Annotated in this window: 53 protein-coding genes and 1 other RNA gene (1 of these 54 running past the window's edge); 27 read left to right on the top strand and 27 right to left on the bottom strand. The window is 64.9% G+C overall.

The window, feature by feature from the left end; genetic code table 11:
- The first annotated feature begins 160 nt into the window (after window positions 1-160).
- Window positions 161-730, top strand: a complete 570-nt coding sequence (locus DMR_RS11180; protein WP_015861014.1) for a DUF2087 domain-containing protein — start codon at window positions 161-163, stop codon at window positions 728-730.
- Window positions 727-1,590 (top strand): alpha/beta fold hydrolase, encoded by an 864-nt coding sequence (locus DMR_RS11175; protein ID WP_015861013.1) that lies wholly within the window; start codon window positions 727-729, stop codon window positions 1,588-1,590. The genes DMR_RS11180 and DMR_RS11175 overlap by 4 nt, the downstream gene beginning before the upstream one ends.
- A gap of 126 nt (window positions 1,591-1,716) precedes the next feature.
- Here DMR_RS11175 and DMR_RS11170 read toward each other — a convergent pair whose 3' ends face one another.
- From DMR_RS11170 to yedF, 3 genes are all read right to left on the bottom strand, one after another.
- Window positions 1,717-2,685 carry a pseudouridine synthase gene (locus tag DMR_RS11170; RefSeq protein WP_015861012.1) on the bottom strand — a complete coding sequence of 323 codons (969 nt, stop codon included), beginning with the start codon at window positions 2,683-2,685 and terminating at the stop codon, window positions 1,717-1,719.
- A gap of 4 nt (window positions 2,686-2,689) precedes the next feature.
- Window positions 2,690-3,826: a sensor histidine kinase gene (locus DMR_RS11165; RefSeq protein WP_015861011.1), complete on the bottom strand. Its 1,137-nt coding sequence runs from the start codon at window positions 3,824-3,826 to the stop codon at window positions 2,690-2,692.
- A gap of 119 nt (window positions 3,827-3,945) precedes the next feature.
- Window positions 3,946-4,551 (bottom strand): sulfurtransferase-like selenium metabolism protein YedF, encoded by a 606-nt coding sequence (gene yedF, locus DMR_RS11160; RefSeq protein ID WP_015861010.1) that lies wholly within the window; start codon window positions 4,549-4,551, stop codon window positions 3,946-3,948.
- Between the two features lie 165 nt (window positions 4,552-4,716).
- On the opposite strand from yedF, the gene DMR_RS23345 reads away from it, so the two are divergent.
- A complete protein-coding gene (locus DMR_RS23345; RefSeq protein WP_081429671.1) occupies window positions 4,717-6,306 on the top strand; it encodes an ATP-binding protein in 1,590 nt (529 codons plus the stop codon).
- On the opposite strand, the gene DMR_RS11155 is transcribed toward DMR_RS23345, so the two are convergent.
- Window positions 6,228-7,583 (bottom strand): transposase, encoded by a 1,356-nt coding sequence (locus DMR_RS11155; protein ID WP_015861008.1) that lies wholly within the window; start codon window positions 7,581-7,583, stop codon window positions 6,228-6,230. The two genes, DMR_RS23345 and DMR_RS11155, sit on opposite strands and share 79 nt — an antisense overlap.
- Before the next feature lie 154 nt (window positions 7,584-7,737).
- Between DMR_RS11155 and DMR_RS11150 the strand changes: the two genes are divergently transcribed.
- Entirely contained in the window at window positions 7,738-7,995 is a 258-nt protein-coding gene (locus DMR_RS11150; protein WP_148208413.1) for a hypothetical protein, read from the top strand.
- On the opposite strand, the gene DMR_RS11145 is transcribed toward DMR_RS11150, so the two are convergent.
- From DMR_RS11145 to DMR_RS11120, 6 genes are all read right to left on the bottom strand, one after another.
- On the bottom strand, window positions 7,979-10,852 hold the full coding sequence (locus DMR_RS11145) for a fused MFS/spermidine synthase (protein ID WP_043600534.1): 2,874 nt from the start codon (window positions 10,850-10,852) through the stop codon (window positions 7,979-7,981). The two genes, DMR_RS11150 and DMR_RS11145, sit on opposite strands and share 17 nt — an antisense overlap.
- Window positions 10,853-10,921: 69 nt before the next feature.
- Window positions 10,922-11,557: an endonuclease III gene (nth, locus tag DMR_RS11140; protein ID WP_015861006.1), complete on the bottom strand. Its 636-nt coding sequence runs from the start codon at window positions 11,555-11,557 to the stop codon at window positions 10,922-10,924.
- 65 nt (window positions 11,558-11,622) lie between these two features.
- The gene (locus DMR_RS11135; protein ID WP_015861005.1) at window positions 11,623-12,177 is read right to left on the bottom strand and encodes a pyruvoyl-dependent arginine decarboxylase; all 555 of its coding nucleotides are present in this window, start codon (window positions 12,175-12,177) and stop codon (window positions 11,623-11,625) included.
- 46 nt (window positions 12,178-12,223) lie between these two features.
- A complete protein-coding gene (locus DMR_RS11130; RefSeq protein ID WP_015861004.1) occupies window positions 12,224-13,012 on the bottom strand; it encodes an SPOR domain-containing protein in 789 nt (262 codons plus the stop codon).
- Window positions 13,013-13,067: 55 nt separating this feature from the next.
- Window positions 13,068-14,723 (bottom strand): arginine--tRNA ligase, encoded by a 1,656-nt coding sequence (gene argS, locus DMR_RS11125; RefSeq protein WP_015861003.1) that lies wholly within the window; start codon window positions 14,721-14,723, stop codon window positions 13,068-13,070.
- Window positions 14,724-14,727: 4 nt separating this feature from the next.
- Entirely contained in the window at window positions 14,728-15,678 is a 951-nt protein-coding gene (locus DMR_RS11120) for an ACP S-malonyltransferase (protein ID WP_015861002.1), read from the bottom strand.
- A gap of 98 nt (window positions 15,679-15,776) precedes the next feature.
- Between DMR_RS11120 and DMR_RS11115 the strand changes: the two genes are divergently transcribed.
- Entirely contained in the window at window positions 15,777-16,472 is a 696-nt protein-coding gene (locus tag DMR_RS11115; RefSeq protein ID WP_148208412.1) for a 16S rRNA (guanine(527)-N(7))-methyltransferase RsmG, read from the top strand.
- Here DMR_RS11115 and DMR_RS11110 read toward each other — a convergent pair.
- A complete protein-coding gene (locus DMR_RS11110) occupies window positions 16,433-16,663 on the bottom strand; it encodes a hypothetical protein (protein WP_015861000.1) in 231 nt (76 codons plus the stop codon). The genes DMR_RS11115 and DMR_RS11110 overlap by 40 nt on opposite strands.
- 19 nt (window positions 16,664-16,682) lie before the next feature.
- Window positions 16,683-17,147 (bottom strand): 23S rRNA (pseudouridine(1915)-N(3))-methyltransferase RlmH, encoded by a 465-nt coding sequence (locus DMR_RS11105; RefSeq protein ID WP_015860999.1) that lies wholly within the window; start codon window positions 17,145-17,147, stop codon window positions 16,683-16,685.
- Window positions 17,148-17,273: 126 nt separating this feature from the next.
- Between DMR_RS11105 and DMR_RS11100 the strand changes: the two genes are divergently transcribed.
- The 3 genes from DMR_RS11100 (at window position 17,274) to DMR_RS11090 (ending at window position 20,211) form a co-directional block, all read left to right on the top strand.
- Window positions 17,274-17,864, top strand: coding sequence for a DUF4390 domain-containing protein (locus DMR_RS11100; protein WP_015860998.1), 591 nt, complete (start codon window positions 17,274-17,276; stop codon window positions 17,862-17,864).
- Window positions 17,865-17,939: 75 nt separating this feature from the next.
- Window positions 17,940-18,866 carry a TIGR01777 family oxidoreductase gene (locus DMR_RS11095; RefSeq protein WP_015860997.1) on the top strand — a complete coding sequence of 309 codons (927 nt, stop codon included), beginning with the start codon at window positions 17,940-17,942 and terminating at the stop codon, window positions 18,864-18,866.
- Window positions 18,859-20,211: an HD domain-containing phosphohydrolase gene (locus DMR_RS11090; RefSeq protein ID WP_015860996.1), complete on the top strand. Its 1,353-nt coding sequence runs from the start codon at window positions 18,859-18,861 to the stop codon at window positions 20,209-20,211. The genes DMR_RS11095 and DMR_RS11090 overlap by 8 nt, the downstream gene beginning before the upstream one ends.
- Window positions 20,212-20,306: 95 nt before the next feature.
- On the opposite strand, the gene DMR_RS11085 is transcribed toward DMR_RS11090, so the two are convergent.
- Both DMR_RS11085 and DMR_RS11080 read right to left on the bottom strand, forming a co-directional pair.
- The gene (locus tag DMR_RS11085; protein WP_015860995.1) at window positions 20,307-21,017 is read right to left on the bottom strand and encodes a polyphenol oxidase family protein; all 711 of its coding nucleotides are present in this window, start codon (window positions 21,015-21,017) and stop codon (window positions 20,307-20,309) included.
- Window positions 21,014-21,637, bottom strand: a complete 624-nt coding sequence (locus tag DMR_RS11080) for a 5-formyltetrahydrofolate cyclo-ligase (RefSeq protein ID WP_015860994.1) — start codon at window positions 21,635-21,637, stop codon at window positions 21,014-21,016. Before DMR_RS11080 ends, DMR_RS11085 begins: the two co-directional genes overlap by 4 nt.
- A gap of 62 nt (window positions 21,638-21,699) precedes the next feature.
- On the opposite strand from DMR_RS11080, the gene DMR_RS11075 reads away from it, so the two are divergent.
- From DMR_RS11075 to DMR_RS11065, 3 genes are all read left to right on the top strand, one after another.
- Window positions 21,700-22,368 (top strand): metallophosphoesterase, encoded by a 669-nt coding sequence (locus DMR_RS11075; protein WP_015860993.1) that lies wholly within the window; start codon window positions 21,700-21,702, stop codon window positions 22,366-22,368.
- A gap of 105 nt (window positions 22,369-22,473) precedes the next feature.
- Entirely contained in the window at window positions 22,474-24,228 is a 1,755-nt protein-coding gene (locus DMR_RS11070; protein WP_043600529.1) for a response regulator, read from the top strand.
- Between the two features lie 65 nt (window positions 24,229-24,293).
- Complete coding sequence (locus tag DMR_RS11065; protein WP_015860991.1) at window positions 24,294-25,058, top strand: exodeoxyribonuclease III; 765 nt, start codon at window positions 24,294-24,296, stop codon at window positions 25,056-25,058.
- 127 nt (window positions 25,059-25,185) lie between these two features.
- Here the strand turns inward: DMR_RS11065 and DMR_RS11060 are convergent, their stop codons facing one another.
- The 4 genes from DMR_RS11060 to rnpB all read right to left on the bottom strand — a co-directional run bounded on the left by DMR_RS11060 (window position 25,186) and on the right by rnpB (window position 29,257).
- Complete coding sequence (locus DMR_RS11060; RefSeq protein WP_015860990.1) at window positions 25,186-25,899, bottom strand: MBL fold metallo-hydrolase; 714 nt, start codon at window positions 25,897-25,899, stop codon at window positions 25,186-25,188.
- 8 nt (window positions 25,900-25,907) lie between these two features.
- Window positions 25,908-27,365 carry a cysteine--tRNA ligase gene (gene cysS / locus DMR_RS11055; protein ID WP_015860989.1) on the bottom strand — a complete coding sequence of 486 codons (1,458 nt, stop codon included), beginning with the start codon at window positions 27,363-27,365 and terminating at the stop codon, window positions 25,908-25,910.
- 294 nt (window positions 27,366-27,659) lie between these two features.
- Window positions 27,660-28,862, bottom strand: a complete 1,203-nt coding sequence (gene ispD / locus DMR_RS11050) for a 2-C-methyl-D-erythritol 4-phosphate cytidylyltransferase (protein WP_015860988.1) — start codon at window positions 28,860-28,862, stop codon at window positions 27,660-27,662.
- Window positions 28,863-28,894: 32 nt separating this feature from the next.
- Window positions 28,895-29,257: RNase P RNA component class A (rnpB, locus tag DMR_RS22705), an RNA gene on the bottom strand.
- Window positions 29,258-29,400: 143 nt separating this feature from the next.
- Here rnpB and DMR_RS11045 point away from each other — a divergent pair.
- From DMR_RS11045 to DMR_RS11035, 3 genes are read left to right on the top strand one after another with little or no spacing between them, the layout of a single operon-like run.
- Window positions 29,401-29,811, top strand: a complete 411-nt coding sequence (locus DMR_RS11045) for a hypothetical protein (protein ID WP_043600527.1) — start codon at window positions 29,401-29,403, stop codon at window positions 29,809-29,811.
- A gap of 56 nt (window positions 29,812-29,867) precedes the next feature.
- Window positions 29,868-31,346 (top strand): DUF3857 domain-containing transglutaminase family protein, encoded by a 1,479-nt coding sequence (locus DMR_RS11040; RefSeq protein WP_043600525.1) that lies wholly within the window; start codon window positions 29,868-29,870, stop codon window positions 31,344-31,346.
- A 42-nt stretch (window positions 31,347-31,388) separates the two neighbouring features.
- Window positions 31,389-31,748 carry a DUF3858 domain-containing protein gene (locus tag DMR_RS11035; protein WP_015860986.1) on the top strand — a complete coding sequence of 120 codons (360 nt, stop codon included), beginning with the start codon at window positions 31,389-31,391 and terminating at the stop codon, window positions 31,746-31,748.
- Between the two features lie 38 nt (window positions 31,749-31,786).
- Here the strand turns inward: DMR_RS11035 and DMR_RS11030 are convergent, their stop codons facing one another.
- Window positions 31,787-35,926, bottom strand: a complete 4,140-nt coding sequence (locus DMR_RS11030) for a hybrid sensor histidine kinase/response regulator (RefSeq protein ID WP_043600520.1) — start codon at window positions 35,924-35,926, stop codon at window positions 31,787-31,789.
- Between the two features lie 200 nt (window positions 35,927-36,126).
- On the opposite strand from DMR_RS11030, the gene DMR_RS11025 reads away from it, so the two are divergent.
- Both DMR_RS11025 and DMR_RS22405 read left to right on the top strand, forming a co-directional pair.
- Window positions 36,127-37,008, top strand: a complete 882-nt coding sequence (locus tag DMR_RS11025) for a DUF547 domain-containing protein (protein WP_232502928.1) — start codon at window positions 36,127-36,129, stop codon at window positions 37,006-37,008.
- Window positions 37,005-39,095, top strand: a complete 2,091-nt coding sequence (locus tag DMR_RS22405; protein WP_015860983.1) for a glycosyltransferase — start codon at window positions 37,005-37,007, stop codon at window positions 39,093-39,095. The genes DMR_RS11025 and DMR_RS22405 overlap by 4 nt, the downstream gene beginning before the upstream one ends.
- 52 nt (window positions 39,096-39,147) lie before the next feature.
- Here DMR_RS22405 and DMR_RS11015 read toward each other — a convergent pair whose 3' ends face one another.
- The gene (locus DMR_RS11015; protein ID WP_015860982.1) at window positions 39,148-39,687 is read right to left on the bottom strand and encodes a rhodanese-like domain-containing protein; all 540 of its coding nucleotides are present in this window, start codon (window positions 39,685-39,687) and stop codon (window positions 39,148-39,150) included.
- A gap of 299 nt (window positions 39,688-39,986) precedes the next feature.
- On the opposite strand from DMR_RS11015, the gene DMR_RS11010 reads away from it, so the two are divergent.
- The 7 genes from DMR_RS11010 to DMR_RS10980 all read left to right on the top strand — a co-directional run bounded on the left by DMR_RS11010 (window position 39,987) and on the right by DMR_RS10980 (window position 46,135).
- Window positions 39,987-40,766, top strand: coding sequence for a DsbA family protein (locus DMR_RS11010; RefSeq protein ID WP_015860981.1), 780 nt, complete (start codon window positions 39,987-39,989; stop codon window positions 40,764-40,766).
- 104 nt (window positions 40,767-40,870) lie between these two features.
- The gene (locus DMR_RS11005; RefSeq protein ID WP_015860980.1) at window positions 40,871-42,223 is read left to right on the top strand and encodes a two-component system sensor histidine kinase NtrB; all 1,353 of its coding nucleotides are present in this window, start codon (window positions 40,871-40,873) and stop codon (window positions 42,221-42,223) included.
- The gene (locus DMR_RS11000; RefSeq protein ID WP_148208410.1) at window positions 42,223-42,951 is read left to right on the top strand and encodes a C40 family peptidase; all 729 of its coding nucleotides are present in this window, start codon (window positions 42,223-42,225) and stop codon (window positions 42,949-42,951) included. The genes DMR_RS11005 and DMR_RS11000 overlap by 1 nt, the downstream gene beginning before the upstream one ends.
- Before the next feature lie 27 nt (window positions 42,952-42,978).
- On the top strand, window positions 42,979-43,884 hold the full coding sequence (locus DMR_RS10995; protein ID WP_043600517.1) for a nitroreductase family protein: 906 nt from the start codon (window positions 42,979-42,981) through the stop codon (window positions 43,882-43,884).
- 190 nt (window positions 43,885-44,074) lie between these two features.
- Entirely contained in the window at window positions 44,075-44,740 is a 666-nt protein-coding gene (locus tag DMR_RS10990) for a L,D-transpeptidase (RefSeq protein WP_232502909.1), read from the top strand.
- Window positions 44,741-44,762: 22 nt separating this feature from the next.
- A complete protein-coding gene (locus tag DMR_RS10985; RefSeq protein ID WP_148208409.1) occupies window positions 44,763-45,134 on the top strand; it encodes an Hpt domain-containing protein in 372 nt (123 codons plus the stop codon).
- A 41-nt stretch (window positions 45,135-45,175) separates the two neighbouring features.
- Complete coding sequence (locus DMR_RS10980) at window positions 45,176-46,135, top strand: SPOR domain-containing protein (protein ID WP_015860975.1); 960 nt, start codon at window positions 45,176-45,178, stop codon at window positions 46,133-46,135.
- A gap of 38 nt (window positions 46,136-46,173) precedes the next feature.
- On the opposite strand, the gene DMR_RS10975 is transcribed toward DMR_RS10980, so the two are convergent.
- The 6 genes from DMR_RS10975 to DMR_RS10950 all read right to left on the bottom strand — a co-directional run bounded on the left by DMR_RS10975 (window position 46,174) and on the right by DMR_RS10950 (window position 51,110).
- On the bottom strand, window positions 46,174-47,091 hold the full coding sequence (locus DMR_RS10975) for a DMT family transporter (protein ID WP_015860974.1): 918 nt from the start codon (window positions 47,089-47,091) through the stop codon (window positions 46,174-46,176).
- 34 nt (window positions 47,092-47,125) lie between these two features.
- The gene (locus tag DMR_RS10970) at window positions 47,126-48,034 is read right to left on the bottom strand and encodes an AraC family transcriptional regulator (protein WP_015860973.1); all 909 of its coding nucleotides are present in this window, start codon (window positions 48,032-48,034) and stop codon (window positions 47,126-47,128) included.
- A 69-nt stretch (window positions 48,035-48,103) separates the two neighbouring features.
- The gene (locus tag DMR_RS10965) at window positions 48,104-49,024 is read right to left on the bottom strand and encodes an MlaA family lipoprotein (protein WP_015860972.1); all 921 of its coding nucleotides are present in this window, start codon (window positions 49,022-49,024) and stop codon (window positions 48,104-48,106) included.
- Between the two features lie 138 nt (window positions 49,025-49,162).
- Entirely contained in the window at window positions 49,163-49,753 is a 591-nt protein-coding gene (locus tag DMR_RS10960; RefSeq protein ID WP_015860971.1) for an ABC transporter substrate-binding protein, read from the bottom strand.
- A gap of 44 nt (window positions 49,754-49,797) precedes the next feature.
- Window positions 49,798-50,247 carry an outer membrane lipid asymmetry maintenance protein MlaD gene (mlaD, locus tag DMR_RS10955; RefSeq protein ID WP_015860970.1) on the bottom strand — a complete coding sequence of 150 codons (450 nt, stop codon included), beginning with the start codon at window positions 50,245-50,247 and terminating at the stop codon, window positions 49,798-49,800.
- Between the two features lie 53 nt (window positions 50,248-50,300).
- Window positions 50,301-51,110, bottom strand: coding sequence for an MlaE family ABC transporter permease (locus DMR_RS10950; RefSeq protein ID WP_015860969.1), 810 nt, complete (start codon window positions 51,108-51,110; stop codon window positions 50,301-50,303).
- Window positions 51,111-51,269: 159 nt separating this feature from the next.
- On the opposite strand from DMR_RS10950, the gene DMR_RS10945 reads away from it, so the two are divergent.
- Genes DMR_RS10945 through DMR_RS10930 form a run of 4 tightly spaced genes read left to right on the top strand, consistent with a single transcriptional unit; the run spans window position 51,270 to window position 54,944 of the window.
- The gene (locus DMR_RS10945) at window positions 51,270-51,905 is read left to right on the top strand and encodes a TetR/AcrR family transcriptional regulator (protein WP_015860968.1); all 636 of its coding nucleotides are present in this window, start codon (window positions 51,270-51,272) and stop codon (window positions 51,903-51,905) included.
- Entirely contained in the window at window positions 51,902-52,882 is a 981-nt protein-coding gene (locus DMR_RS10940) for an HlyD family secretion protein (protein ID WP_015860967.1), read from the top strand. The genes DMR_RS10945 and DMR_RS10940 overlap by 4 nt, the downstream gene beginning before the upstream one ends.
- A complete protein-coding gene (locus tag DMR_RS10935; protein WP_015860966.1) occupies window positions 52,879-53,802 on the top strand; it encodes an ABC transporter ATP-binding protein in 924 nt (307 codons plus the stop codon). Before DMR_RS10940 ends, DMR_RS10935 begins: the two co-directional genes overlap by 4 nt.
- The gene (locus DMR_RS10930) at window positions 53,802-54,944 is read left to right on the top strand and encodes an ABC transporter permease (RefSeq protein ID WP_015860965.1); all 1,143 of its coding nucleotides are present in this window, start codon (window positions 53,802-53,804) and stop codon (window positions 54,942-54,944) included. The genes DMR_RS10935 and DMR_RS10930 overlap by 1 nt, the downstream gene beginning before the upstream one ends.
- Before the next feature lie 74 nt (window positions 54,945-55,018).
- Here DMR_RS10930 and DMR_RS10925 read toward each other — a convergent pair whose 3' ends face one another.
- On the bottom strand, window positions 55,019-55,281 hold the end of the coding sequence (locus tag DMR_RS10925) for a glycosyltransferase (protein WP_015860964.1). Its footprint extends 1,420 nt past the window's final position; only the last 263 of its 1,683 coding nucleotides appear in the window; the start codon falls outside the window, past its right edge; its stop codon occupies window positions 55,019-55,021.

Here is a 55,281-nt window from a genome sequence, read left to right as displayed (position 1 = left end):
CCGAACCGGTCGGCAGTTCACCCAGGCGTCGCCGCCCCGCAAGGGGTGCTAAACCTGCCAACGCATCCATTCCGCACCGACACCTTATCCCGTGCCGCGTCGGAAGACGGCGACCACCGACATCCTCCTTCCCGGACAGGCACGCTTGCAAGGATAAGCGATGTCACGCGAACGTATTCCTTTTTCCGTGGACGACATTTCCGCCCTGGCCAAGGCAGTGCGCGGCAATCTTCCTGATGCTGAGGCTACGCCCGGCCATGTCGAGATGCTCAACATCCTGGCCCGGGCCGCCGGCTGCCGCAATTTCCAGCACTTCCGGGCCAACGCCAAGGCGCAAGCCCGCCTTGACGCGCCTGCCGCCCCGGCCGCGCCGCCGCAGCCCGTGGATTACGCCCGGCTGCGCCGGCTCCTGCGTCATTTCGACGCCGACGGCCGCTTGGTGCGCTGGCCCTCCAAGTGGAGCGAACAGCAAGTGATCTTGTGGTTGCTCTGGTCGCGCTTGCCGGCCCGGCAGATCATGACGGAAAAGATGGTTAACGCCTGCCTGGAGGCCGGCCACACCTTTGGCGACGCCGCGCTGCTGCGCCGGATGCTGTGCGACGGCGGCCTTCTGGCCCGAACCCCGGATTGCCGGGAGTACCGGCGGGTGGAAGTCCGGCCCGAGGCCACCGGCCGGGAACTCATTCGCCGCCTGGGACGGCCGGGAGAAGCCGGGGAGACGCCGCGATGAACGCCGGATCGACCCCCTGTCGCGTCGAGACGTCCCTGGGGCCGGTGGAGTACGCCGCTTACGGCGACGGTCCACCGCTGTTGTGTCTGCACGGAGCCATGGGCGGCCATGACCAAAGCACGATCTTGGGCCGGCTGCTGGCCCCCGAGGGTTGGCGCGTCCTGGCCGTGTCGCGTCCGGGCTACCTGGGCACACCCCTCGGCGGCCGGGAGGCCCCCGAGACCCAGGCCGACCTGTGCGCCGCGCTCCTGGAGCATCTGGACGTCGGGCCGGCGGCGGTCATGGCCGTCTCGGGCGGCGGCCCTTGCGCCGTGCATCTGGCGCTTGGCCATCCGCGCCTGACGCGCGGTTTGGTGCTGGTTTCCACCTGCTCCGGGCGCATCACGGAACGCTTGCCCCTGGCTTGGCATATGCTGCGTCTGGCGGCCCGGTTCCCCCGACTTGGGGCGATGTTGCGACCCAAAGCCGCCTCTCCCGAACAAGCGGTCAAGCGCGGCTTTGGCGATCCGGCCTCGCGCCGGGCCGTCATGAACGATCCCGAGGCCTTGGCCCTTTTCGCGGAACTCTCGGCCCAGACACGGTCCCGTCTGGGAGAGCGGCTGGCCGGGACCGTCAACGACGTGGCCGTGACCCGCAGCCGCGACTATCCCCTGGAGGACGTCGCCGTGCCGACCCTGGTCGTCCACGGCACGGCCGATCCCCACGTGGCCTTTGCCGCTCACGGCAAGCAACTGGCCGAGCGCATCCCCGGGGCGCGTCTGGCCGCTCTGAACGGCGGCGAACACGCCGCCATCTTCAGCCACAGAGGGCAGGCCCAGCAGGCCGTGGCCGCCTTCCTGTCCGGCTTGCCCGATGCTTGAGGCCGGCCAATCCATGGCGCGCGTTCGGCCGTTGCCGATAACGCAAAAACCCGCCCGGGCTTGAAGCTCGGGCGGGTTTTTTATGCATGGTCGCCAGGCTTCTTCGACAAAACCGTGGCGTGGAAATTACGAAGATTGGCCGCGACGTCGGGCAGGGCGGTCGCGGCGCGGCGCAGACTGCCCGTCACGGCGCGGTCCTGTCTCGGTCTCGCCGCCGCTGGCCTTGGTTGCCGGCCGTTTGCCGCCGGCCTGGGGCGGACGGGCTGGACGCGGCGGGCGTTTTGTGTCGCCTTCGGCTGTCGGCCGGGGCCTGGGCGGGGCTGGTGCGACATCCGCATCGTCCAAACCCACCGACTGGCGCAGGGTGGCCAGTTCGGCCGGCGTCAGTTCGCGGCAGGCCCCGAGCGGCAAGTCGCCCAGCGCCACCGGCCCCTGGCTGACCCGGGCCAGACGCAGCACGGTCAGGCCCAAATCGCGGCACATGCGCCGGATCTGGCGATTGACGCCTTGATGCAGCTCCATTTCAAGAATCGATCGGTCCTGGGCCGGCCCTTCGACCACTCGGGCGGCCACCGGAGCCAGGCGCTCGCCCTCGGCCAGACGCATGCCCCGAGCCATGGTCCCGAGCATGTCCGGCGTCACCTGGCCGCGCACGGTGACCCGGTAACGCTTGGGTACGTGCCAGCGCGGATGGGTCAGGCGCAGGGCCAGCTCGCCGTCGGTGGTGAGCAAAAGCAAACCTTCGGAAAAAAAGTCCAGCCGCCCCACCGGGAAAAGGCGCTTGCCGCGCCACACCTCGGGCAGGCCGTCAAAGACCGTGGGCCGGCCTTCGGGGTCGCTGGCCGTGGTCACCACGCCCGGCTTTTTATGCAGCGCCAGGGTTATCGGGATTTCCGGGGCCAAGTTGACCGGCGCGCCATCCACGGCCAGGGCGTCGCGGGCAGGGTCGATGCGAAGCCCGGCCTCGGTGACCACGGCCCCGTTGACCGTCACCCGTCCGGCGGCAATCAGGTCGTCGGCATGACGCCTGGAACACACCCCAGCCGAAGCCAGGGCCTTGTTGATGCGCGTGAGGCGCGAATCCGTCGCATCCATGGCGTCAGGCCGGCAGTTCGAGGGCAAAGCGCGTGCCGTCCTCGGGCGTGGAAGTGAAGCTTATCTCGCCGCCCAGGCACTGGCGGGCAAAAAGGCGCATGCTGTAGGTCCCAAGCCCACGGCCTTCGCCCTTGGTGGAGAAGCCCTTCTCGAACAGCCGCAGTTGCACCTCTTCAGGCATTGCGCCCGGGTTGGCGACCCACAGCCGCACAGCTCCCCGATCGGTTACGTCCGCGCCAAGCGTCACGGATTTTCCGGGGGCGGATGCTTCCAGGGCGTTTTTGACCATGTTGACCATGATGCGCTGGATGATGCGCAGGTCCGAGGAGAAAATTTGCGCTGCCGCCTGGGGCGCGACATCGATGCGGCGTTTGCCGCCATGGTTGAAGGATTGGCAGTAGGAAGCCAGGTACTTGAGAATGTCGATGGTATACAGGCGTGTGTAGTTGTGCCGGTATTCCTTGGCCTCGACAGCCAGAAAATCGCGCTGGGTGTCGACGATGTCCTGTAAATCGTCGATGGAGCGGCGCAGCAGTTCCAATTCTCGCAGATAGTTCTTGGGCAGTTCCAGGGAAAGCAGGTCGCTTATGCCCTTGATGCCGGTGACGGCGTTTAGGATGTCGTGGAAAAAGATGCGTTCAAAGCCCCGCAGGGCCTTTTCGTGGGCGATGTCCAACACGGAGTTGAGCACCAGCTTGTGCCCTTCGATCTCCATGGGCACAGCCCAGACCTGCAGATTGAGCGCGTCCAGGGTCGAGGCAGAAACCCGGTTGATGGCACATTCCTGGGTGCCGCTTTCGCCTTCGAGGCTTTTGACCACAGCCTGGGCCGCGCCGCAATACTGGCAAAACCGGGTGGTGCCGCAGCCGCCGATATTGTCGTCCACATGCTCGCAGCCCAGAGCCTCGCCGATGCGCTGGCCGATGACCTGGCTGGCCTCGGCTTTTCCGGCCAGGGCCAGAAACCGGGCGTTGGCGTAAACGATCTGGCGGGTGTCGTTGACGATGACTACGGCCAGCGGGACCGCTCCCAAGGTCAAAGCTGAAGGAGAGTGGGCAATATCTCGGGCAATGGCGTCGATGGCCGGCTGTTTAAGGCGTTCGGCCGGCAAGAAAAACGTGGGCAATGGCGCGTCAGCCATGGGTACATCCTGAAGTGCTGACACGCTGGCTGTCCTACTGGCGGAGCTGGGCCAGAAAGGCGTTGCTCCGCGCAAGCAAAGCGGGCCGCCGGGCAAGCGGCCCGTAGAAAGTCGGCGCGTCAGATTTGTACAATTTTATCGGCCAGATCGAGACTGGTCACCACATCGAGCATGTTGGTGGTCTGGCCGACCTCTTTCTTGTCCAAAATGCCGTAAAAGTCCAGGCAGGTGCCGCACACCAGAATGGACACGCCGGCCTGTTCCATGGCCTTGAGCTTGTCGAGAACCGGACTGCCGGCCACGGCTAGGCGCACGCCGCCGTTGACCAGGACGATGCGCCACAGGCGTTCGCCCAGCTCCGGCAGGGTGCCGACGAAATTGACCATGAGCTTGGCCCCAAGCGTGTCGTCGCCCCGACCGATGACGTCGGCGGTGATAAAAACGACGGTGCGGCTGCCGGCTTCGGCCTTGGCGGCCGGCGTGGCATCGGGCGCAGCGACGGGAGCGGCTCCCGCCGTTGCGGTCAGGACGTAGACGCCGTCTCCGGCCTCGGCCACGGTAACGGCGTAGCCGCGCATGGTCAGAAACCGGGTGACGTTTTCCCGGGCCGCTTCATTGTCCACGGTGACGGCAATGGTATCGGGGGCGTCTTTCTCGACGCATTCCTTGCAGCGAAGGACCGGTCCGGGACAGGCCAGACCACGGCAATCAAGGGAAGTTGGCATTTATTTGCTCCTTTTTTTTTAAATAGTCATAATTTGATGTATTTCAAATAGTTAAAAGCTATAGGTGGGCGCTGTCCCGATAGCTTGCTTCTATTTATAGGAAAAACAAGTTGATTTAGACTATAGTCTATATGTATGCTTGCAAAAAAATATGAGGTGATATCTATGCGACTGCACTCATTGTGTCTACGTAATTTTCGCAGAATTAAGCAAGCTACAATTCTATTTGGTGATACAACTTTTTTGATTGGTCCAAACAATGTCGGTAAAAGTACTGTCCTAGCTGCAATAGGATGTCTGCTGTCAGTGAGTGAATCTCTTTCAGAATTTGATTACAATTGTGAGGGCGAAGTTTGTGCAGAGGAAATAGTTGATAAGTGCACTGAGTGCTCTATTGAAGCGGAATTTAGGAATTTGCCAGTAGAAGCAAATAGTTGGAGAGGGTTTAAGGGACGGCTTATCCGATATGAAACAAAGAATGAAAATGATAGCGGCCTATCTGTAGTATTTAGAAAGTCTTTTTCTAAGTCTTCAAAAAGTTGCATTAGAGAGATGAAGTGTTATAGCAGAGTAAAGAAAAGTGAATTTGAGAACATAGTTAAGGCCAGGGATTTGATAGACCGTGGAATTGACTCAGAATTGGTTGAAGAATTGTTTCCAGAGTTGGATAAAAAATTATCAAAAGCACAACTCGAAAAGCTTGAAGAAATTAATGACATCTGGATTGTTGACGATTCTGGTGTGTCAGAGTGGGTTAATAATCCTGGTGGCATTCACTCGGTGGTGATTAGTAAGTTGCCTTTATATATAAAAATACCAGCTGAGCACAGCGCTGCTGCCCTTGATCAAAAATCTGGAGAATTGGCAACATTTATGAACGAATTGTTTCGAGAGATTCGGGAGGCGTCCGACAATTATGGAAAGGCCGTAAAGTATCTTGCTTTGTTGGCAGAAGAATTAAATCCAGAAGATCAGGAGTCTGAATTTAGCAGAATGATGGATGATTTGAACGGTGTTATAAATAGTGTGTTTCCTGAATCAAAATTGCATGCAACAGCAAGTTTAAATGACGCAGACAAGTCGTTGGTTCCTGTTTTTACAATTAATATGTCGAGTAACGTTAAAACGCCTGTTGCATATCAAGGGACAGGAATGATTAGGTCTGCAATATTTGCTTTGTTGAAGTTCCGTCATGAATGGATACATAAAAGAAAAGGGCTGTCTCGCCCTTTGATTATTGGATTTGAAGAACCTGAAATATATTTGCACCCGAATGCTGCAAATCAAATGCGAGATACAATATATGACCTTTCAATAGGAAGTTCTCAGATAATTTGTACATCTCATTCTCCATATATGATTGATCTTTCAAGAAAGCCATGTCAGGTGCTTAATAGAATGTCTGTTGTCGATGGTGCTGTGTGTGTTGTTCCATTTAATGTGTCTGATGCTTATTTAAATCTTGTCGACAAAGACAGAACTTATGTTAAAATGCTAATAAAAATGGATGATTACATATCAAGGGTTTTTTTTGCGAAGAAAGTTATAATTGTTGAAGGCGATACTGAGGATATTGTCCTTAGAGAAACTTTTTCACGGTTGCCAGCGGATGTAAAAGCGCGAGTATATGCAGACGTTCAGGTAGTTAACAGGCCGTTGCAAAAAGCTGTTTCCGGCTATTCTCCCCCGCAGATGATGGCGATGGGGATGATCCCGCAGCATCGTCCCTTGACCACCATGACGATGGCCAAATAGGCCATTGAGGGATGCTGGTCAGGCCAAATGAGCGCAAGCCAGGCACTGGCCCAGCCCCTGGGGGTGCCATGGCCGGTCTTGACCCGCATCAGCAGGCCGAGATTGAAACCAGCCACATGGACCAGATAGCGTTTCCGGATGTTCTCTCGTCCTCTGAGCCAGACCCGGCGCATGCCGCCGCACCGGTCCAGCGTATGCTCGAAGCTTCTTTCGACCAGTTCCGTCCGCTGTTTTCCCATGGCCTTCCCGACCATCGAGGATATCCGGATTCGGTTGTTGTACACGGCGCGTCGCGCCTCTTGGTCGCCACGCCAGGAGTTCAGACCGTTGCGTTTGGGTTCGGCGATTCTCGTCCGCCATGGTCCACCGTCCAGAACCTTGAGGACATCCCGGGAGAAATAGCCTTTATCCGCGACCAGTTCCGCAGGGTCGTCCGGGCATGGCGGTGTGGAAGTGACCCGCCGCAGACTTTCTTGAGCGGCTTTCAGCGTCGTTTGCAGAGTCGAGGTGTCCCCTTTGTCCGCTTCATGCACCTCGGCCGCCACCACCGCGCCGGTGTCCAGGTCCACCGCGTGCTCGGGCTTGTACGCCAGATGCGTTCGGCCATCCTTCATCTTGGCGATCTTCGCCTCGGGATCGACCGGTGACCGCCAGTCCTTGTTCGAAAGCGTCTTGCCGACGCGCTTGCGGTCCATGCGAGCCAGATCCTCATCTATCGGAGAGTCGATGCCGCTCTCCTTGGCCATGCGCAGGAGCATCTTGCGGTAGCTCTCACTCGTGTCCCGGCGCACGATGGTTTTGAGCGCCGCGTTGGCCTCCATGGTCGAAGCGTCCACGCCAATGCGGCCTCCAAGGACCAAGCCATCCTTGCTGAGCAGCTTGAGAACCCAGGTGAAAACCTCTTGGTGGGTCGCCAGTGGCAGACGGGACCGTGTCCGGCTGAGCGAGGAATGATCCGGCACAGACTCCTTGGGCGAAAGCTGGAGAAAATTCCGGAGGGAAAGCGAATCAGCGCAGCGCCACTCAATGCCGCGCTCGCTGTCGATGCCCTCGAAATACCCCACGAGGTGCATCCGAAAATACCGGCCAGGCGGAATGGAGGGACGCCCCTTGTCGGAATAGAAGGGCTTGCACAGCTTCTCGGCGAAACCATCGAAGCCGGCTTTCCGGAGAATCTGCTGGAGACGATCGTAAAAAGCGTGCCCACGAGACCGAGGGATCTCATCCCAGGCCAGATACATCGTCCCCTGCTGATCACCCTGACGGCCAAGCCCCATCAGATCACCTCCGGAACCCCGATGGCTGGATTCTCGGTCACTTGGCGGAGTTTTTCAACACGCTGTTAAGGCACGAGGTAAGGGAGCTATTATCTCGCTTTTAAATTATCTCTCGCCATTGAATATAGATATATTTGTAATACATGATAGAGACTTGAGCACACTTAAGGCGGAGCAGATGAATGGTCCAATTTTGCACGCTCTTGGTGATGAATCAAAAAGGATTATGTTGGAAGAGAATATCGAAAATGTGCTTGGTATCCCTGTCTCTGATTCCGAAAAACCATATAAAGCCTATGTTGCTGTTCAGCCTTGGGGTGAAGAATGGAATGGTGTCCCTGCGCAATGGCGACGGATTGTTGAGTGTGCTTTAAAAGAATATTTCCAGCCTTCCCCTAAAACGGACTCGTGAACCCGAACGTCTGGGCCAGCCATTCCATGTAGGCTCGGGCCGAGGCGCTGGCCTGGCCGCCCTTGAAGGCTTGTCTGGCCAGGTCTTCGGCCTGGGAGAGCAGCCCGGCCATGCACAGGATGTAGACCCGGGCCGGGGCCAGGTTGCTGGGGTAGCCGAGGTCCTGGGCGCGCTTGAGCTTGGCTTCGGCCAGCAGGTAGTTGCGGTCGGACAGGGCTTTGACGCCGAGTTGGAATTCGGTCTCGGCCGAGGGCGGCATGCCGGCGGCCAGGGCCCTTTCCACGATGTCCACCTTTTTGGGGTCGGACTTCATGAGCCACAGCGGCAGCACGGTGAGGTCCGTGCCTGCCAGCACGTAGTTGACGGCCGGCAGGGGCGGCGGCGGCGGGATCATGTTGTTGAGGTAGGTGTTGATGATTTGCTGGGTTTCGAACCAGGCTTCGGCCTCGGCCTTGACGGACTGGGGCAGGAGCAATGCGGCCTGCTTGGAGGTCGCGAAGCGTTCCTTGGAGGCGTTGGCGTCCATGAGCGCGTTGTGGGCGGCCACGTCGCGCTGCTGGGCCTGGGGCGACTCGGGATAGCCGGTGAGGCGCTTGGGGTAGTTGTCGGTGAGCGGCTTGGCGTCGCCGAGGTAGGCGGCCATGTCCTGGCCGTCGAGCATGAATAGCGCCCCGAGCTGGGCCGGCTCTTCCACGGCGATCTGGCGCAGGCCTTCGGCTGTGGGCGCGGTCTTCCAGGGCGTGGGGAAATCAGCCGCCGGTTTGGGGCCCTTGGGCTTTTTGACGCCCACCATCATCCAGTTGAAGTTGTCACCGGTCCACAGCGAAGCGTTTTCGAACACGTCGCTGAAGGCCTTGAGGATGGCTTTGGCGTCGCCGGGCGAGATTTCGAACACGGGCAGCCAATAGGTGACCATGCCGCCGTCGTTTAAGCGGTCGCGCATGAGCGCGAAGTATTCGCGGGAATAGAGGTTGACCACGCCGGCCATCATGGGCGGCGGCGGCTCGGCCGTGATGATGTCGTACTTGCGCTGGCTGGCCAGCAGGTAGAAGCGGCCGTCCTCGACATGGGCGCGCACACGCGGGTCGTCCAGGGGATTGGTCCCGGGTTGGGGATGGACCACCTGGCTGCCGGCCAGGACGTCACGGGAGATGTCCACCACGTCGATGCGTTCCAGGCCCTTGTTCTCGACCAGGGCCGAGGCCGTGGAGCCGGTGCCGAAGCAGATGAGCAGGGCGGACTTGGGATTGGGCAGCACGGCCTGGGGGAAGTAGGCGAACAGCTTCATGTAGCGCCGCGCGCCCCGGTCGGTGGAAGACATGGAGTAACCGTCGGTGACGAGGCGGTAGTAGAGCGGCTGGCCGAGGTAGTCCTTGCGCAGGTATTGAAGCGTGCCGGTGACGCCTTCCACGGTGCGCACCAGGATTTCGCCGTCCTTGAGGAAATCGACGCAGGCCTTGTTCAGGTACTGGCGCATGACGCCGAAGGGAAAGGCGGCCAGGAACAGGGTAAAGGCGGCGGTTGCGATCTGCAGGAAGCGGCCGGTACGAAAGGACGGCCAGGGCGCGCTGCCGCCGGCGCACAGCAGGGCCGGCGCGAGATACAGGGCGCACAGGGCAAACAGGGCCTTTTCCATGCCCAGGGCCGGGATGAGGACAAAGCCGCCGAGAAGCGGGCCGGCCATGGCCCCGAGGGTATTGGCCATGGCAATGAGGCCGGCCGAGCGCGCCCGGTCGCCGACCTCGCGGTGGAAGGCCTCGCCCAGGGCCGTGAAAAGGATGCCCGAGAGAAAGGCTGACGGGAACATGAGGGTGACCGACAGCACGGCCACATAGCGCCAGTCCAGGGACTGGTAGCCTTCGATGGTGACGCCCGAGGCGGCTTCAAAAAGCCGAAACGAGGCCAGGGCGGCAGCGGCCGTAAGCAGGGCCAGGGGCGCGGCGATGCGCCGACCGTCGGCTTCGCGCCGTAGCCACCAGCCGGCGAACATGCCGCCAAGGCCGATGCCGGCCAGGATCACGGCCAGCATGACGGCAAAGGCCAGGCTCGTGGAGCGCACAAAGAGCTGCAAAAAGCGCATCCAGACGACTTCCAGGGCCAAAAAGGCCGCGCCGCAGCAAAAGCCGGCCGCCAGCAGCCGCTTGGCCCGAGGGCTTAGGCGCACGGGAGCAGTCTTGGCCGCCTCGTCATCCCGGACCGGCTCGTCCCGGAAACGCCGGGCGATGGCCAAGGCTCCCCCGGCGGCCAGGAGGTTTAAGCCGCAGGCCACCAGCCCCGTGCCGGAAAGGCCCAGAGGGGCGATGAGGACCATCTCACCGAGCAGCGCCCCCAGGCAGGCCCCCAGGGTGTTGATGCCGTACAGTCGGCCCAGGGCCTTGCCAAATTCGCCGGGCCGACGGGCCAGGGCCTTGACCAGAAGCGGCAGGGTGGCGCCCATGGCCGTGGCCGGCAGCAGGAAGAGCAAAAACGAGAAGGAAAAGCGCAGGGTATTAAGAAGCATCGGCTTGTCCAAGGCAGGATGGAGCACTGCCCCGAGCCAGACCGTCAGCCAGGGAAAGCCCAGGACGAGCATCAACCCCCACAGGCCGACCAGGACTTCCATGGCGGCGTAGAACCGCACCGGATCGGTGATGTCGCGGCCAAAGCGGGAAATCAGCCCATTGCCCAGGGCCAGTCCGCCCATGAAACTCGAAAGGACGAGCGCGCTGGCATAGACGCTGACGCCAAAGGTCAGCCCGGCCAGGTGGAGCCAGAGCGTTTCAAACAGCAGCGCCGACGCGCCGGAAACGAGAAAGACGGCGGCGAGGACCAGTCGGTCGGCGCGGGTGGCATGGGGGGAGGCGGCAGTGGCCGGCATGGCTGACCTCGGGAGCGCGCCGCTGCGGGACCGGCGGGCCGGCGCCCCGGCGGGCATGGCGTAAAGACGTCACACCCCGTGTTTGGGGCAGACGTCGTTGAGCACGCAGTCGCCGCACTGGGGCCGGCGAGCCTTGCACACCTCGCGTCCAAAAAGGACGAGGAGGTGGTTGATCTCGCCGTAAACCTCGGGGGCAAACAGGGGCATTAAATCTTTTTCAATGATGACCGGGTTTTCCGACGTCGTCAAGCCCAGGCGAAAGGACAGGCGGCGCACGTGGGTGTCCACGGCGATGCCGACGTTGATGCCCAGGGCGTTGGACAGGACGATGTTGGCGGTCTTGCGGGCCACGCCGGGCAAAGCGGTCAGCTCGGCCATGGTGGCCGGTATCCGGCCGTTGTGGCGCTCGACCAGAATCTTGCCCGTGGTCACGAGGTTTTTGGTCTTTTGCCGGAAAAAACCGGTGGGATGGACCACGGCTTCGACCTCGCCGATGTTGGCCTTGGCCAGGGCGGCGGGGTCGGGCCAGCGGCGAAAGAATTCCGGCGTGACGGTGTTGACCCGGGCGTCGGTGCACTGGGCGGCCAGCACCGTGGCCACCAACAGCTCGTAGGCGTTTTGGTGATCCAGGGCCGGCTTGGGGTCGGGATAAAGCGGGCGCAGGCGGTCATGGATGACCGCAGCACGCAAAGCCGCGTCCATCATCGGGAGCCCCGGATGGACGCGGCCGGCAGGCAGGCGAGGGTTGCCCCGAAAAGTCCCATGAGGGCTTAGGGGATGAAAACCACCGCCGAGATGGTCGTGGTCCACATGCCCGTTTCACCAGTGGTGACGCAGGGCATGGAAGCCGAGTCGATGATCTTGCCGCTCATGAGATAGGTCTCGCGGCGCTCGTCGTAGGCGGTCTCGGGGTCGAAGTCGATGCCCAGGGTGGTGGCCAGCATGGTGGAGGCCAAATCCTCGGCGAAATCGCCTATCTCCTGCTCTTCCGCGCCAAAGCCGGTGTGCTCGGAGATGTAGCCGTAGTTCGACTTGTCGGCCGGGAAGGCCATGCCCACGGCGGAGCCGACCAGGCGGTTCTTTTCGTCGGTGGCGTTTCTGGCCATGACGCAGAAGGTGATCTGCCCGGGGTTAAGGAGCTTCACGCCCTCTTCGGGGGTCAGAAGCTGGCAATGGGGCGGATAAATGCTCGACACGTAAACCAAGTTCAGCTTTTCGATGCCAGCCTCGCGAAGCGCCAGCTCGAACGACTGCAGCTTGTTCTTGTGGCGGCCGACGCCCTTGGTGAAAAACGCCTTGGTGGGAACGGAAGAGCCTGGAAGCATGGGCAGTCCTCTTTACACTCTGATTTGCCGCGAAAGCGGGGAATCCTCATAAGGGTTTTTTGCCGAGAAGTATAGCGCCTTTTTCGCCGCTCTTCTTGAGGGAGTCGGATATTTCCGCATCCGACCCCTTCACCTGGATAGTGACCCGAAATACCACGTTATTGCCGGACTTGGCCTCGCGCACCGAAGCGGTCACGCCCTTTTTCGCCAGATCCTTGACGTGGGTTTCGGCCTGGGCTTTGCCCGGGAACGAGGCCACCTGATAGGTGGCGGTATAGCGCATCCCGGCCTTTTTGTCGAAGGTCGATTTGGGATCGACCTTGGGCGTGTCGGCCGGCTTGGCCGGCGGGGGAACGACGGCCACCGCCCGGGGCGCGGCCGAAGCAGCCGGCGACGTGATCGTACGGGGCGTAGCTGCGGCGGCAGCGCCGCCCACGGGACGCACTTCGGTCTGGTCGTGGGGCTTGGCGGCTGCGGCCTGTTTCTTGGGATCGGCCGGAGTCTTGGTCGGCGCGGCGTCGGCGGCGTCGGCTCCTGGCTGGTTGTGGACATCCTCCATGAACTGGAGATCCTCGGGCTTGAGCACCGAAGGCGGGGCCTTGGCTTCGCCGTCGGGCAGCTTGGCTTCGGTGGTCGGCATCATCTGGGCGATCTGGGGCACGGCCGTCTCGGGCTTGTAGCCCCGGCCGACCAGAATGCCGAGAATAAACACCCAGCACATGCCAAGCACGACCACGATGCCGACGGAAACCACGCCGGACATGCTGATCTCAAAGGTGAATTTTCGCGGCCCCCCGTTTTCGCGGGTGGCGTTTAGGCGGCTTAAAAGCTTCATGGGCAAGGTTCCTCGTCTGTCGACAATGGCCGATCACGAGGCAATGTCAAGTCGGTTACATCTTGTCTGGCGCACTGACGCCAAGCAGGTCCAGGCCGTTTTTGATCGTCTGGGCCACGGCGTCGAGGAGCCGCAGCCGGGCCGAGGCCAGGTCGTCGCTCCCGGCGGTCAGGACCGGGTTGACGGTGTAGTAGCGGTGCAGGCGTCCGGCCAGATCGCGCAGGTAAAAGCTTACCAGATGGGGCGAAAAAGTCCGGGCGGCGGCGGCCACGGTGTCGGGATATTGCTCCAGCAGCTTAAGCAGCTCCAGGTCCTCGTCGGTGGTGAGTAAGGCCAGGAGTTCCGGCGAGGTCTCGGCCACGGCCTGACCGCGCTCCTGGGCCTTGGCAAAAAGCGAGCGCACCCGGGCGTGGGCGTACTGGACGTAGTAGACCGGGTTGTCCATGGACTTCTCCTTGACCGCGTCGAGGTCAAAGTCCAGGTGGCTGTCGGATTTGCGTGACAGGAACATGAAGCGGGCGGAGTCGGCCCCGACTTCCTTGACCACATCGGCCAGGGTTTCGAACTTGCCGGCCCGGGTGGACATGGCGATCTGCTCACCGCCCTTGAGCAGGTTGACAAGCTGCACCAAAATGACCTTGAGGCTGGCCTCGGGGTCGCGCCCAAGAGCCGAAACGCAGGCCTTCATGCGCGGCACGTAGCCGTGGTGGTCGGCGCCCCAGATGTCCACCACCACGTCGAAGCCCCGGCGGAACTTGTCGGCGTGGTAGGCGATGTCCGAGGCGAAGTAGGTCAGTTCGCCGCCGGACTTGACCAGCACCCGGTCCTTGTCGTCGCCAAAGGCGGTGGAGGCGAACCAGAAGGCCCCGTCCTGGTCGTAGGCCAGTTTTTTGTCGCGTAGTTCATTGAAGGCGGCGTCCACGGCCCCGGCCGCGAGCAGGGTCGATTCCGGGAACCAGACGTCGTGGTGGACCCGGAAGTCTTCCAGGTCCTTTTTGATGCCGGCCAGGATCTCGCGTTCGCCGTGCAGCCGGCAGATGTCGGTGGCTTCGGCCTCGGGCATCTCCAGCAGCTTGCGGCCGTGGGCGTCGATCATATCCTGGGCCAGGGGAATGACGTACTCGCCCCGGTAGTAGTCCTCGGGCTCGGTCACGGGCTCGCCGATGAGCTCCTTGTAGCGATAGAGGATGGACATGCCCAGGATGCGCATCTGGCGGCCGGCATCGTTGATGTAGTATTCGGTCTCCACGGTGAAGCCGGCGGCCCGAAGCACCCGGGCCAGGCTGTCGCCCACGGCCGCGCCGCGTCCGTGGCCGATATGCAGCGGCCCGGTGGGGTTGGCCGAGACAAACTCCACCTGTATTTTCACGCCCTGGCCGATGTCGAGCAGGCCGTAGCCGTCGCCGGCCTTGGCCACGTCGCAAACCGTCTCCTGCCAGAAGGCCGGCGTGAAGGCGACATTGAGAAAGCCCGGGCCGGCGACCTCCACCGAGGCCAGCCGGGGATCGGCGGCCAGGGCCTGGCGCAGGGACTCGGCCAGTTCCCGGGGCGGCTTCTTGGCCGCCTTGGAGGCCATCATGGCCACGTTGGTGGCCAGATCGCCGTGGGCCTTGTCCCGGGGCGGCTCAATGGTGGTCTTGACCGGCCAGGCAATGCCCTGGTTTTCCAGGGCGCTGGCCAGAAGATCGCGCAAAATGGCGGTGGCGCGCATGGAATCAGGCCTCCAAAGCGGCGGCGTCGGCAGGTTTGGCCACGGAAACGCCCGTATAAGGTTCGCCGCATTCCTTGAGGTTGGCGGAAAGGAGCTTGGTCAGCACGCCCTTGGGGCCAAGCTCCACAAAGGTGCGCGCGCCGGCCTGCCACAGGGCGGCCAGAGTGTCGATCCAGCGCACCTGCGAGGTCATCTGGCGGCACATGAGGTCAAGCGCCTTGGCTGCGTCGGGCTCGGGGCGGCCGGTGACGTTGTGGAAGACCGGAGCGACCGACGGGGCGCGCAGCCCGGCCCGGCGCAGGGCCTTTTCCAGTTCGGCGGCCGGCTCGGCCATGAGCGGGCTGTGAAACGCGCCGCTGACGGCCAGGGGCACAGCCCGGCCCTTCTTGTCCTTGACCAGGGCGGCGGCGGCCTCCACAGCCGCGGCTTCGCCGGAAATGACGTACTGCCCCGGGGAGTTGTAGTTGGCGACCAAAAGGATCTTGCCGGTCGACTCGCCCGCCTGGCGCACCACGTCCTCGATGTCGTCAAGAGAGAGCTTGAGCACGGCGGCCATCCGGCCGTCGCCGCCTGCGGCTTCGGCCATGAGCCGGCCGCGAAGGCTGGTCAGTTCGAACACGGCCGGAATCTCGACCATGCCCGAGGCGGCCAGGGCGGCGTATTCGCCAAGGCTGTGCCCGACAAACCCGACCAGCGGGGTCAGTTTCGACTTGAGATGAAACCACAGGCCCAGGGTCACGGCGGTCATGGCGGGCTGGAGAGAGCGGGTATCGGCCATGGCCGCTTCGTCGCCCTCCCAGTAGATTTCACGCAGGGGGAGGCCCGAGGCCTTTTCCGCCATCAACCACAGCTGCGCCGCCTCGGCCGAAGCCTCGGCCAGTTCGCGGCCCATGCCTTTTTCCTGGGAACCCTGGCCGGGGAACAGCACGGCCAGGCGGTTTTCGGTTGCGCTCACGTTCGCCTCTCCTTAAGAGCTTTTCGCATCGTTTCGGCCGCGATTGGTAGAGCAACGGGCCTAAATGTGCAACGGTCAATTTTGACGTGGAGGAACCCGTGGAGCAAGGACAATCGGGGCTGGACACCGCCGGCGTGGCCCAGGCGGCGGCGAGCCTGGGGCGCGGGCTGATGCCTGAACAAGCCGAAAAACTGGCCGGCTATCTGACGCTTTTGACCCGCTGGCGCGGCCGGGTCAATCTGGTCGGACCATCGGACTGGCGCGAGATACTGGAAACGCTCATCGCCGATTCCTGGCATGTGGCTGATTTCCTGTCCGGCCCGGGCGCGGCGTTTTTGCCGCCGGCCGGCGAGTCTGTCGTGTCCCTGGATTTCGGGGCCGGGGCCGGGCTGCCCGGCGTGCCGCTGCGGGCCTTTTGGAACCGGGGCGACTACCATCTGCTCGAAGCCCGGCAAAAACGGGCGGTCTTTCTTGGCGAATGCGCCGCGCGCCTGGGTTTTGCCGGCCTTTTTGCCGCCGAGGGTCGGGTGGAGGCCACGGTACCGCCCATTGTGGCGGCCCATCCCGGCGCGTTCATCCTGTGCCTGAGCCGCGCCTTCGCGCCTTGGCCGCAGTTTTTGGCCATCTGCCGGGAACTCGTGCCTCGGCCCATGGCCGTGCTGACCATGACGGGCACGCCGCCGCAAGGCGACGAAATCCCGCCGGGCTTTGCCCTGAGCGCGGCCGGCGACTACCGGATTGGCGACAAGACGCGTTACATTTCGCTGTTCTCGCCCTGGGCCGAGGCCAGATAGGCGTCCTTGAAAATAAGCCGGGTGGCCGTGGCGTCGGCGGCTTCGGCCAGGTCCATGAGCGTCTCCAGGAAATCGAGGATTTCGCCCTTGTCGGCTTCGGAGGCGTTTTCGAAGTCGAAAACGATGTCGCCGGAGACGAAATATTCGCGCAGCTTTTCCAGATAGGCGGCGTTGATGAGCGGCAGGGCCATGGGCGGTGATCCTTGTGCGTTAGTGGTGATAGGGCGCGCCGGCGTTGATGGAGGCAGCGCGGTAGAGCTGTTCGTAGAGCACCACCCGGGCCAATTCGTGGGGCAGGGTGCCCGGCCCCAGGGCCAGGAGGCGGTCGGCCCGGTCGAGGACGGCTTTGTCCAGGCCAAAGGGGCCGCCGATAACAAAGGCGGGAGCGCGGCCCGGATCTTCGATGCGCTTTTTGAGCAGCGCGGCCAGTTCGGTCGAGGGCAGGGACGGGCCGTGCTCGTCCAGGACCACCACGAAGTCGCGCGGGGCCAGGGCCGCCAGCACGGCCTTGGCCTCCTCGGCCTTGCGCCGGGCCGGATCGGCCGATTTGCCGTCCCGGGCGAGAATCTCCTCGGCCGGCAGGTAGCGTCGAACGGCCGTCAGGTAATGGGCGCAGGCTTCGCGGAAGTACGGGGTTCGGACCTGGCCGACGGCGATGAGTCGAAGGGGTTTCATAGGTTTGGCGGCCGCTGCGGCGGACCTGCCGGGGTGGTAGCCGAGGGGGGCGTTGTTGTCAAAGCGGCCGCCTTGGTTTAGGGCATGATCGGTGGGGTCGCGTCTTTCGCCCCACGTTGGAGCGGCATGTCGTTTATGCGCCTTGGGACGATGACACGTCGGCGGTTTGCCGCCTGCCTGGTCTGGGCTCTGGCCGGGGTCTTGTGTTGCGGCGCCTATGCGCCGGCTTCGGCCCAGGAACTGCTTTTGACCAACCTCGTGCTCAACAACTACGAGGGCCGCATCCGGGTGCGCTTCGGCATCGAACCCACCGGGCTAGATCGCATCGTCCAGGTCCTGGACGTCGGCGAGCGCCTGAACCTGCGTTGTCGAGCCAGACTCTCCCTCAAACGGGATTACGTCTGGAACCAGAGCGTCAGCGCCGCTGCCTGGGAAGGGGAACTGCGGCGCATCAAGACCGGCGAATATGTCGGTTCCCTGCCGGGCCAGGGATCGGCCGCCGACAAGGACCTCGGTTCGCTTTTTCGCAAGCATCTCGGTGAAATCCTCATTGATCTCGGCCCCTGGGACCGGTTGGAGCGCGGCGTGACCTACGTCCTGTCCCTGGAACTGTCCCTGACCCGGCCAGACGTGTCGCCGTGGCTCAAAAACGGCCTTTTTTTCTGGTCCTTCGACGCCGCCCGGCCCGTTTCCTACCAGCTCGATTTCACCTACTGAGTCCGTGCGCGAGTTGCCATCCTCCCGGGATCCCGTATATTGAAGCCAGCCGTTTGGCGGAGCAAGGAGGGCATCATGCGCGTGGTCATCCTGGGCGGTTCGGGGTTTATCGGTCGGACCCTGACCCTTTCCCTGACCGGGGACGGGCACGAGGTCGTCATTGTTTCGCGCGGCGCGCCCCGGGCGGCCGTTGGCGGCGTTTCCTTCGCCTCTTTTGACGGCCGAAGCGGCACGGGCTGGCGGGAGAGCCTTGACGGGGCCGACGCCCTGGTCAATCTGGCCGGCGAGAACATCGCCTCGGGCTATTGGACGGCGGCGCGCAAGGGCCGCATCCTGGACAGCCGCCTGGCCGCCGGCCGGGCCGTCATGGACGCCCTGACCTCGGTGGCTTCCCGGCCGGCCGTGCTCGTCCAAGGCTCGGCCACGGGCTACTACGGCGACCGGGGGGACGCCCCCGCCGCCGAGGACGCTCCGGTTGGACGGGGTTTCCTGGCCGAAGTGGCCGAGAAATGGGAAGCTTCCACAGCCGGGGCCGAGGCTTTGGGGGTGCGCCGGGTCGTGGCCCGAACGGCCGTGGTGCTCGACGGCAGCGGCGGGGCTTTGCCTCGCATGCTTGCGCCGTACCGGTTTTTCGTCGGCGGGCCGCTGGGGGCCGGCAACCAGTGGTTTCCCTGGATTCATCTCACCGACGAGGTGCGGGCCATCCGGTTTTTGCTGGAATCCCCCGAAGCCCAAGGACCGTATAATCTGGCCGCGCCCGGAGCCGTGACCCAAAACGAATTGTCCCGGGCCATCGGCCGGGCGCTTTCCCGGCCGGCCTGGCTGCGCACGCCGGCAATGGCGCTGCGGCTTACGCTCGGGGAAATGGCCCAGGAACTCTTTTTAAACGGCGTCCGGGCAGTGCCGGAGCGGCTCACGCGCCTGGGGTTTGCCTTTCGTTTTCCAACCCTGACCGCCGCCCTGGACGACATCCTGGGCGGATCGGACCCTGTCCATGCATGATCTGGCTAGCGAAAACGCCGTGCCGGCCCGGGTGCTCGTCATCGAGGACGAGGCCGTGGTGGCCATCGACGTCTGCCATCGGCTGCGCCGCCTCGGCTACGTCGTGGCCGGACAGGCCGATACCGGCGAGGAGGCCGTGCGCCTGGCCGGCGAACTGGCCCCGGATCTGGTGCTCATGGACATCATGCTGGCCGGGCAAATGGACGGCATCGACGCCGCCGCCGCCATCCGCGACCGCTACGGCGTTCCCGTGGTCTTTTTGACCGCTCACTCCGACCGGGCCACCCTGCGTCGGGCCGGCGCGGCCGGTCCCTACGGCTATCTCATCAAGCCCTTCGAGGAACGGGAGCTGCAAAGCGCCCTAGAGATCGCCCTGTACAAGTCGCGTATGGAAAAGCGCCTGGCCCGCTCCGAGCGTCTCACCGCCGTGACCCTGCGCTGTCTGGGCGAGGGCCTGCTCACCACAGACGAAACTGGGCGGGTGGTTTTTGCCAATCCGGCCGCCGAGACGCTTCTGGGCGTGGGGGCGGCCGAGCTGGCCGGCCGCCCCCTGGCCGAAGTCTACCAGGCCACCATGGACGAGGCCGACGGCCCAAACGGGCGGGAAGCCGCCACCCTCCACAGGACCGACGGCCGCGACGTGCCCGTGGAGCAGACTGTGTCGCCCATCCTCGACGGCCGGGGCCAGTCCATCGGCTCGGTGCTGGTTTTCCGCGACATGACCCATCGCCGCGAGGTGGAGCGGGCATTGCGCGATTCCGTGGACAATCTGCGCCTGACCCTGGCCGAGACCGTTAACGCGCTCACCGTCACCTCGGAAAAGCGCGACCCCTTCACCGCCGGCCATCAGCAGCGCGTGGCCGCCTTGGCCGTGGCCCTGGCCGCCCGGCTGGGGCTTGGCGAGGACGAACGCGAGGGGATTCGCGTGGCCGGGCTGGTCCACGACATCGGCAAGATCCACGTGCCCTCCGAGATCCTGGCCAAGCCCGAGGCCCTAAACGCCATGGAGATGGGCATCGTGCGCGACCACAGCGCCGTGGGCCACGAAATCCTCAAGGACATTCCCTTCCCCTGGCCCGTGGCCCGCATGGTGCTGGAGCACCACGAACGTCTGGACGGCTCGGGCTATCCCAAGGGCCTTTCCGGCCGGGACACCCTGCTCGGTTCCCGGCTTTTGGCCGTGGCCGACGTCGTGGAAGCCATGAACTCCCATCGCCCCTACCGGGCTGCCCTGGCCCGGGAAGTCGCCCTGGACGAGCTGCGTTCTGGTCGCGGCAGCCGGTACGACGCCGACGTGGTCGACGCCTGCCTGGAGCTTTTTCTCCAAGACGGCTATCGATTGTAGTCGAGAAGGGAAGGGAATCGCCTCCGGCGGCCGGGGGGATGATCCCCCCGGACCCCTTGACGGGAAGGCGAGGCCAGCGCGGCGTCGGCTGGTTGTCAATCTTCCTTGATCCAGATGAGGCTGGCTTGGCGGCCGGTCGATTTGTCGCGGCGGTAGGAAAAGAACAGCGGCAGGGACAGGGTGCACAGGTCCAGGGAAAAGATGCGCTCACTGTCCAGGCCAGCCTTGACCAGCTGGTCGCGGGTGAGCCGCCACAGATCGACCCGGCGGGTGCGGTAGTCGTACCAGGGCCGGAAGGCCTCGCCGAATTCGCCCGCAAAAGCCGTGAATTCCGAGACGCCTGGCCCCAGGCTCGGCCCCCGCACGGCCGACAACTCGGCCGGCGACAGGCCGTAGCGCACGCAAAACGAGCGCACCGCCCGGGCGCAAAAATCCTGGACATTGCCCCGCCAGCCCACGTGCAAGGCCATGACGTAGCGCCCCGAGGCATGGGCGATGAGCACCGGCTGGCAATCGGCGGTCTTGATGGCCAGGGCGTGGCCGGGCCGGGTTTCGGTCATGCCGTCGCCGGCCTCGATGCTCGGACGGTCCAGGGTTTCGAATTCCGGTTCGAAAATCATGTCCACGCCATGCACCTGCCGCAGGCTGTGCCAGGCGGCGAAGCCCAAGGATGCCTTGAGGCTTTGCCGGACGGCGATGACGTCCCCGGGATCGGCCGCGCCGGTAAAGGCCATGGTGCGTGGCCCCGTGCCAAAGGCGCAGGCCACGTTGGGGATATCCGGGAAGGCGAAGGGGATGTAATTCATGGTGTTGTCAGGAGGGTTTGCCGGTCGGTGACCACGGCGTTGACAGGTTTGTCCCAGGGTTCGGCCGGGAGCAGGGCGATAAGCTGGAAATCGTAGCCCAGGCCTACGGTGAACGCGTTTTGGGCCATGGGCAGGGCGAGCAGACGGTCGTAGTAGCCGCCGCCGAAACCAAGCCTGTTGCCACGCCGGTCAAAAGCCAGGCCCGGGACCAGGATCAGGTCCGGCGAGAAGGCCTCCGGAGGCAGGCAGGCCTCGCGCGGCGGCTCCGGGATGCCGTAGCTCCCAGGGGCGGCCTCGGACAGGCAACGCACGCAGCCCAGGTCGACCAGTCCCGGCGCGCCATCGCGGCAGCGCGGCAAGAGCAGCCGTTTGCCGTCGGCCAGGGCCTGGCTGGCGATCAGCCCGGCGTCAAGTTCGTTGCGCACGGCCATGTAGGCCAGGATTTCCCGGGCCTGGACATAGGCGGGCAGGGCCAGGACGCGCTTGGCGGCCAGCAAGCCGGCGGCGGCAACGGCTTCCGGCGTCAGGGCGGCCCGCCGGGCCGACATGTCGCGGCGCAGGGCGTTCTTGGCCAGGGCTTTGCCGGTATCGGTCGGCTGATCTGGTTGCAATGTTTTCACAACCGTTTCATAGTAACAGGCGAACCCCGTCAGGGGAAGGGCGCGTAACCAGGGAGGACAGGGTGAGCGCAGACGCTTTCTGGATCGGCATGGGCGACATCCATGACGACGTGTCCATGCTCGGGCGAATTCCCAATCTGGCCGCCGCCGCCGGCCTGGTCGTTAGCGGCGATTTGACCATCAAGGGCGGGGCCTCCGCCGCCCGACGGGTCATCGCGGCCCTGCGCGAGGTCAACCCGGTGCTCATGGCTCAGATCGGCAACATGGATCTGGCCGAGGTGGACGCTTATCTTTCGGGCGAGGGGATAAACCTCCACGCCACCGGCCGGGTCACGGCCCAGGGCGTAGGGTTTTTCGGCTGCGGCTGGTCCACGCCGACTCCGTTCGGCACCCCCAGCGAAGCCGGCGAGGACCGTATCGCCGCCTGGCTCGAAGCCGCCTGGCAGACCGTGGCCCATTGCCCCGACCTCGTCCTCGTCTGCCACACGCCACCCTACGGTACGGCCACGGACCAGGTCGGGGGCGGAGTCCATGTCGGCAGCCGGGCTGTGCGGGAGTTTATCGAACGCACCCAGCCGGCCGTGTGCCTTACCGGTCACATCCACGAGTCCGTCGCTGTCGATGCCATCGGACGTACTGTGGTCATCAACCCCGGCGCTCTGGCCGGCGGGGGATATGCCCGTATCGAACGCAACGCCCAGGGGTTGACCGCTCGATTGTGTCAGGTTTGACCGTTAGGCATGGCCCCTGGCCAGCCCCGACGACTACGACAACCGGTCCTGTCCGGCCACGCGAGGACCGGCAAGCGCCGCCATCTGGAACCGCCCGGAGCTTCGATGCTGATCGTCAATATCATCGACATCCTGTTCTACCGGGCCTTCCTGAGCAAGATCTACCTGACGGCCGGAGTCGATTACCGTTTTTTGAGTCCGGACGCCGCCCAGGAACTGGCCGCTCTCGACCCGCCGGCGAATGCCGTGCTGGTGCAGGATTCCTATGCCGGCTGCGACTGCCGCGACCTGCTCGGGACCATCCGCGAGGCGGGCCGGAAAGCGGGTCGGGAGCTGCCCATCCTGTGCCTGCGTCCCTTCGAGGAAGGGCAGCATCAGGAACACCAAGCCTGCCAGATCCTTGGCCCAGAGGTGATGCCGGTCAATCGCCTGACCCTGGCCGGCGTGCTGGCCGAACTCAAGGCCGCCTCCCAGGCCCGCCAACCCGTTGCCGGGCCGCGCGAAATCCTGTTTGTCGACGCCGGCCGCACCCTGCTCCATGTGGTGCGCGCCGCCCTGGCCAGCAGCGGCTTTCGGGTGGTTTCGGCCCGAAACGCCGAGGACGCCTTGGCGTTGTGCCGCCGCCACGCCTTCGAGCTGGTGCTGACCAGCGTGCTCTTGCCCGGCATGTCCGGCCTGGAGCTGTGCCGCAAGCTCAAGGAAGACAACGCCGGACCGTACCTCCCGGTCATCATGCTTTCCAGCAGCGACAATGCCCTGGACATGGACACGGCCTTCAACTACGGGGCTGATGATTATCTGCTCAAGTCGTTCACCGCCGAGATGCTTTCCAAAAAAGTCTCGGAACACCTCGACATCGCCGAACGTAAGCGCCACAATAAAATTCTGGTCGTGGACGACAGCAAGCTCATCCGGGAAATGCTGCGCCACAATTTCGTGAAAAACGGCCACTGCGTCCTGACCGCCGAAAACGGGGCCAAGGCCCTGGAACTCGCCCTGGCCGAGCAGCCCGACGTGGTGGTCACCGACATCGAAATGCCCGAGATGGACGGCTACGAGTTGTGCGAACACATCCGCAAGCAGCCTGAGCTGCGCAACACCCTGGTCGTCATCATGAGCGCCCGGGGCCATGCCAGCGACATCAAACGTGGCGAGCGGCTTGGCGTGTCACGCTATTTCGTCAAACCCTTTGACGTGGAAAAGATGCATCTGGTGGTGGAGCAGCTCCTTGGCGAAAGCTACCGCCACCTGAAAAAAGAGCACGAGCACGTCCTGTCCAGCATGTCAGCGCTCATTACTGCCCTGGAAGCCCGGGACGAATACACCAAGGGCCACACCGCCCGGGTGTCGCGCATGGCCATGCGCCTGGGCCGGGCCATGGGCCTTGGCGAACGCGAGTTGCGTAACCTGGAAATCGGCTCCAATCTCCACGACATCGGCAAGATCGGCGTACGCGACGCCGTGCTCCTCAAGCCCGGCCGGCTGACTCCCGAGGAATACGCCATCATCCAGGAGCACGCCGTCATCGGGGCCGAGATCCTGCGGCCCATCGCCTCCCTGGCCCCGGTGCTGCCCCTGATCCTGCTCCATCACGAACGCTGGGACGGCAGGGGCTATCCCACGGCCATCAGCGGCGAGGATATTCCGCTGGGAGCGCGCATCATCGCCATTGCCGACGCCTTTGACGCCATGACCACCGACCGGCCCTACCGCAAGGGGATGCCGTTATCCCAGGCGCTGGACATCATCCGCGAGGAGGCTGGCCGGCAGTTTTGCCCGATCTGTGCCGAGGCGTTTCTAACCATGCTCGACGGAGAAGCGGCCGCCCCTCGTGAAGACTTGGCCGAGGAACCCGCTTGATGCCACAGGCTGGCCCCATGGCGTTGTCCAGGGGACTAGTCGGCGGAGACGACTAAAGGATTCGTATGATACTGGTGAGTTGGAACGTCAATGGCCTGCGGGCCGTGGTGCAGAAGGGCTTTTGGGACTGGCTGGCCGGCAGCGGTGCGGACGTGGTCGGCATCCAGGAGTCCAAAATCCAGACCGGCCATGAAGCGGATTTCGGCCACACCGACCAGTACAAGACCGTCTGGTGCAGTTCCACGGTGAAAAAAGGCTATTCCGGGGTCGGCTGCTTCTACCGGGCCGAGCCGTTGTCCATCGCCATGGAACTGCCCGATCCCGCTTTTGCCGGTGAAGGGCGGCTACTCCACCTCGAATACGAGGAATTCCATTTCTTCAACATCTATTTCCCCAATGGCGGCCGGGGGCCGGAGCGGCTGGCCTACAAACTCGGTTACTACGACGCCTTCCTGGCCCATGCCGAAGAACTCCGCAAGCACAAGCCCATCGTGGTCTGCGGCGATTTCAACACCGCCCACACCGCCCTGGACCTCAAAAACGCCAAGGCCAACGAAAAGACCTCCGGCTTTCTGCCCGAGGAACGCGCCTGGCTCGACCGCTTCGTCGCCGCCGGCTACGTCGACACCTTCCGGCTGTTCACGACCGAAGGCGGGCACTATTCCTGGTGGGACTACCGGTTCAAGGCCCGGGACCGCAACGTGGGCTGGCGCATCGACTATTTCTTCGTGTCCGAGGAACTGCGGCCCAAGGTCAAGCGGGCCTGGATCGACGCGGCCGTGATGGGGTCCGACCACTGCCCCGTGGGCCTGGAGCTTGACTGTCGGTAGGCTAGGACGAGGCGGCGGAGGCCGGGAATCTGCCCCCCGGCCCTCGACATCCCATTTGGGGGTCCGGGGGCCTCAGGCCCCCGGCCGCCGGAGGCTCTTCTTCTTCACATCCAGCTTTAAATTCGCCTCAAATATCTAAAATATCGCCGGTCTTGGCGTAGCGGAAAAGCGTCGTGCCGGGGCGCGTCAGGCGGGGGGCGAAGGTGTCCAGGTAGTGGACATGGCCGCCGAGGTGCATGGGGACAAAAACTCGGGGGCGCACCCGGTCAAGCAGTTCCGGCGCGCCGCACAGGCTTTCCGGCAGCCTTGGGTCGGTATTGGAATAGGCCACGTCCAGGCGCTTGCCTTCAAGGCGACCCAGTTGCCGCCGCCAGGTCATGCCCACGGCCCGGTTGGCGGCGGGCGAGTTGCCCGGCCAGTCCCACAGGGCCATGTCGCCGCCGTAATAGACCGTCAGCCCGTCCATTTCGAGCAGATAGGCCAGCCCCATATCGTTGCTTTCCAGGGCGGTCACGGTCAGGCCGTCTAGGTCCACCCGATCCTCGGGTTCCATGGTGATACGGCCCGGCGGCAGGGCGTCGCCGTAGAGGTCGGCCACATCGTCGGACACCACGAACTGCCGGGCGGCCGCGCCGCTGGTCGCGGCGACGATCTCCGGATCGAAGTGGTCGTCATGGCTGTGGGAGGCAAAGACAGTCAGCTGCCGCCCGGCCAGATGCGATGCGCAGATCCGGGCCGCCGCCTCGGGCAGATAGGCCGGGGCGGGGTAGTCGAACAGCAGCGTTCGTTCCCCCGCCTCCAGCACGAAGCAATTGTGGTGGATGTAGACGATGCGCGGCATGTCTTTGGCTAGGCGATGTCCCATTGCGGGCCGGTCGGCGTGTCCATGACCGTGACGCCAAGGCTGGCCAGCTCGTCGCGGATGGCGTCGGAGCGGGCGAAGTCCTTGGCCTTGCGGGCGTCCTGGCGCTCGGCCACCAGACCATCCACCCGGGCGGCGTCGATGCCCAGGCGCGTGAGGCGACAGGCCTTGAGATCGGCCAGGAAGGCCGTCGCGTCCGTGCCGAACACGCCAAGCACCTCGGCCCAGACGCCGAAATCGGCCAGGATGCGGCCCAGGACCTCGGCCGTCTCGCGGCTCTTGGCCAGGGTCTTGTCTTCCATGAGCCGGCCGGCCAGGCGCACCAGGCCGAACACGTGGCCCATGGCCTGGGCGGTGTTGAGGTCGTCGTCCATGGCGGCGGTGAAGCCTTCCTCGTGGCGCGACAGCTCTTCCGTCACGTCGGCCGGCAGCTTGGTCTCGCTCCACTTGGCGCGGCCAAGCGCCTGCTCCATTTGCACCTTGGCGGCGTAGATGCGCTTGATGCCTTTTTCTGCCTCGTCCAGGCCCTGGTCGGAATAGTCGAGCGGGCTTCTATACTGCGAGGAGAGAAGGAAAAACCGCAGCACTTCGGGCAGGTAGCGGGCGTAGATGTCGCGAATGGTGATGAAGTTGCCAAGGGACTTGGACATCTTCTCGGTGTTGATGCGCACGAAGCCGTTATGGACCCAGTAACGGCAAAATTCCCCGCCGATGGCCGCCTCGCTCTGGGCGATCTCGTTTTCGTGGTGGGGGAAAATGAGATCCTGGCCGCCGCCGTGGATGTCGATGGGCATCCCAAGAAGCTTTTCGCTCATGGCCGAGCACTCCAGGTGCCAGCCGGGACGTCCCGGGCCAAAGGGGCTTTCCCAGACCGGCTCGCCGGGCTTGGAGGCCTTCCACAGGGCAAAATCCAGCGGATCTTCCTTTTCCTCGCCCGGGGCCACCCGCGCGCCGGAACGCATGTCTTCCACGTCGCGGCCGGAAAGCTTGCCGTAGCCGGCAAAGGAACGCACCCGGAAATACACGTCGCCCGACGGCGTGCGGTAGGCGTGGCCGCTGTCGATAAGCCGCTGGGCCAGGGAAGCCATTTCGCCGATGTATTCCGTGGCCTTGGGCTCGGCGTTGGGGCGCAGTATTCCGAGCTTGTCCATGTCTTCATAGAAGGTCGCGATATACCGCTCGGCGATTTCCTGGGAGGTCGTCCCCTCGGCGTTGGCCTTCTTGATGATCTTGTCGTCAACGTCGGTGAAGTTGCGCACGAACGTCACGTCAAAGCCGATATGGCGCAGATAGCGCACGAGCACGTCGAAAACCACCGACGAGCGGGCGTGGCCGATGTGGCACAGGTCGTAAGCGGTGATCCCGCACACGTACATGGCCACCTTCCCCGGCACGCGGGAAACGAACGGCTCCTTGGTCCGGGTCATGGTATTGTACAGCTGCATCCTCGCCTCCCGTCGAAAAGTTCCCACCCTTTGCAAAGCCAAGGGCCAAAGTCAACCAGGGGGAGGAAACCCCTTTTTGAAAAAAGGGGTTTCCTCCCCCTGGACCCCCTCCTTCCCCAAAAACTTTTTAAGGGGGTGGGGTGCGATAGTTCAAGTTTAGCTTTAACGTTATTATAGCCAGCCGCCCGGTTACGTTGTTGCGCTCATGGGCAACCCAGGTTGGGGGTCCGGGGGGCTAAGCCCCCCGGCGGGCGCCGGGCAGCGCCCGGCCGGGTCTGGGCAGAGCCCAGCACCTTACGGGCGTCGCCAGCCGGAGACCAGGGCGACGGCTTTGATGCCTTTTTTCTCGCCGGTAAAGCCCAGGCCTTCCTCGGTGGTGGCCTTGAGGTTCACTTGCTCTTTATTGAGCCCCAAAAGCGCGGCCACGTTGAGGCGGATGGCCTCGGCGTGGGGGCTGATCTTGGGAATTTGGGCGATGATGGTCAGGTCCACGTGGGTGATGGTCAGGCCCTTGGCCTTGGCGGCCAGCAGGGCTTCGCTCAAGAACACGCCCGAGGCCATGTTGTCGAAATCCGGGTTGCTGTCCGGGAAGAGCCGGCCGATGTCGCCGCCGGCCACGCAGCCCAGCACCGCGTCGGTCAGGGCATGGAGCAGCACGTCGCCGTCGGAGTGGGCCAGCACCTCGGGCGCGCCGAGGATGGGGAAGCCGCCGAGCTTCATGGGGCGCGGGGGCTGTTTGCCGGGGTTGCGCGGATCGGCGTAGCGGTGGACGTCGTAGCCGTAGCCGGTGACGGGCACGGGCGGCGCGGCGGCCTCGGCCAGGCTGGCCAGATCCTCGGGATGGGTGATTTTCATGTTGCGCGGCGCTCCGGGCACGGTGAAAACGGGCTGGCCGTAGTGTTCGACCAGGCTGGCGTCGTCGGTGACGTCGAAATCCGGTCTGGCGTGGGCATAGGCTTGCCGCAGCAGGGTCAGGTCGAAGCCCTGGGGCGTTTGCACGGCGGCCAGCTCATGGCGGGGCAGGGTGGCGGTCACCCTGTCGCCGTCCACCTGCTTGACGGTGTCGGTGACGGGCAGGGTCGGGATGACGGCCTTGCGTCCGGCGGCCAGGGCGTCGGCCACCCGGGCGATGAGCCCGGCATCGACAAAGGGCCGGGCCGCGTCGTGGATCAGCACCAGACGCGCTTCGCGGGGCAGGGCGTCGAGGCCGTTTTTGACGGAATCCTGGCGTCTGGCTCCGCCGGCGGCGGTCAGGACCGGCAGGCCCGGGTGATTGGCATCCAGGAAGCCGGCCAGCTCACGGGTGGCCTCGGCCAGGTCTTCGGGCGCAAAAACCACGACCACGCCGGCCACGTCCGGGGACTTGGCAAAGGCGGTCAGGGCTTTCCAGTAGAGCGGGCGGCCGCCGACGGAGAGAAACTGTTTTTTGACGCCGCCCGAGGCCTGGGCCAGACGGGTTCCGGAGCCGGCGGCGAGCAGCACGGTCCACAGGGACACGGGGAATCCTTTGCGCTAAAGCGTGATAAAAAAGGGGGAGTCGGCCGATAAGCCGGGTTTTGTTCCCCGGATAAACCGGGGCGGCCATCATTCCTCTAGGACCGCGATTGCTCGCGGCCTCAAGCAACCTACCCGAAGGCACGGCCGGGCCAGCCTTAACGCCTTCCTATTTGGTCTTGCTCCGAACGGGGCATGCCGAGCTTGCCGCGTCGCCGCGGCAACTGGTGGGCTCTTACCCCACCGTTTCACCCTTACCGGCGCAGGCGCCGGCGGTTTGTTTTCTGTGGCGCTCTCCCGGGATCGCTCCCGCTGGACGTTATCCAGCGTCCTGCCCTGTGGAGCCCGGACTTTCCTCCCCGGGTCTTGCGGCCCGCGACGACAGCCTGTCCGACTCCCCGGGGGAGTCATAAGGCCCTTTTGCCCCTGCGTCAAAGGGATGTGGGATGTGGCGGGATGCTGGGCGACTGCCGGCTTGAGGGCTGGCTATAAGAATGCTAATAGCCTGAAACCGTTGTTTTCCGTCTCCGGGAGGTGTGCGATGCGCCTGATGTTGCTGCTTACGGCCCTGGTTTATATTCTGGCCGTCTGCCCACCGGCCCAGGCCACGGACTGGCGTTTTCTGGCCGCCCATGACGACAGGTCGGTGGAACTCTACTATGACCGGCATTCGGTGCGCGTCTCGGGTGAGGTGCTGCGGCTTCGGGTAAAGCGGGTGTTCGACGAGGCCGAGGGGCTGGAGATCGCCCATGAGATGGGCTTTCCCACCGGCGTGGCCTATGCCCTGGAACGGGTGACCCTGGACTGCGGTCAGGGGCGGATCATCCGGCAGCAGGCGGCTTGGGTCGGGGTGGACGGCAAGTTCCTGGACCGCACCCTGTCGCCCGCTTCGGGGTGGCGGCCCATGCGGCCTGGCGGCCTTGGCGAAGCCGTGTGCCGGGAACTGGAATAAGGCGGTGGTTCCCTTTCGGCCCGGACGTGATGCACCGGGCTGGCCAAGGAAGACGTATGGCTGTGAAGTGCCCAAAATTTTTGGGAAACGTTTGTAGTTTACAAGTTGCCCTTTGGGGCGTTGCCGTCTGGGCGCTTTTCGCGGGCAATGCCCTGGCCGCCTTGCCGGAGGGAGTCCATCGTCTGCAGCGCAATGACTATCTCGTGGCGGCCGACCTGACCTACGTCGAGACGCAAACCTCGGAACTTGTTCTTGCCGATGAACATTTGCTGGCAGCCAACAGCACGGCGGCTTTCACCTTCGACCCTGCCGCCGCGACCCTGGAGGTGCTCGAAGCCTGGGTGCTCCAGCCGGACGGACAGCGCCTCGACGTGCCGGCGGAGAACATTTTCACCCGCCCCAGCGCCGCCGCCCGGAACACGCCGGGGTTCGTGGCCTCCCAGACGACGACCATCGAATTTCCCCAGCTGCGCCTCGGCAGCGTCGTGCACTGCACCTGGCGGCATGTCGTCAGCAAACCCGCCGTCTTCGGCTTCAATGTTGTTTTTGCCCTGGGCCTTGGGGGCCACATGCGCCAGGAGACGCGCATCGAGGCTCCGTCGTCCGTGCCGCTGCAGTGGGGCCAGCGCGGTGGTTTCGCGGTCGATGACGCCCAGGCTGGCAGCAACCGGGTGCTGACCGCCGCCATCGACGTCGGCGCCTTGTCACCGGCCGAGGCGTCCATGGTTTCCCCGATGGACGTCGGGCCGGTCTTTGTCGCCACCACCCTGGCCGGCTACGAGGCCTTGGGAGCCGTCTATGCGGCCCGCAGCGCCGGCAAGGCTGCGCCGACGCCGGAAATCGCAGCCTTGGCACGAAACATCGTCGGCGACGCCAAGGGGCTTGACGCGGCCCGGGCCGTCCATGACTGGGTGGCGGCCCATATCCGCTACGTGGCCGTTTTTCTCAATGAAAGCGACAATGTCGTGCCCCATGAGGCGGCAACCGTCTTGCGCAACGGCTACGGCGACTGCAAAGACCATGTCGTGCTCATGCAGGCCTTGCTGGGGACGCTGGGCATCCGCGTGCTGCCGGCCCTTGTGAACTGGGGCATAAGCATGGAACCGTTGCCGCTGTGGTCTTCGGCGTCGTTCAATCATGTGCTGGCTTATTTGCCGGACTTCGACACCTACGCCAATCCCACCGATCCGTTCGCGGTTTTTGGCGTCCTCGACAACGGCCTGGCCGACAAACTGACGGTCATCGCCAGCGGCGACGGGGAGAAGCGCCAAACTCCGGCCCAGACCCCGGCCTCCAATACCTACCAGTATAACGCCGAGTTGTCCGTGGATGCCGACGGGACGGTGCACGGGAAGGTCCGCATGACCCTTTCCCCCGGCGCGGACGGCGCTGTCCGCCGCGTCCTGGCCGGGGCGAGTTCCCTGGCCGCCTTGGCCAATCAGCTGCTCCAGGCCACTCCGGAAGGCGGCTATGGAGAAATTCGCTCGACGAACCCGCGCGATCTGACCAAACATTTGGAAATCGAGGGCCAGTGAACGAGCCCCCACGGCGTGGTCCAGTCTTCCCCCTTGGTGTACATGACCGTGCCCCTTGGCCTCGACGTCGCGCCGGCGAACAATCTGCGCGCCTATCTCACCACAGGCACACCGCGCCACTATCCGGTCATCGTAGGGGCCAGGCAATACTCCTGGCGTTCGGTCATCGCCTTACCTTTGAAAGCTGCGGTCGAACATCTGCCGGCGGCCGTGGACCTGAACAGTCCGGCAGGGCGCTTTACCGCCAGCTACGAGGTTATTGACGGAAAGCTCACAGTCAAGCGGGAGTTGGTTATCAACAAGACGGCGTATACGGCAAAGGAGTACGCGGACGTCCAAAGCCTGCTGTACGCCTTTATCGACGATCAGCGCGCCGTCATCAGCTTCCGGCTCGGGCAGTAACCGTTCTGGCGTGGGCAAGTCTCTGGTTTGGGCGGTGATCAGTCGTCCCGGCGGCCAAGGAGCCCCTGCATGGCGGCGAGCAGGGCGCTGCGGCGAACGGGCTTGCTCAGGTAGGCAGAACAACCGGCCTCCAGGCAGGCAGCCTCGTCCTCTGGAAAAGCCCGGGCGGTGATGCCGATGATGGGCGTGGATCTAAGGCCGGACATCCATTCATGTTCACGCATGGCCCGCACGGCGGTCAGCCCGTCCATGATCGGCATGACATGGTCCATGAGCACGATGTCGATGCCGCCTTTCTTGAACCGGTCCAGGGCATCCTGGCCGTTCTCCACTTCTTCCAAGATAACCGGCTGATTTTCCAGGAACAGGCTGACGACCTGACGGTTGCCCACAGAGTCGTCGGCCAACAGCACCCGCCAGGGCTGGCCGCCGGCGTCCGCAAGCTCCGCGACCAAGGAGGATTCCGGCGTTTGCTCTCCTGAAGCGGATTCGGCGGCGATCTCCAGCCTGACCGTGGCCGTGATGGTGGCTCCTTGGCCAAGGATGCTTTGGATGGATAATTCCCCCTGCATCAGTTCCGTCAGGCGCTTGGAGATGGCCAGCCCCAAGCCTGTTCCCCGGCGTTGATTGCCGCCCACCTGGAAAAAATTGTCGCAGACCCGGGCAATGTCATCAGGGGCGATGCCGACACCGGTGTCCCGGCAGGTCAGGCGCAAAAGGAAGGCGGAAGGGCCAAGAAGCGTGGCCGAGGCCGACAGCCGGATCTCGCCCTCGTGGGTGAACTTGCAGGCGTTGGCCAACAGATTGGCCACGATCTGGGTGAGGCGGATGGGGTCGCCGTAAACACGGCGAGGCAAGCCTGGATCAAGATCGCAGAACAGCGGGAGGCCTTTTTCCTCGGCCTGGGGCGTGAACACGGCGCAGGTCTGGAACAGGGCTTCGGGCAGGTCGAAAGGCTCGGGCTCCAGGGTCAGCTTGCCGGCTTCAAGCTTGGACAGGTCGAGGATGTCGTTGATGACGCGCATGAGGATTTGGCCGGAGTGCTGGAAGATGTCCACATAGCGCTTCTGGCGGGGCGTGAGCGGGGTGTCAGCCAAAAGGTCGGCCATGCCCATGATGGCGTTCATGGGGGTGCGGATCTCGTGGCTCATGTTGGCCAGGAAGTCGGACTTGGCCCGACTGCCTTGCTCGGCCCGTTCCCGGGCGGCCAGGAGTTCGCTTTCTAGGGCCTTGCGTTCGGTAATATCGACGATGAGCATGAGCAGGCAGCGCCGTTCGAAAGCCTCGATGACCGTGCAGGAACAAAGGCCGACGATGCGATGGCCATCGGCATGACGAAAGGCCAGTTCCCGGTTGGTGACGGATTCGGCGACTTGCAGTTCGATCAAAAGCTGTTGGCGATCTTCGAAGCGTTCCCAGAAGCCCAGCTCCTCAGATGTTCGGCCAATGGCCTGCTCGGCCTGGATACCGGTCAGGTGGCTGAATGCCTCGTTGACGCGCAGCATCCTGGCGGACTGCTCTTCGCTGATGGTGACGGCCAGGGGCGAGAATTGGAAAATGGCGGAAAAGCTCAGACGGCTGCGGTGCAGGGCATCTTCGGCGGCCTTGCGGTCCTCGATTTCGTTTTCGAGGTCAGCGGTGCGGCGACGCACGGTTGCCTCAAGTTCCCGGCGACGCTTCTCCAGGGCGGAAACCCGCAGTCTGTAGCCGCCATGGAGCAAGGCCAGGGCAGCCAGTCCGGCCAGGGCGCGAAACCACCAGGTGCCCCAAAAGGGCGGGGCCACGGCAATGGCCAGCGTCAGCCCTGTTTCGTTCCAGACACCGTCGTTATTGCAGGCCCGAACGCGCAGGCGGTATTCCCCGGGGGAAAGATTGGTGTAGGTGACGGTATTGTTGCCTGCCGGGGGGGAGAATTCCGGGTCAAAGCCTTCGAGCTTGTGGGAGAAGAGGTTTCGGGGCGGATCGGCGAAATCCAGGGCGGCAAAGGACAGTTCCACGACGTTGTCCTCGTGGCCAAGGGCTAAATTTCTTACCGTGACAGGGTTGGCGCCATAGGGTTTGTTGCGCACGGCAAGCCCGGTCAGGACCACGGGCGGGGCGTGGGGGTTTGGGCGGATACGGCTGGGGAAAAAAGCGGTTAAGCCGTTTGTGCCGCCAAAAAACATTTCGCCATTTTTGCCCTGGGCGTAGGCGTTCATCCAGAATTCCAGGCCGGCCAGACCATCCCGATCCGAATAGTTGCGCACCTCGCCGTTGCCCGGGCTGTAGCGGAAAAGCCCCCGGAAGGTACTGCACCACAAATTGCCGTCCTTGTCCTGCAGCATCCCCTGGATGCCGTCGTTGGCTAGGCCGTTGGCCATGGTGACGCGCTGAAAACGCCCGGTGCGCGGCTCGAAACGGTTGAGTCCCGCATCGGTGCCGATCCACAAGACCCCTGACGGATCAAGAAGAATGGGGGTGACGCGGTTGTTAGACAGGGAATTGGCGTTGTCCGGGTCGTGTTCCCAATGGGTGAAGGTTTCGGTGTTTTTGTCGAAACGGTTGAGTCCGGCATTGGTGCCGATCCACAGGATGCCGCCCGGGGCCGGGGTGATGTGACGCACACGATTGTGGCTGAGGCTGGCCGGATTATTGGGATCGTTGCGATAGACCTTGGCCTTGCCCGTTGTCGGGTCGAAGCGGTTAAGGCCGCCCGAACTGGAGCCCAGCCACAGGATGCCGTCTTCATCCTCGGCGATCCACCATATCTTGTTCTGGCTGATGGACTCAGGGTTTTGGGGGTCGTGGCGGTAGTGGACGAAGCGGCCGCTATCGGGGTCGTAGCGGTCCAGTCCCCGGTCGGTAGCCCCGACCCAGAGCCGACCCTGGCGGTCAAAGAGCAGGCAGTTGACGCCGTCGTCGGCCAGACTGTCCGGGTTGGCCGGGTCGTGGCGGAAAGCCGTGACCTCGCCAGTGCGGCGGTCGATGCGATTGAGGCCGTTGTAGCGGGTACCGACCCAGACGATGTCGGCGCTTTCCTGGGCCACGGCGCTGACCGCACTGCCGGACAGGGCGGTGGGCAGTCCCGGTCCGGCCCGGTAGACGGAAAACGCCTGATAGGCGGGATTGTAGCGGCTCACGCCGCCGGAATAGGTGCCGAACCACAACAGGCCGCCGGTATCCTCCAGGGCGCACAACACCTCGTCCTGGGACAAGCTTTCCGGGTCCAGGGGATTGTTGACGGCCATGGACGGGATCAACTTTCCCGGCTGGTCCGGGTCCGGCCACATGCGGGCCAGTCCTCGGTTGGTGCCGATGAAAAGGCCGCCCCAGGAGTCGCGGAAGGCAAACCAGGTGGCCAGGCCGGGCAGATGGTGATCGGACCGGCCGGTGGCTTGATTGAACCGATAAGCGCCGTGTATTTCCGTGAGCACCCAGAGCGTGTCCGGGCCGTCGCAGGCAATGCCGTTGATGCGCGCGTCGGCCGGAAGCTCGCCCAGGGGGCCGGGAAGCAGGGCCGCGGCCTGGCCGTCGGCTGGATTCACGGCATGAACGCCCCGATTGGTGGCTACGAGCAGACTGCCGTCGGCCCGGGCTTTTATGGCGATAACCGAATTTTTGACGGTACTGCCGTTCTGGTCAGACAAGGCCATGGCGTCCACGGCACCGGCCGGCGAGATGCGGGCCAGGCCGGCTGCGCCGCCTACCCAGAGATTGCCGGCCGCATCCCTGGCTATGGCCCGGATTTCCTTGTCCACATCGCCGCTGGGGTAGGGGGCTGCCACAGGGTAGGGGCGGAAACGGTCGGCTTCGCGGTCATAGACGGCCAGACCGCCGTTTTTGGTGCCCACAAGCAGCGTGCCGTCTACGGGATCGACGAAAAGCGTGCGGATGCTGTTATCCGGTAGGGAGTCGGGCCGGCCCGGGATGTTGCGGTAGACCACGACATTGGTCCCGTCGTAGCGGTTGAGGCCGTCGTAGGTGCCGATCCACAGAAAACCCAGCTTGTCCTGGGCCATGCAGACGACATAGGATTGGGAAAGCCCTTGTTCCAGGGACAACCGCTGGAAACGGGGCTGAGAATTGGCGTAGGCCGGCGGCGGCAGGAAAAGGGAAAAAGTCAGTGCATAAAGGCCGAAGAGCAGGCTCAGGCCTGGGCGTCGGGGCGGGGCTGCGTCGGAAGACCTGGGTTGCGTCATGGTTGTTGCACAAGGGTTGCCGGTGCGCGGGTTCGACGACGTTATGCCCCCCAACGAACTGAAGACCGAAGGAATATGCAACAATACCGGAAGGAATTCAATTGGTTTTCCACGGCTCATCGCGCCTGATGTCCAACTCCTGCGCTGAACCGTCACTGCGGGGTTTATCCCAGAGCGTTGAGGAGGTTGATGTGTCCAAGATGGTTTTACTGGCGATTTTGTTGTTGCTTTTCGCAGGCTTTGCCAAAGCTGCCCAATCTCCTGACTATCTTGACCAATACGGTGATTTTTTGGCCGCCCATGTACGCGGGAGCGTGGTGAACTATGCGGGCATCAAGGCGGACATGGCCCGTCTTGACGTGACGTTGGCGCTCATGGCCGCCGAAAACCCCGAAGCCCTGGCCCGGCCTGATCGCGTAGCGCTCTATATAAACGCCTATAACCTGTGGACCATCCGCCTCATCATGGACCATTGGCCGGGGATATCCTCCATCAAGGAGGCCGGCGGCTTCCTGGCCTCGCCCTGGAAGCGTTCCTTTGTGCGTTTGGGCGGTCAGACCTTTTCCCTGGACGACATCGAGCACGGCATCCTGCGCCGGCAATACCCGGACCCCCGGCTGCACTTCGTGCTCAACTGCGCCTCCAAGAGTTGTCCGCCGCTGCTGTCCGTTCCCTACCGGGGAGAGGTCCTGGACGCCATGCTGGAGGAACGGACTCGAGCCTGCCTGAACGACCCGGCCGGAGCGAGGGTGGACGGCGGCCGGTTGCGTCTGATCCGCATTTTTGACTGGTATGCCGAGGATTTCGGCGGCCGGGACCGGCAGTGGGAATTTGTGCGACGCTTTGCCGGGCCGGCGCTGGGCGCGGCGCTTGACGCCCTGGCGGAGCGCCGGCCGGTGTATGACGACTATGACTGGTCCCTCAATGATGCGCCCGGGCCATGGACTTCGGCCCTTATCGGCGCGGACGCGCCGCTTGTTGGTGTCGGCGGTGATGGACCGCCATCAGGCGAGCCTTTGGGCCAGCCGCCCCAGGGCGACGGCACGGGCAGCGCGCCTGCCGCTATGCCGGAGCGTCCGTGACACGAAGGCTTCCAAGCGTGCATCAGGCAGTGGGGACCGGCGGGGCGTGTTTGGCCGGTGCGTTTGCCGGCCTGCCTGGCCACGTCTGGCGCGGACTGCTTTGCCTGGCGGCTCTTGTCGCCCTGGCCCTGTGCGGCCGTCTGGAGGCCGGGCGCTACTTGTATGCCGCCTGTTTTGCCGCAGCTTTCGCCACCCTGGTCCTGGCCGTGCGTAGCTGGCCGACCGGAGGGCATCGCGGCCGCGTCACCGCCGCCGTGCTGGCCCTGGGCCTTGGCGCGCGGCTGCTCTTTGTCTGGGCCTGGCCGGTCGACACCGACGTCTTTCGCTACATCGTCGAAGGCGACATGCAGCTGGCCGGAGGCAACCCTTATTTGATCGCGCCCGGCGACCCGAGGCTGCCTGGGCTGTTGTCCGCCCAGGCCGTGGCCGTCCTTGGCCGGGTCAACCACCCCGAGCTGACCGCCGCCTATCCGCCCCTGGCCGAGCTGTTCTGCCGGGCCGTGGCCGCCGTCTCGCCCACCCCCATGACTTTCCGGGCAGCCTTTGCCCTGGCCGATCTCCTGGCCGCCCTGGCCCTGGCCGTGGTCCTGGCCAAGCGTCGGCTGCCGCCGGCTTGGCTGGCCCTGTATGTGCTTTCCCCCCTGTCCCTGATCATGGGCGCGGGGGAAGGCCATCTCGACGCGCTGGTGGCCTTGGGTGTTTCCCTGGCTCTGGCCGCCTTTGCGACCCGCCGCGACGGCTGGGGTTTTTTGTGCCTGGGCGCGGCCGGGCTAGTGAAGTATCCAGTTTTGCTGCTCATTCCTTTTTTTTTGCGGCCGGGCAATCTGCGCCAGGCCGCCTCCTGTCTCGTGCCGCTGGCGAGCTTTTGGCCTTACCGCGCGGCTGGCCCGGCCTTTTTTCAGTCGCTTGCCGCCTTTGCCGGCTACCTGGCTCAGGGCGGACCGTTGACGGCCCTGGTCTGGCCTCTGTGCGGCTCCCTGGCCCCGGCCGTGTCCCTGGGCCTTGGCGGCGCGGTGCTCATGGCCGGTTGGTTGGCCTTCCAGGATCGGGGGCGCGGGCCGCTTTTCGCCGGTCTGGTCGGCCTTGCCGCTTTGCCCACGGTCTATCCCTGGTATTTGCTCATGGTCCTGCCGCTGTGGACCCTGCGTCCGGGCTGGCCTGCCCTATGGCTCCTGGCCGCTCAAGGTTTGGCCGTGACCCCGACCTGGCTTCGCGCCCAGGAACTTGGCGGCCAGGGACTGGCCATGGCCACGATCTGGCTGCCGTTCTTGTTGCTCCTGGCCCTTTCCGCCTGGCGACCCGGGCTGGCCGTCCCGATCGGCCCCGCGCAAAGACCACGGCGGCTCTCGGTCGTCGTGCCGACCCGTAACGAGGGCAGGGGGCTTGTGCGCTGTCTGGAAAGCCTGGACGGCACGGGGGTGCACGAGGTCGTGGTGGCCGACGGCGGCTCCACCGACGGCACGCCTTCCCTGGCCGCCGGATTTGGCGCGAAAGTCGTCGCGGCGGGCGGCGGGCGGGGCGGGCAGATCGCGGCTGGCTTGGCCGCCTGCCGGGGCGAGGTGGTCCTTGTTCTGCACGCCGACGCCGTGATCGCCCCCGACGTGCCAGCCCGGATTCTGGCCGCTTTGGACCGTTGCCCCGAGGCGGTCGGCGGCGTGGTCGGCATGACCTACGACACGCGCCGTTACGGGCTCGGCGTCCTTGGGCTGCTCAATGCCCTGCGGGCGCGGTTTTGCGGTATTGGCTTCGGCGACCAGGGCCAGTTTTTCCGGCGCGAGGCCCTGGAGGACGCCGGCGGATTTCCGGCCCTGGCCCTCATGGAAGACGTGGAACTGTCCTTGCTCCTGCGCCAGGCCGGGGAGACGCTGTGCCTGGGCGGCGGCGTCACGGCCTCGGGCCGGCGCTGGGTCGGCTCGGGCTTTGGCGGCAAGGCGGCCGGTGTCGTGGCCATGTGCCTGGGCTATCTGGCCGCCCGGCGGTTGGGCTTGGCCGACGCCACGGGCCGGCGCTACTACCGCCGCTATTACGGCCGGGAGCCGGAGGCGTGTTTTGGGGAAAAGGCGCAGGGTTGCGCGGATGAAAGGTGAGGCGCGGCGTATCCCGGCCTGACGGAAACCGCCGATCGGCCGGCCGGCGGCCCTACCAGACGGCCGTGTAAGCCAGGGGGGCGAGATCCCAGGTGCGGCCGTAGACATGGACGCGTCTGGTCGGTGCGCCAGAGGCGTCGACGAGGCTTCCCCCGGCGTGGAGCCAGCCCACTATCCCGGCAGCCAGATTGGCGGCGGCCATGCCCTTGGCCGCAAGTTTCTGGACCAGCACCCCGCTACGGTAGCCGATGGTGCAGTAGATGACGGCCTGCTTTCCGGCAAATCGGCCCGGGTCGGCCAGATAGTCTTGCTCGGTGATCGCTCCGGGCAGGGTGGACACGGCCCGTTCCGCCTCAGAGCGGGCGTCGATGAAGACCACGCCACCGTCTTGCCGCAGTTTCAAGGCTTCCTCGGGACGTATTGCCCCAGCCTCGGGAAAATCCTTTTTGTAGCCTTCGTACAGGGCGTAGGCTTTGGCCTTGCGGTCGGGATCGGTTGTAGGCTGGCTTTCACAAGCGGCCAACAAGGCTGGTACGACCCAGAGGGCCAGGGCGAGGGCGGCGAGGGGATGGCGAGGGGGGCGGCAAAGCATGGGCGGTCCTCACGGCCGGGGGCGGCCGGCGTCATCGGCAGCTGATGGCGTTTGTTCAGGCGGTCGCCGACGGCGACAGGTCTCGGGCAGTCAGGTTCCGCCGGGCTGCTGCTTGGCCCCGCTGAGGCAAAAGGCGAATAGGCCGGCCACCAGCGCGGCCAGGAGAATAAGCCATTCCATGGCGCCAGCCTACCACGTGCCCCGCGTGGCGTCGATGGGCAACGGATGACAGCCCGGGCGAAAGGGTCTATGACGGGCGGCATCGAAAGCGCTGTCACGGCGCGCTATCTGGAGGAAGCATGGGCAAATGGAAAGTGCTCGTCGCGCTGGCCGTTATTGGCCTTACGGCCATGCCGGCCGCGGCCGACGACGACCTGGAGCGGGTTCGCAAGGTGCTGCGCGAACATCCTGAAATCGTGGTCGAGGCCATTCGCCAGCAGGGTCCGGCCGTTTTGGAAGTCATCGAGACCACGGCCCGGGCGCGCCAGAAAGACCTGGAGCGAGCGCGCTTCAGCCAGGCCCTGGCCAAGCCCCTCACGCCGGTCATGGAGGCCGGCCGGGTTGCGCTTGGTCCGCAAAACGCCCCGGTGACCATCGTGGAATATTCCGATTTCCTGTGCCACTTTTGCGGCCAGGCCTCGGGCACCGTCAAAAGCGTGATGGAAAAACGCCCTGACGACGTCCGGCTGGTGTTCAAACACTTTGCCACGGGTAAAAACAGCGTGCGGGCCGCGCTCTATTTCGAGGCCATCGCCCAGCAGGACGCCAAGAAGGCCTGGAACTTCATGGACAAGGTCTTTGCTCGGCAAAAGGACGTGGCCGAGAAGGGCGACGAAGTCCTTGACGCGATTGCCAAGGAAGTCGGCGCGGACGCCAAGAAGCTGGCCGAGGACGTCAAAAGCAAGGCGCTTGCCGACCGGGTCGCCGCCGACACCAAGGAAGCCCGGGACTTCGGTTTCGAAGGCACTCCAGTGTTCCTCATAAACGGCGCGCCGGTGCGTGGGGCCGTTCCCTACGAAGTTTTTGACGAATTCGTCGGCGTGGCGGCCAAGACCCCGGCTGCGGCCAAGAACCAGTAAGATCCTCCCCCCGTTCGTGTTGCGCTCCGCTTCGGTCCGGTCTTGTCATCGGACCGAAGCGGGCCTACTTTGGATGAGTCGTCTCCAAGGGGCCGGGAAGCGCCATGCCAAGCGTCAGACAAATACTCGTTCAAAACGTCATCAAGACCATACCCGTGGGCCTGCTCGTCATCGGTCCGCGCGGCACGGTCATCGCCGCCAGTCCCTCGGCGGCCTATCTGCTTGGCCTGCCCGAAGCCAGCCTTGAGGGATGCGATTGGCATACGCTGCTTCTGCCCGCCCCGGCCAATGAATCGTTTAATCGCAATCTCGTCGAAGCCGTGGAAAGCGGACGGCCCTACCGCCAGTGTCTGGCCGATTACCAGCGCCCGGACGGCGAGATGCGCCGCTTTTCCATGACCGCCACCTGTCCGAGCGTTGACGGCAAGCCTATTGGCGTCACCCTCCTTTTTGACGACGTCACGGCGCTGTATCGCAGCCGCGAGCGGGAAAACGCCGCCCTTCGCGAAAAAAACCGCCTCCAGCACGACATGATCGAGAGCCTCAACAACCTGGCCCTGTCCGTGGCCCACCAGGTGCGCAATCCGGCCGCGGCCATCGGCGGCTTCGCGCTCAAACTCCTGCGCGACCACAAGGAACGCCGCCTGCCCGTGGAATATCCCGAGATCATCTTCCAGGAAGCCCGGCGGCTGGAAGATCTGGTCGGCGCGGTGGTGCGCCTGTCGACCCTTGGCAGCCCCCGGTTTGCCGCCGTGCGCCTGGGCCGGCTGGTGGAAGAGGCCCTTTCCCGGGCCGCCCGCAGCGCCGAAGGCCTCCACAAACGTCTGGAGAGCCATATTTCCCTGGAAGACGTGGAGATCGTGGCTGACGAGGCCTTGCTCTCCCTGGCCCTGGACGAGGTGTTGCTGAATGCCGTGGAATTTTCCGGCCATGAACGCGTGCGCGTGTCCATCAATCTGGCCCGGCGCGACGACGTCAGCCAACTCACCGTCGCCGACGACGGACCCGGGGTGCGGCCTGAACTGCGCTCGTTTGTCTTTGATCCCTTTTTCACCACCAAGGCCCGGGGAGCCGGCATCGGCCTGACCCTGGCCCGCAAGGCCGTGCTGGAACACAACGGCGAAATCGACCTGCGCCAGGGCGATGGCGGTGGGGCGGTGGTGGCGGTGCGGCTTTTCGACACCCCTGAGGCGGGCCTGGGGCGCGAGGCCTTTTATGGTCCCATGGGCCTGGACGTGCGCGAACTCATGACCAAGGCCCGGGAACTGGGCCTGGACGTCTCGGGGCTGACCACCATCGACGCCGTGCGCTCCATCCAGCAGCGCGAAGGCTTTGCCCCGTGCTTCGCCTGGGGCGTCCATGACCGTTGCGGCCAGGAGCTGTGCGCCTTTCGACGGGAATGCGTCAAAACCCTGCGTATCGACGACGGCCGCCGCTTCGTCTACGGGGGCAGCTGATGCGCCGCCCCATTTTCGCCGCGCGTCGCTTGCTGGCGGCGGCCTGTTGCTGCCTGTCGCTTTGGGCCGCCTTGCCGGCCCAGGCGCGCACCGTCTACGGCTATGAAGACAGCCTGGGCATGCTCCATACGAGTCCGAACAAGTTAAGCGAGCACTACAAACCGCTCTACGACAGCGAGGCCAAGGCCGACCATGAGGCCCTGGTCAAGGCGCTGCGGGAGCAAAACGCCCTGGGCGGGCCGCCGATCACCCGGGGGGCTGTGCTGCCGGCCGACATGGGACCGCTGTCCGAAGTCGGGGAGCGCATCCTTCGCGCGGCCGAGCCTTACCTGGGCGCGCCCTACCGTCTGGGCGGCGATACCCCGGCCGGCATCGACTGCTCGGGCCTGACCAAGGCTGTCTACGCCATTTTCGGCTGCTCCCTGCCCCGGCAAAGCCGGCTCCAGGCCGGGCTGGGGTCGGCCGTGGCCACGGCCGAACTGGCCCCGGGCGACCTGCTTTTTTTCGCCACCAATCTGGACGTCGGCATCAGCCATGTCGGCATCTATCTCGGCAGCGGCCGGATGCTCCATTCCAGTCCTAGGCGTGGCGGCGTGGGCGTGGACAAGCTTTCCGGCACGGATTACGAACGCTGGTTCGTGGCCGCCCGCCGCCTGCCGCGCGCCCCCGGGACCGAGGCCGGTTCTCCTGAGGCCGGCGCGACGTCTCGCAAGGCGGGACGGAAATAGTTTTCGCAAAAAAAAGGCATGGTTCGCATGGGGAGTGATTCGCCGATACTGGACGCCGCCGCCTGCGTGGGCTGCGGGGAGTGCGTGACGGTCTGTCCGTCCGGGGTGTTGTCCCTGGGCGACGGCCTGGTGGTGGTGGCCGGGGCCGGCTGCATCGGCTGCGGCCAGTGCCGGGCCGTGTGTCCCCAGTGCGCCCTGACCATTCCCGGCGACGATCCCTGGGCCCAGGCCTACGACGTCATCGAGCCCTCTGGCGAGCAGATCGCCCCGGGCGGCTGCCAGGCCGGCCGGCTGGTCGACATTATGCGCTCCCGGCGTTCCTGCCGGCGCTATCTGGAGCGCCCCGTGCCCGGCCCCGTCATTGAGGATGTGATTCGCGCCGGAATCACCGCGCCGTCGGGCACCAATTCCCAGGCCTGGACCTTCACGGTGCTGGCCACCCGGGCGGCGGTCATGAGCCTGGGCCAGGCCGTGGCCGGCTTTTTCGGCCGCGTCAATCGCCTGGCCGCCAATCGGCTCGTGCGCAAAGGCTACGCCCTCCTGGGTCGCCGGGAGCTGGAAGACTACTACCGCGAGCATTATGCGTCGGTGGCCGAGGCGTTGGCCGCCTGGGAGCGCGACCGCACGGACCGGCTTTTTCACGGGGCCACGGCCGTGGTGGTGGTCGGCTCCAGACCCGGGGCAAGCTGTCCGGCCGAGGATGCGCTGTTGGCCACGGGCAACATGCTTTTGGCCGCCCACTGCCTGGGGCTTGGCTCCTGCCTTATCGGCTACGCTGTTGAGGCCATGCGTCACGACAAGCGGGTCAAGGCGGCGGCGGGGTTGCCTCGAGAGGAAACCGTCCATGCCGTTTTGGCCCTGGGCTGGCCGGCCGTGGCCTATGCCCGGCCGGCCGGCCGGCGGCGACCGCTGGTGCGGTATAAAACCGCTTGATTCCGTTTGGGCTTGTCGGGACGGACGGTTTATGGCAAGGCCGGACAGTGCGGGCGACTGGATGCGTCGGAGGATGGGAACGATGCGGGGATGGATTTTCGGGATCGCGGCGCTGGCTTTGGCGGCCGCGACGCCGTGCGGGGCGACGGAACAGCCCACTGAGGCAATGCGTCCCAAGGAAGTGGCGTTTGTGCAGGGGACTACCGGGACATCAACCCAGGAGCCTGTCGCCAAAGCGGCGGCCAAACCCTCGGCCGCGCCGGTTGCGGTAAAACCGGCCGCCTCCGCGCCCGCCATGGCCTATGCGCCGGTGGCCGACGGCGGCGGGTTGGACCGCTTCCTGGCCACCCTGGCCCCGTCCCAGACCACCGGCGAACCCGTGGCCCCGGAAGACGCCGCCGCCTACAATGCCCGCAAGAATCATTATTCCATCGAGGTCCATCTGTCCCAGCGCAAGCTTTTCCTCTATGAAAATCTGCCTGATGGATCGCGCCATCTGGCCCGAAGCTACGTGGTGGCCGTGCCGGGCCGGGACATGGAAGCGCCCCAGGGCTGGGGCGTGGTCACGGGCATCAGTTTCGAGCCTTCCTGGCGGCCCACGCCGGCCATGAAGGAACGGGCGCTTAAAAAAGGCAAACCCCTGCCCGAATACGTTGGCCCCGGGGTCAAGGACAATCCCATGGGACCGTTCAAGATCATCCTGTCCCATGGCTACGGTTTTCGCATCCACGGCAACAACAATCCCAACTCCATCGGCCGGCCCGTCACCAGCGGCTGCATCCGCATGCGCAACGACGAGGGCAAGGACATGGCCAAGTTGATCGACGTCGGCACCGAAGTGGTGTTTCTCGACTGAACATGCCCAAGGAATGACGTTTATGGCAGCCGACGAGGAACATGGGGAAACCGCCGCCCGTCGTCCGGCGACGTTTGATCCTGAAGCCGCGCGTCGCCATATGGGTGTGGACGCCGACGGCTTTCGGCGCGTGTTCGACTGCATCTGGGATGAGGTGAGCCGCAGGCGCAGCCTCCTAGATGCGGCCTATGCTTCGGGAGACCTGGACGGCGTGGCCTTGCAGGCCCATACCATCAAGAGTTCCGCCGCCTCCATCGGCGCCGAGGCGCTCAGCCGAGCGGCGGCCGCCGTGGAAACGGCGGCCAGACAGCAAACCGCCGAAGCCCTGGCCCTGGCCATCGGCCGATTCAACGCCGCCAGGGAAACCTTGAGCCGGTTGGCGGGCATCTGCTGACGCGGCCCTGCCGGCTTCGTCCTTATCAGGGAGGAGTCCCCTTGAACCGTCGTATACCTATCGCGGCGCTCCTGCTGGCCTTTGGCCTGTCTGGCTGCGCTTCCAACAACAAGGATTTCGAAAAGGAGATCTGGGGGCAACAGGCTCCCGAATCTCCTACCGACACGGGCTGGCCGCGCCAGTCCGCCACACCGCCGCCTCCGCCGCCCCCGGCCTACACTCCGGCTCCGTATGCCCCACCGCCACCGCCCGCGCCGGTCGCTTCCCGGCCGCTTCCGGCCCAGGCGGCACCGGCTGCCGCCGCGCCGGCCATGCCGGCTGCCTCGGGCGGGACGGGACGGACCATCGCGCCGCCCGTGGTGGAGCCGGCCCCGACCGTGACCGACCCCCGTTTCGCGCCCAAGCCCTTCAAGCCCGGTGCGGCCGAGGCCGAACAGGCCGCCGCGTCCCAGGCTGGTTATTCCGGCGCTCCCGCGGCCGCCAGCGGGCAGGCTGCGGCGATGGCCGCGCCTGCCGCCGCGCGTCCTGCTCCCATGCCCGAACCGGCCGGCCCGGCTTCGGAAGAACCGGCCGGCGCGCCGTCGGACCGGGCGACGTTTACCTTCATGGCCGGTTCATTCGCCCACAAGGAAAAAGCCTCGGAGCTCATGAACGCCCTGGAGTCGCGCGGGTTTTCCACCCGCATCGACCAGGGCAAGCTCAACAACAAGACGTTTTTCAAGGTCTACGCCGTCAAGGAAGGCAACCGGGCCGAGCTTGAGGGCGAGCTTTTCGCCGCCGGCGTCACCGAACCGCACCTGACCGAGGAGCGGCCCCTGGACCGGGGCGGCGCGCCCAAGTCCGGCGCGGCCGGGTCGGCCAAAACGGCCCCGGCCGCCACGGGCACGGCCAAGGCTCCGTCGCCCAAGCCCTCGGGTAACATCCCGCCGCCCATTGTCGAGCCGGCCCCGCCCCTGCCCGACGGCTACGTGCCGCCGCCGCCCAAGGCCGGCGGATCATAAGCCCGCCGGGGCCACCATGGACGCTTTTTCCGGGGCGGTCAGGGATGCGAATCCCGGACCGCCCCGTTTTTTTTTCGCGCTCCGCCGGCCAGGCACAGAATGCCGGCCAACACCCCGGCGCAGCCGGCCATTTCCCGCCAGCCAATGGTTTCCCCGCACCACAGCGCGGCACAGGCCAGGGCGGCCACGGGCATGACGCCGCAGGCCACGCCGGCCGTGGCCGCATCCACCCGCACCACGCCGTAAAACCAGAACATGTAGGCCGCCGCCGTGACCCCCAGGCCGTAGTAGACGACCTCGCCCACGGCGCGTGGCGGGATATGGCCGAGGTCCAGGGTCAGGGCCTCGCAGACGCCGGGGACAAGAAAGAAGAGTCCGCCCAGAAGCGACACCCACATGGCGGCGGCCAGGGGGGACAGCGGCTCGCGCACGGTGCGGCGCAGGAGCAAAAACACCGCCTCGAAGCACACGGCCAGAAGCACCAGGGCGTTGCCCCAGAAGGGAGCCGGGCCGATGACCGGCCCACCGGACGCGAGACCCAGGACCGCCAGCCCGGCCGTGACGCAGCCGATGCCGGCCAGGGCCAAACGGCCAGGGATTTCCTTGAAACAGATGGCCCCAAGGAGCGTGACAACGGCCGGCGTGGCCGCGGCCGTGACCCCGGCCGAGGCGGCTCCGGTCAACTTAAGGCCCGAGAGCAGGCAGGCCGTGAAGGCAAAGGAGCCGCAAGCAGCCTGGGCCAACAAGGCGTAAAAGGTGCGCCGCGACACCCGGGGAAAGCGTCCCTCGACGACTACCACCAGGGGTACGAGCACCAGGCTAGCCAGGACGAACCGGGCCAGGGAAGCAAAGGACAGCGGCAGCGCGGCCGTCATGGAGCGGCCCACGGCCACGGACGAGCCGACCAGGACCATGGCCGCGATCAGGGACGCGACCGCTTTTATGCGGGAAGACATGGCAAAACCTCCGCCATCGTCAGGATGGCGGAAGCTAACGGGGACGGCGGTGCTTTTCTTGAACGATCTTGCGCCAGGCTCCGGGAGGCAGGCCGAACCGGGCACGGAAAACCCGGGTCAGGTGGCTTTGGTCGGCAAAACCCACGGCCAGGGCGATGTCGGCCAGGGATTCCGGTCCGGTCAGGCGATCCCGGGCGGCCCGGCAGCGGTACTCCAGCAGATGGGCATGGGGCGGCAGTCCGGTATGGCGGGTCACGGCCCGGGCCAGATGCCAGGGGGACAGGCCGGTCGCGGCGGCCAGTTCCTCCAGGCGCACATCTTCGGCAAAGCGCTCGGCCAGGATGGCCAGTGTCTGGCCCACGGCTCCCGGTTCCCGGCCGATGGGCGGGGCGGCCGGATGGTCGTCGCCGTGGCGGGCGATCCAGGCGGCCAGCAGGGCGAGCAGACGCGTCTGTTTGGCCAGGCTCGGGGCCTGGGGCGTCATGAGCAGGCCATGGACACGGCCGAACAGGTCGGCCAGGGCGGCGTCCTCAATAACGCCGGGGCGAAAGTGCGGCAGGCTCGCGCCGGCCGGCAGGGCTTGGGCCAGGGCCGTCGGCGGGAGATAGAGCATGTGGTAGCGCCAGCCTTCGGGCACGGCCGGTCCGCCGTCGTGTGGCACGCCCGGCTGGGCCAGGGACAGGCTGCCGGCCGGAGCCACCACCCGGGCGCCCCGGTAACGGAAGCTCAAGGCCCCGGCTTCGATGCGGCCCAGGGCGTATTCTTCATGGACATGGCGGGAAAAACGTTGGGTGCGGTAGCTGGCGCAAAGGGCCAGGACGCCGCCGAGCAAGGGCAGGCGCAGGGCGGTTGCGGCGTCGGAACCAGGAAGCCGTCCTTCAGCCTTGGCTGTGGCAGGCTGGCTGTGTCGGGGCAGATCCGAGGACTTGTCTTGGACGGGCATGGAATCGGGCCTGATCCATGAAAAACGCCGCCGCGCCCGGGGGCGCGGCGGCGTCGGATGTCGCGGCGGTTACTGGGAGACGGCGTTTCGCCTGTACTGGATATAGGCGTCCTTGACGGCGGTGTAGGGATCGACCGCCGGCTTGACCACGGCGTCGTAGGCTTCGAGCGTGTTCGGCAAGTTGTTGAACACGTCCGCGCCCTTGATGATGTAGGACCAGTACCAGGGATTGTCGTCGCCGTAGATGGACCAGGGGCCGAAGATCCAGGTCAGCGGATTGGCGGCGGCGTCGCCGGCCATGCCGATGGTGTCGCGGGCGGTGGAGGGGCCAAGCAGCGGCCAGACAATGTAGAAGCCGTCGCCAACGCCCCAGCGGCCCAGGGTCTGGCCGAAGTCTTCGTTGCCCGGGGCCAGGTTGGGATCGGCCTTGGCCACATCGACCAGACCGCCGATGCCCAGGGTGCTGTTGATCATGAAACGCCCGAACTCCTTGGAAGCTTTCTTGAAGTCCAGTTGGAGCAGGGCGTTTAAGAAGCGGATGGGGAAGATGAAGTTCTGGTAGGCGTTGGTCAGCCCGCTGCGCACCTGTTTGGGCACCACAAAGGCGTAGCCCTTGGCAAAGGGCCGCATGAGGCCGCTGTAGAAGAGGTCATTGAATTTGAACCAGGTCTTGTTCCAATAATAGAGCGGATCAGGCGTGGGCTTGTAGGGCGTTTCCGCGTAGTCGTCAGCCTGGGGCGTGGCCGGGGCCGTCTGGGTGACGGCGGCCACGGGCGCGGCGGCCGGCTTGGCGGCGACGGTTTCGGTCGAGGCCGGGGCGGCGGCCGTCTGGGTCGGAGCCTGGGCCGGCGTCTGGACGGCGGCGGGAGTCGGCGCGACAGCCTTGTCGAAATCCTTGCTGGTCTTTTGGCGGCCGTTGCAGCCGGTCATGACCAGGACCGACAGCAGGAGCAGGGGAAGAAGGCTTTTTCGGGACAAGGCGGCGGTCATGGCAACTCCACACGGTTCAGCGTTGCGGGAAAGGCAAGCCATCCAAAGCGTCGAACTTCTCTTCGGTAGTGCCTCACGGGCCAGGGCATGTCAAAACCTAATCACGACCAATTGGCGGAATGCTTTCGAAATTTAGGGTCAGGAGCGTTTTTGCGAGATCTTGGCGATCACGGCGTCGGGACTCTCGTTCATGAGGAGCTGGCCAAACTGGCTGCGGTAGTTCTGCACCAGGCTGACGCCTTCAATGACCACGTCGTAGACCTTCCAGCCGCCGCGATCGGTCAGGCGGTAGGCAATGGGAATCTCCTTGCCCTTGCCCATGACCTTGGTGCTCACTTCGGCCTTGCCGCCGCCGAGGTCCTGCTCCGTGAGGTACTGCACCTTTTCGTCGGTGTAGCTCTCGATCTTGTCGAGATAGGTGTTTTCCAGCAGCGTGCCGAAGGCCTTGACGAACCGCTCCTGCTGCTCGGGGTTGAACTTGTTCCACTCCGGCCCCAGAGCGCGGCGGGAGAGTTCCTTCATGTCGAAGATTTCGCCGATGGCGGCGATGAGCTTGGCCCGCATGGCTGGTCGGGTATCGGACGCCTTGTAGGCCGGATCGGCCAGCAGGGCGATGATTTTGTCCACGGACTGGGACAGGGTGTCGGTGGCCGGTCCGGCCTGGGCGCCGGCCACGGTCGCGGCCAGCAGGACAAGGGTCAAAACGAGGCGGGAAACGAAACGCTGCATACCGGATACCACCGCTGTGAGGATGCCGAGGGTGCGGGGAAGGGCTACTTCACGCCGCCGAAAACGTATTTGCCGATAAGATCGCCGAGATCGACCGAAGACTCGGTCTCGACGATCATGCCGCCGGGCGTGAGCGCGTCATCGGACCCGCCCGGGGAAATCTTGACGAACTTGTCGCCGATAAGGCCGCTGGTCTTGATGGAGGCGATGGCGTCGTCGGTCAGCCGCACGTCCTTGTCCAGGGTCAGGCCCACCAGGGCGGCATGGTCCTTGGGATCAAGGCGGATGCCCGAAACCCGGCCAATGCGCACGCCGGCCATCTCCACGTACGCGCCGTTTTTGAGGCCGGTGACGTCCTTGAACTTGGCTGTGACCTGATAGCCGTCGCCGCCGACCACCTCCAGCTTGCCGAGTTTGACCGTCAGATAGGCCACGCACAAGAGGCCAGCCAGGACAAAGACGCCCACGGACGTTTCCATTGCGTATTTTTTCATGCAACCGGCCTTTTACGGCCAACGTGTCCGGGATGCAACACGCCGGCCCCTTTCTACAGCAAAAACGAGGTCAGGACATAGTCCGCGACCAGGATGACCACGCACGACAGGACCACCGCCGAGGTGGTGGCCAGGCTCACGCCCTTGGCTCCGAAACCGCCCTGGCGGGCATGGGTGAAATACCCCTCGTAGCAGCAGATGACGGCCACGAGCAGGGCGAACACCACGGATTTGACGAACCCGCCGGTCACGTCGGCCAGTTCCACAGTGGCGTCGATGCGGTCGAAATACACGCCCGGATTGATGCCCAGGAGCACGCAGCCCGAAAGATAGCCGCCCAGGATGCCGACCACGTCGAAAATGGCCGTCAGCAGGGGAAAGCAAATAAGCGATGCGGCCAGCCTGGGGGCCACCAGAAAGCGCATGGGGTTGATGTCCATGGTGGACAGGGCGTCGATCTGTTCGGAAATGCGCATGATGCCCAGTTCCGCCGCCATGGACGAGCCGGCCCGGCCGGTGATCATGATGGCGGTCAGGACCGGCCCGAGCTCGCGGATGATGGACAGGGCCACGGCCGCGCCAAGAAGGCCCTCGCTGCCGAACTTGACCAGGGTGTAATAGCCCTGCAGCCCCAGCACCATGCCCGTGAAAAGTCCGATGAGCGCGATGACGAAGATCGACTTGACGCCGATGAAATAGACCTGCTGCACGATTTTGGACCAGGACGGGGCCGGGACAAGGATGCGCCAAAGTCCCTGGAGCGTGAACAGGAACAGCCCGCCAAGCTCGGCCACGAAGCGCAGGGTCACGCGGCCCAAAGCGGTCGCGGGGGATAAAAGCACGGAAAGGGCGGTCTGGGTCATGGGCGCCTTGGGCCGGGGCGTGGTTGTCTCCTGCCGGCCGGCTCACGGATTACACTGCTTTAATCCAAATGGGAAGCGGCGTTCATGTTCCCCTTGACGGTTTGGACGTTCCGGTTTAACCAAAATTTTGAACTAAACGGTTAAGAGAGGGGGCATGCCATGGACGCCGTATCGGACATCGTTTCCCGCATCCTGGATGCCGCCGCCGAGGAGTTCGCCGGCCAGGGGTTTGCCGGGGCCAAGGTCGAGGCTATCGCCAAGCGAGCCGGGGTCAACAAGGCCGGCCTGTATTATCATGTGGGCAACAAGGAAAAGCTCTACGAAGCCGTGATGCTCCGGCTTTTCGGCCAGGTGGCCGGGGCGGTGGAGCAGGCGGCCGTGCCCGGGCTGTCGCCGGGCGAGGCCCTGGCCGCCCTGGCCGAGGCTCTGGCCGGTCTGTTTTCCCGCCTGCCCATGTTGCCGCGTATCATGGCTTTGGAGATGGCCTCGGGCGCGGCCAACATGCCGGCGGCGGCCATGATGGAATTTCGCCGCATTTTCGGCGTCACCCGGGGCATCCTGGCCCGGGGGCAGGAGACCGGGCTGCTGCGGCCGGCCGAGCCGGTTTTCGTGCATCTGACGTTGGTCGGCGGCATGATCGTCTACAGCCTGTCCGAGCCGCTGCGCCAGCGCTTTGCCCAGGTGGCCCAGGCCATGGGAATGCGCACGGACATGCCGGTTGGGGAAATGGGCGCTTTTTTGGCCGGCGTGCTGACCCGGGGGCTGGCTGCGGAACCCAAGGAGGGCGGGGCATGAGAGCATATTTCTGCGCTGCGCTGTGCCTGATGGCCGTGTGCGGTCTTGGCGGCTGCAAGCCTGACGGCCAGACGAGCTATCAGGGCTATGTGGAGGGCGAATTCGTGTATGTGGCCGGCAAGATCGGCGGCCGGCTCGACGAATTGGCCGTTTCGCGCGGGCAGCGTGTGACCCCGGGCCAGCCGCTCTACGTGCTGGAACATGCTTTCGAGGCAGCCGCCCTGGCTCAGGCCCAGGCCGATCTGCGCCAGGCCGAGGCCACCCTGGACGACCGCAAGAAGGGGCTGCGGCCCGAGGAGATCGACCAGATCGAGGCCGATCTGCGCCGGGCCGAGGCTGCCCGCGAGCTGTCGCGGCTGGAATACGACCGCCGCGTCAAGCTCTACGGCAGCGCGGTCATCGCCCAGGAGGAGCTCGACACCTCGCGCACCACCCACACCCGCGACAAGCAGCAGGTCCGGGAGCTGGAGGCCAAGCTGGCCACGGGCAAGCTGCCCAGCCGCATCGACCAGATCCGGGCGGCGGCCGATGCCGTGGACGCGGCCCGGGCCATGGTCGCCCAGGCAAGGTGGAACCTCGACCAGATGCGCCAGTCCGCCCTGGTCGGCGGACTGGTCTACGATCTGCTCCACTACCGGGGCGAGTGGACGGCGGCCGGCAGCCCGGTGGTGGTGCTGTTGCCCGACGCCAACGTCAAGGCCCGGTTTTTCGTGCCCGAAGCCGTGGCCGGGGGCCTTAAGCCCGGCCAGTCCGTCCGCGTGGCCTGGGACGGGGGCGGCGAGGCGGTTACGGCGACCATCAGCTACATCGCGCCCAAGGTGGAATACACCCCGCCGGTCATTTACAGCCAGGGCTTCCGGGAAAAGCTCGTGGTCATGGTGGAGGCGTCCTTTGATCCCGCCGTCGCGCCGCGCCTGCACCCAGGCCTGCCCATCGACGTCTCTCTGGAGCCGGCCATGACAGGGGCCAAGCCGTGAACGCCGGAGTTTCGCCGGCCGTCATCGACGTGACCGGGCTGACCAAGATTTTTGGCCGCAAGACCGTGGTCGATCACATCGACATGCGGGTCAATCGGGGCGAAATCTACGGTTTTCTTGGCCCCAACGGCTCGGGCAAGACCACGTTTATTCGCATGTTGTGCGGGTTGCTGCGTCCCGACGACGGCCATGGCACGTGTCTGGGCTTCGACGTGCGGGAGCAGGCCGAGTTGATAAAGCCTCATGTGGGCTACATGTCCCAGAAGTTTTCCCTCTATGAAGACATGACCGTGCGGGAAAACCTTGATTTCATCGCCCGCATGTACGCCGTGGCCGACCGGGCGGCCGGGGTTGCCCGCACCGTCGAACGCATGAACCTGGGCCGGTTTCGCGACCAACTGGCCGGCACGCTCTCGGGAGGCTGGAAACAGCGCCTGGCCCTGGCCGCCTGCATGATCCACCAGCCGAGCCTGCTGCTCCTGGACGAACCCACGGCCGGGGTCGATCCCATGGCCCGCCGGGATTTCTGGGACGAGGTCCACAAGCTGGCCGGCGAGGGCATCACCGCCCTTATCTCCACCCATTACATGGACGAGGCCGAGCGCTGCCACCGGCTGGCCTACATCGCCTACGGCCATCTGCTGGCCACCGGCACGGTGGGCGAGATCGTGGCCCAGGAAGGGCTTTTCACCTACGAAATAAGCGGCCCCGACCTCTACGGCTACATCGACAAGCTGCGCGGCCTGCCCGGAGTCGAACAGGTGGTGGCCTTTGGCGTGACGCTGCACGTCAGCGGCCGCGACGGCGACGCGTTGGCCGCAAGCCTCGCCCCTTACGGCGCGGCGCCGCTGACCCTGCGGCGCATTGCCTCCAACCTCGAAGAGGTCTTCATCAGCCTCATGCGCAAGGCGGTGTCGTGATGTCCGGCTTCCTCGGCTTCTCCCCGGCCCGGTTCGGGGCCATGGTGTCCAAGGAATTTACCCAGATGCGCCGGGACCGGGTGACCTTTGCCATGATGGTGGGAATTCCGCTTTTGCAGCTCATCCTGTTTGGTTTCGCCATCAATTCCGACCCCAAACAGCTGCCCACGGCCATCCTGGACAACGACCGTTCGGTCTTTTCCCGGGACATGGCCGCAGCCATGAAAAACAGCGACTATTTCAAGTTCACCAAGGAAATCAGGACCGAAGCCGAGGCCGACGAGCTGTTGCGCCTGGGCCGCATCCAGTTCGTCCTGACCATCCCCCAGAACTTCGGCCGCGATCTGGTTCGGGGCGTGCGCCCGGTTGCCCTGCTCGAAGCCGACGCCACCGATCCGGCCGCCACCTCCAACGCCGTGGCCGCCATCCGTCAGGCGGCCACCGACGCCTTCAACCGCGACCTCACCGGACCGTTGCTGCCCCTTCGGGCCAAGGACGGGCCGGTCGATCTGCGGCTGCACGCCCGCTACAACCCCGAGGCCGTGACCCAGTACAACATCGTGCCCGGGCTCATGGGCGTGGTGCTGACCATGACGCTGGTCATCATCACTTCGCTGGCCATCACCCGCGAGCGCGAGCGGGGCACCATGGAGAACCTGCTCATCACCCCGGTGCGGCCCACGGAAGTGCTGCTTGGCAAGATCCTGCCCTATATTGTTGTCGGCTACATCCAGATGGGCCTTATCGTGGTGGCGGCCAGGCTGTTGTTCGCCGTGCCTTTCGTAGGCAGCCTGCCGCTGCTGTTTCTGGTGTCCTTTCCCTTCATCGCGGCCAACCTGGGCGTGGGCATCACCTTTTCCACCATCGCCCAGAACCAGTTGCAGGCCGTGCAGATGTCGTTTTTCTTTTTTCTGCCCTCAATCCTGCTGTCCGGCTTCATGTTTCCCTTTCAAGGCATGCCCCAGTGGGCCCAGTGGCTGGGTTCGGTTCTGCCGCTCACCCACTATCTGCGGGTGGTGCGGGGCATCGTGCTCAAGGGCAACACGTTTGTGGACATCGTGCCGCACATGTGGCCCATCGGGCTTTTCCTGCTCGTGTCGGTGGGGATCGGGATCAAGCGCTACCGCCAGACGCTGGACTAATCGCTCTCCATCAATAGAGGGGTCCGGGGGGATCATCCCCCCGGCGGGGCGCGGGGCAGAGCCCCGATTATTGCCTACACCCCAAGCGCCTCCACAGCCGCAGCCTTCTCCTTTAAATCCTTGCCTAACAGCGCCAAGTTGTCGCGCCACAGCCGGTCGGCGTCGGCGTCGGACACGCAGTATTCGAGCTTGATCTTGTTGCCGAGCACCTGGCTCACTTGGGCCTGGGTCTGGGCCAGGGCCAGGCTCGATCCCTGCTTGTGGCGCACCCGCACGGTCCCGTCGTAGACGCTGGGGAATCCGGCCAGAAAGGAGCGGATGTCACGCTCCAGATCGT

Origin of the sequence: Solidesulfovibrio magneticus RS-1 (assembly GCF_000010665.1) — a bacterium.
Lineage (GTDB): Bacteria > Desulfobacterota > Desulfovibrionia > Desulfovibrionales > Desulfovibrionaceae > Solidesulfovibrio > Solidesulfovibrio magneticus.
Note: the sequence above shows the minus strand (reverse complement) of the source record. Positions and strands in the feature narration are given on the sequence as shown.

Excerpts from the sequence above, each read along its gene's own strand:
- DMR_RS11045 (WP_043600527.1), top strand. The coding sequence starts at position 29,401 with ATGCGCCTGATGTTGCTGCTTACGGCCCTGGTTTATATTCTGGCCGTC.
- DMR_RS11015 (WP_015860982.1), bottom strand. The coding sequence starts at position 39,687 with ATGCTTTGCCGCCCCCCTCGCCATCCCCTCGCCGCCCTCGCCCTGGCC.
- DMR_RS23345 (WP_081429671.1), top strand. The coding sequence starts at position 4,717 with ATGCGACTGCACTCATTGTGTCTACGTAATTTTCGCAGAATTAAGCAA.
- DMR_RS11040 (WP_043600525.1), top strand. The coding sequence starts at position 29,868 with ATGGCTGTGAAGTGCCCAAAATTTTTGGGAAACGTTTGTAGTTTACAA.
- DMR_RS11145 (WP_043600534.1), bottom strand. The coding sequence starts at position 10,852 with ATGCCGGCCACTGCCGCCTCCCCCCATGCCACCCGCGCCGACCGACTG.
- DMR_RS11100 (WP_015860998.1), top strand. The coding sequence starts at position 17,274 with ATGTCGTTTATGCGCCTTGGGACGATGACACGTCGGCGGTTTGCCGCC.
- DMR_RS11095 (WP_015860997.1), top strand. The coding sequence starts at position 17,940 with ATGCGCGTGGTCATCCTGGGCGGTTCGGGGTTTATCGGTCGGACCCTG.
- DMR_RS10940 (WP_015860967.1), top strand. The coding sequence starts at position 51,902 with ATGAGAGCATATTTCTGCGCTGCGCTGTGCCTGATGGCCGTGTGCGGT.
- DMR_RS11005 (WP_015860980.1), top strand. The coding sequence starts at position 40,871 with ATGCCAAGCGTCAGACAAATACTCGTTCAAAACGTCATCAAGACCATA.
- DMR_RS11030 (WP_043600520.1), bottom strand. The coding sequence starts at position 35,926 with ATGACGCAACCCAGGTCTTCCGACGCAGCCCCGCCCCGACGCCCAGGC.
- DMR_RS11000 (WP_148208410.1), top strand. The coding sequence starts at position 42,223 with ATGCGCCGCCCCATTTTCGCCGCGCGTCGCTTGCTGGCGGCGGCCTGT.
- cysS (WP_015860989.1), bottom strand. The coding sequence starts at position 27,365 with ATGCAGCTGTACAATACCATGACCCGGACCAAGGAGCCGTTCGTTTCC.
- argS (WP_015861003.1), bottom strand. The coding sequence starts at position 14,723 with ATGCGCGCCACCGCCATTTTGCGCGATCTTCTGGCCAGCGCCCTGGAA.
- DMR_RS10965 (WP_015860972.1), bottom strand. The coding sequence starts at position 49,024 with ATGACCGCCGCCTTGTCCCGAAAAAGCCTTCTTCCCCTGCTCCTGCTG.
- DMR_RS10995 (WP_043600517.1), top strand. The coding sequence starts at position 42,979 with ATGGGGAGTGATTCGCCGATACTGGACGCCGCCGCCTGCGTGGGCTGC.
- DMR_RS11165 (WP_015861011.1), bottom strand. The coding sequence starts at position 3,826 with ATGGCTGACGCGCCATTGCCCACGTTTTTCTTGCCGGCCGAACGCCTT.
- DMR_RS11155 (WP_015861008.1), bottom strand. The coding sequence starts at position 7,583 with ATGGGGCTTGGCCGTCAGGGTGATCAGCAGGGGACGATGTATCTGGCC.
- DMR_RS11175 (WP_015861013.1), top strand. The coding sequence starts at position 727 with ATGAACGCCGGATCGACCCCCTGTCGCGTCGAGACGTCCCTGGGGCCG.
- DMR_RS11105 (WP_015860999.1), bottom strand. The coding sequence starts at position 17,147 with ATGAAACCCCTTCGACTCATCGCCGTCGGCCAGGTCCGAACCCCGTAC.
- DMR_RS10950 (WP_015860969.1), bottom strand. The coding sequence starts at position 51,110 with ATGACCCAGACCGCCCTTTCCGTGCTTTTATCCCCCGCGACCGCTTTG.
- mlaD (WP_015860970.1), bottom strand. The coding sequence starts at position 50,247 with ATGAAAAAATACGCAATGGAAACGTCCGTGGGCGTCTTTGTCCTGGCT.
- DMR_RS11035 (WP_015860986.1), top strand. The coding sequence starts at position 31,389 with ATGACCGTGCCCCTTGGCCTCGACGTCGCGCCGGCGAACAATCTGCGC.
- DMR_RS10970 (WP_015860973.1), bottom strand. The coding sequence starts at position 48,034 with ATGCCCGTCCAAGACAAGTCCTCGGATCTGCCCCGACACAGCCAGCCT.
- DMR_RS11170 (WP_015861012.1), bottom strand. The coding sequence starts at position 2,685 with ATGGATGCGACGGATTCGCGCCTCACGCGCATCAACAAGGCCCTGGCT.
- DMR_RS11060 (WP_015860990.1), bottom strand. The coding sequence starts at position 25,899 with ATGCCGCGCATCGTCTACATCCACCACAATTGCTTCGTGCTGGAGGCG.
- DMR_RS11025 (WP_232502928.1), top strand. The coding sequence starts at position 36,127 with ATGGTTTTACTGGCGATTTTGTTGTTGCTTTTCGCAGGCTTTGCCAAA.
- DMR_RS11085 (WP_015860995.1), bottom strand. The coding sequence starts at position 21,017 with ATGAATTACATCCCCTTCGCCTTCCCGGATATCCCCAACGTGGCCTGC.
- DMR_RS10975 (WP_015860974.1), bottom strand. The coding sequence starts at position 47,091 with ATGTCTTCCCGCATAAAAGCGGTCGCGTCCCTGATCGCGGCCATGGTC.
- DMR_RS11070 (WP_043600529.1), top strand. The coding sequence starts at position 22,474 with ATGCTGATCGTCAATATCATCGACATCCTGTTCTACCGGGCCTTCCTG.
- yedF (WP_015861010.1), bottom strand. The coding sequence starts at position 4,551 with ATGCCAACTTCCCTTGATTGCCGTGGTCTGGCCTGTCCCGGACCGGTC.
- DMR_RS10930 (WP_015860965.1), top strand. The coding sequence starts at position 53,802 with ATGTCCGGCTTCCTCGGCTTCTCCCCGGCCCGGTTCGGGGCCATGGTG.
- DMR_RS10985 (WP_148208409.1), top strand. The coding sequence starts at position 44,763 with ATGGCAGCCGACGAGGAACATGGGGAAACCGCCGCCCGTCGTCCGGCG.
- DMR_RS11090 (WP_015860996.1), top strand. The coding sequence starts at position 18,859 with ATGCATGATCTGGCTAGCGAAAACGCCGTGCCGGCCCGGGTGCTCGTC.
- DMR_RS10960 (WP_015860971.1), bottom strand. The coding sequence starts at position 49,753 with ATGCAGCGTTTCGTTTCCCGCCTCGTTTTGACCCTTGTCCTGCTGGCC.
- nth (WP_015861006.1), bottom strand. The coding sequence starts at position 11,557 with ATGATGGACGCGGCTTTGCGTGCTGCGGTCATCCATGACCGCCTGCGC.
- DMR_RS11180 (WP_015861014.1), top strand. The coding sequence starts at position 161 with ATGTCACGCGAACGTATTCCTTTTTCCGTGGACGACATTTCCGCCCTG.
- DMR_RS11130 (WP_015861004.1), bottom strand. The coding sequence starts at position 13,012 with ATGAAGCTTTTAAGCCGCCTAAACGCCACCCGCGAAAACGGGGGGCCG.
- DMR_RS11110 (WP_015861000.1), bottom strand. The coding sequence starts at position 16,663 with ATGGCCCTGCCGCTCATCAACGCCGCCTATCTGGAAAAGCTGCGCGAA.
- DMR_RS11010 (WP_015860981.1), top strand. The coding sequence starts at position 39,987 with ATGGGCAAATGGAAAGTGCTCGTCGCGCTGGCCGTTATTGGCCTTACG.
- DMR_RS10945 (WP_015860968.1), top strand. The coding sequence starts at position 51,270 with ATGGACGCCGTATCGGACATCGTTTCCCGCATCCTGGATGCCGCCGCC.
- DMR_RS11065 (WP_015860991.1), top strand. The coding sequence starts at position 24,294 with ATGATACTGGTGAGTTGGAACGTCAATGGCCTGCGGGCCGTGGTGCAG.
- DMR_RS11135 (WP_015861005.1), bottom strand. The coding sequence starts at position 12,177 with ATGCTTCCAGGCTCTTCCGTTCCCACCAAGGCGTTTTTCACCAAGGGC.